At 38.6% G+C, this 57671-nt stretch carries 43 protein-coding genes (1 of these 43 running past the window's edge); 26 read left to right on the top strand and 17 right to left on the bottom strand.

The window, feature by feature from the left end; genetic code table 11:
- The 8 genes from ABR854_RS11025 to ABR854_RS10990 form a co-directional block, all read left to right on the top strand.
- A protein-coding gene (locus ABR854_RS11025) for a phage tail-like protein (RefSeq protein ID WP_350265453.1) crosses the window boundary here: on the top strand, positions 1-732 show its 3' portion. Its footprint begins 657 nt before the window's first position; 732 of the gene's 1389 nt are visible here — the last part of the coding sequence; its start codon lies off the left edge, out of view; the stop codon is at positions 730-732.
- Positions 729-3605 carry a 3-coathanger stack domain-containing protein gene (locus ABR854_RS11020; protein WP_350265452.1) on the top strand — a complete coding sequence of 959 codons (2877 nt, stop codon included), beginning with the start codon at positions 729-731 and terminating at the stop codon, positions 3603-3605. Before ABR854_RS11025 ends, ABR854_RS11020 begins: the two co-directional genes overlap by 4 nt.
- Positions 3602-5092: an NHL repeat-containing protein gene (locus ABR854_RS11015; RefSeq protein ID WP_350265451.1), complete on the top strand. Its 1491-nt coding sequence runs from the start codon at positions 3602-3604 to the stop codon at positions 5090-5092. The genes ABR854_RS11020 and ABR854_RS11015 overlap by 4 nt, the downstream gene beginning before the upstream one ends.
- A 5-nt stretch (positions 5093-5097) precedes the next feature.
- On the top strand, positions 5098-6663 hold the full coding sequence (locus ABR854_RS11010; RefSeq protein ID WP_350265450.1) for a phage tail-like protein: 1566 nt from the start codon (positions 5098-5100) through the stop codon (positions 6661-6663).
- 4 nt (positions 6664-6667) lie between these two features.
- The gene (locus tag ABR854_RS11005; RefSeq protein ID WP_350265449.1) at positions 6668-8293 is read left to right on the top strand and encodes an NHL repeat-containing protein; all 1626 of its coding nucleotides are present in this window, start codon (positions 6668-6670) and stop codon (positions 8291-8293) included.
- 21 nt (positions 8294-8314) lie between these two features.
- Positions 8315-9847 (top strand): phage tail-like protein, encoded by a 1533-nt coding sequence (locus ABR854_RS11000; RefSeq protein ID WP_350265448.1) that lies wholly within the window; start codon positions 8315-8317, stop codon positions 9845-9847.
- A gap of 20 nt (positions 9848-9867) precedes the next feature.
- Complete coding sequence (locus tag ABR854_RS10995) at positions 9868-10290, top strand: lipocalin family protein (RefSeq protein WP_350265447.1); 423 nt, start codon at positions 9868-9870, stop codon at positions 10288-10290.
- A gap of 90 nt (positions 10291-10380) precedes the next feature.
- Positions 10381-10956 (top strand): hypothetical protein, encoded by a 576-nt coding sequence (locus ABR854_RS10990; RefSeq protein WP_350265446.1) that lies wholly within the window; start codon positions 10381-10383, stop codon positions 10954-10956.
- Positions 10957-11041: 85 nt separating this feature from the next.
- Here ABR854_RS10990 and ABR854_RS10985 read toward each other — a convergent pair whose 3' ends face one another.
- The 7 genes from ABR854_RS10985 to ABR854_RS10955 all read right to left on the bottom strand — a co-directional run bounded on the left by ABR854_RS10985 (position 11042) and on the right by ABR854_RS10955 (position 21133).
- Positions 11042-11788: an NIPSNAP family protein gene (locus ABR854_RS10985; RefSeq protein WP_350265445.1), complete on the bottom strand. Its 747-nt coding sequence runs from the start codon at positions 11786-11788 to the stop codon at positions 11042-11044.
- A gap of 404 nt (positions 11789-12192) precedes the next feature.
- Positions 12193-12549: a DUF2200 domain-containing protein gene (locus ABR854_RS10980; protein ID WP_350265444.1), complete on the bottom strand. Its 357-nt coding sequence runs from the start codon at positions 12547-12549 to the stop codon at positions 12193-12195.
- Between the two features lie 348 nt (positions 12550-12897).
- Complete coding sequence (locus tag ABR854_RS10975) at positions 12898-14415, bottom strand: choice-of-anchor I family protein (protein ID WP_350265443.1); 1518 nt, start codon at positions 14413-14415, stop codon at positions 12898-12900.
- An 84-nt stretch (positions 14416-14499) separates the two neighbouring features.
- Positions 14500-15054 (bottom strand): phosphonate degradation HD-domain oxygenase, encoded by a 555-nt coding sequence (locus ABR854_RS10970; protein WP_350265442.1) that lies wholly within the window; start codon positions 15052-15054, stop codon positions 14500-14502.
- A 79-nt stretch (positions 15055-15133) separates the two neighbouring features.
- Positions 15134-16729, bottom strand: coding sequence for a SusD/RagB family nutrient-binding outer membrane lipoprotein (locus ABR854_RS10965; protein WP_350265441.1), 1596 nt, complete (start codon positions 16727-16729; stop codon positions 15134-15136).
- Positions 16730-16817: 88 nt separating this feature from the next.
- Entirely contained in the window at positions 16818-20039 is a 3222-nt protein-coding gene (locus ABR854_RS10960) for a SusC/RagA family TonB-linked outer membrane protein (RefSeq protein ID WP_350265440.1), read from the bottom strand.
- 299 nt (positions 20040-20338) lie between these two features.
- Positions 20339-21133, bottom strand: a complete 795-nt coding sequence (locus ABR854_RS10955; protein ID WP_350265439.1) for a protein-glutamine glutaminase family protein — start codon at positions 21131-21133, stop codon at positions 20339-20341.
- Positions 21134-21400: 267 nt separating this feature from the next.
- On the opposite strand from ABR854_RS10955, the gene ABR854_RS10950 reads away from it, so the two are divergent.
- Both ABR854_RS10950 and ABR854_RS10945 read left to right on the top strand, forming a co-directional pair.
- The gene (locus tag ABR854_RS10950; protein WP_350265438.1) at positions 21401-22141 is read left to right on the top strand and encodes an HAD family hydrolase; all 741 of its coding nucleotides are present in this window, start codon (positions 21401-21403) and stop codon (positions 22139-22141) included.
- On the top strand, positions 22141-23286 hold the full coding sequence (locus tag ABR854_RS10945) for a TIGR03364 family FAD-dependent oxidoreductase (RefSeq protein WP_350265437.1): 1146 nt from the start codon (positions 22141-22143) through the stop codon (positions 23284-23286). The genes ABR854_RS10950 and ABR854_RS10945 overlap by 1 nt, the downstream gene beginning before the upstream one ends.
- 80 nt (positions 23287-23366) lie before the next feature.
- Here ABR854_RS10945 and ABR854_RS10940 read toward each other — a convergent pair whose 3' ends face one another.
- On the bottom strand, positions 23367-24677 hold the full coding sequence (locus ABR854_RS10940) for a DUF5690 family protein (protein WP_350265436.1): 1311 nt from the start codon (positions 24675-24677) through the stop codon (positions 23367-23369).
- A 180-nt stretch (positions 24678-24857) separates the two neighbouring features.
- Between ABR854_RS10940 and ABR854_RS10935 the strand changes: the two genes are divergently transcribed.
- Positions 24858-25352: a DUF4494 domain-containing protein gene (locus ABR854_RS10935; protein WP_350265435.1), complete on the top strand. Its 495-nt coding sequence runs from the start codon at positions 24858-24860 to the stop codon at positions 25350-25352.
- 292 nt (positions 25353-25644) lie between these two features.
- Here the strand turns inward: ABR854_RS10935 and ABR854_RS10930 are convergent, their stop codons facing one another.
- From ABR854_RS10930 to ABR854_RS10915, 4 genes are all read right to left on the bottom strand, one after another.
- The gene (locus ABR854_RS10930) at positions 25645-26184 is read right to left on the bottom strand and encodes a hypothetical protein (RefSeq protein WP_350265434.1); all 540 of its coding nucleotides are present in this window, start codon (positions 26182-26184) and stop codon (positions 25645-25647) included.
- Positions 26185-26284: 100 nt separating this feature from the next.
- Positions 26285-28048: a beta-helix domain-containing protein gene (locus ABR854_RS10925; RefSeq protein ID WP_350265433.1), complete on the bottom strand. Its 1764-nt coding sequence runs from the start codon at positions 28046-28048 to the stop codon at positions 26285-26287.
- Between the two features lie 127 nt (positions 28049-28175).
- A complete protein-coding gene (locus ABR854_RS10920) occupies positions 28176-30983 on the bottom strand; it encodes a TonB-dependent receptor (protein WP_350265432.1) in 2808 nt (935 codons plus the stop codon).
- Between the two features lie 108 nt (positions 30984-31091).
- Entirely contained in the window at positions 31092-31892 is an 801-nt protein-coding gene (locus tag ABR854_RS10915; protein WP_350265431.1) for a glycerophosphodiester phosphodiesterase family protein, read from the bottom strand.
- Positions 31893-32162: 270 nt separating this feature from the next.
- Here ABR854_RS10915 and ABR854_RS10910 point away from each other — a divergent pair, with 270 nt between their 5' ends.
- The 3 genes from ABR854_RS10910 (at position 32163) to ABR854_RS10900 (ending at position 36560) form a co-directional block, all read left to right on the top strand.
- The gene (locus ABR854_RS10910; protein ID WP_350265731.1) at positions 32163-33641 is read left to right on the top strand and encodes a TonB-dependent receptor; all 1479 of its coding nucleotides are present in this window, start codon (positions 32163-32165) and stop codon (positions 33639-33641) included.
- A 44-nt stretch (positions 33642-33685) separates the two neighbouring features.
- A complete protein-coding gene (locus ABR854_RS10905) occupies positions 33686-35254 on the top strand; it encodes a hypothetical protein (protein WP_350265430.1) in 1569 nt (522 codons plus the stop codon).
- Positions 35255-35423: 169 nt separating this feature from the next.
- A complete protein-coding gene (locus tag ABR854_RS10900) occupies positions 35424-36560 on the top strand; it encodes a DUF2911 domain-containing protein (RefSeq protein WP_350265429.1) in 1137 nt (378 codons plus the stop codon).
- A gap of 61 nt (positions 36561-36621) precedes the next feature.
- Here ABR854_RS10900 and ABR854_RS10895 read toward each other — a convergent pair whose 3' ends face one another.
- The 3 genes from ABR854_RS10895 to ABR854_RS10885 are packed head-to-tail and all read right to left on the bottom strand — an operon-like array spanning position 36622 to position 40638.
- Positions 36622-38145, bottom strand: a complete 1524-nt coding sequence (locus ABR854_RS10895) for a M20/M25/M40 family metallo-hydrolase (RefSeq protein WP_350265428.1) — start codon at positions 38143-38145, stop codon at positions 36622-36624.
- A gap of 28 nt (positions 38146-38173) precedes the next feature.
- Positions 38174-39847 carry a hypothetical protein gene (locus tag ABR854_RS10890; protein WP_350265427.1) on the bottom strand — a complete coding sequence of 558 codons (1674 nt, stop codon included), beginning with the start codon at positions 39845-39847 and terminating at the stop codon, positions 38174-38176.
- A 20-nt stretch (positions 39848-39867) separates the two neighbouring features.
- On the bottom strand, positions 39868-40638 hold the full coding sequence (locus ABR854_RS10885; RefSeq protein WP_350265426.1) for an ABC transporter ATP-binding protein: 771 nt from the start codon (positions 40636-40638) through the stop codon (positions 39868-39870).
- 332 nt (positions 40639-40970) lie between these two features.
- Here ABR854_RS10885 and hpf point away from each other — a divergent pair, with 332 nt between their 5' ends.
- Complete coding sequence (gene hpf, locus ABR854_RS10880; protein ID WP_350265425.1) at positions 40971-41330, top strand: ribosome hibernation-promoting factor, HPF/YfiA family; 360 nt, start codon at positions 40971-40973, stop codon at positions 41328-41330.
- 117 nt (positions 41331-41447) lie between these two features.
- Here hpf and ABR854_RS10875 read toward each other — a convergent pair whose 3' ends face one another.
- Entirely contained in the window at positions 41448-42173 is a 726-nt protein-coding gene (locus tag ABR854_RS10875) for a hypothetical protein (protein WP_350265424.1), read from the bottom strand.
- A gap of 231 nt (positions 42174-42404) precedes the next feature.
- On the opposite strand from ABR854_RS10875, the gene ABR854_RS10870 reads away from it, so the two are divergent.
- Positions 42405-43469: an AI-2E family transporter gene (locus ABR854_RS10870; RefSeq protein ID WP_350265423.1), complete on the top strand. Its 1065-nt coding sequence runs from the start codon at positions 42405-42407 to the stop codon at positions 43467-43469.
- A gap of 63 nt (positions 43470-43532) precedes the next feature.
- Here the strand turns inward: ABR854_RS10870 and ABR854_RS10865 are convergent, their stop codons facing one another.
- A complete protein-coding gene (locus ABR854_RS10865; RefSeq protein ID WP_350265422.1) occupies positions 43533-44225 on the bottom strand; it encodes a pseudouridine synthase in 693 nt (230 codons plus the stop codon).
- Between the two features lie 182 nt (positions 44226-44407).
- Here ABR854_RS10865 and ABR854_RS10860 point away from each other — a divergent pair, with 182 nt between their 5' ends.
- From ABR854_RS10860 to ABR854_RS10815, 10 genes are all read left to right on the top strand, one after another.
- Positions 44408-45085: a DUF8737 domain-containing protein gene (locus ABR854_RS10860; protein ID WP_350265421.1), complete on the top strand. Its 678-nt coding sequence runs from the start codon at positions 44408-44410 to the stop codon at positions 45083-45085.
- Positions 45086-45190: 105 nt separating this feature from the next.
- Positions 45191-45661, top strand: coding sequence for a hypothetical protein (locus ABR854_RS10855; protein ID WP_350265420.1), 471 nt, complete (start codon positions 45191-45193; stop codon positions 45659-45661).
- Between the two features lie 23 nt (positions 45662-45684).
- Positions 45685-46992, top strand: a complete 1308-nt coding sequence (locus ABR854_RS10850) for an NCS2 family permease (RefSeq protein WP_350265419.1) — start codon at positions 45685-45687, stop codon at positions 46990-46992.
- Positions 46993-47089: 97 nt separating this feature from the next.
- Positions 47090-47884 carry a 5'-methylthioadenosine/adenosylhomocysteine nucleosidase gene (locus tag ABR854_RS10845; protein ID WP_350265418.1) on the top strand — a complete coding sequence of 265 codons (795 nt, stop codon included), beginning with the start codon at positions 47090-47092 and terminating at the stop codon, positions 47882-47884.
- Positions 47885-47893: 9 nt separating this feature from the next.
- Positions 47894-49033 (top strand): MalY/PatB family protein, encoded by a 1140-nt coding sequence (locus tag ABR854_RS10840; protein ID WP_350265417.1) that lies wholly within the window; start codon positions 47894-47896, stop codon positions 49031-49033.
- A 165-nt stretch (positions 49034-49198) separates the two neighbouring features.
- Positions 49199-49639: a hypothetical protein gene (locus ABR854_RS10835; RefSeq protein WP_350265416.1), complete on the top strand. Its 441-nt coding sequence runs from the start codon at positions 49199-49201 to the stop codon at positions 49637-49639.
- A 12-nt stretch (positions 49640-49651) separates the two neighbouring features.
- Positions 49652-50122, top strand: coding sequence for a hypothetical protein (locus ABR854_RS10830; protein WP_350265415.1), 471 nt, complete (start codon positions 49652-49654; stop codon positions 50120-50122).
- A 25-nt stretch (positions 50123-50147) separates the two neighbouring features.
- Positions 50148-50711 (top strand): hypothetical protein, encoded by a 564-nt coding sequence (locus ABR854_RS10825; protein ID WP_350265414.1) that lies wholly within the window; start codon positions 50148-50150, stop codon positions 50709-50711.
- Positions 50712-51044: 333 nt separating this feature from the next.
- Complete coding sequence (locus tag ABR854_RS10820; RefSeq protein ID WP_350265413.1) at positions 51045-51368, top strand: LytR/AlgR family response regulator transcription factor; 324 nt, start codon at positions 51045-51047, stop codon at positions 51366-51368.
- Between the two features lie 118 nt (positions 51369-51486).
- Positions 51487-57671, top strand: a 6185-nt coding sequence (locus ABR854_RS10815; protein ID WP_350265412.1) for a beta strand repeat-containing protein, incomplete at its 3' end; no start/stop codon positions are given.

Genomic DNA, 57671 nt, shown 5'->3' with positions numbered 1-57671 from the left:
AGAATGAAGCTTGATGGGAGCAATATACAAACCTTTGCCCGAAACACTGGTCCTAATAATATTGATGCAGTTTCGGGTATGGTATTAAATCCTTTTGGTGGAAACGTGGGCATCGGTACAAACTTTACTCCGCAATACAAACTTCATCTTTATGCAACGGGTGAAGAATTGGTAAAAATTGATGGCACAAATAGTTTAGTTATTTTCCACGACCGTACCTCAAACGCCCAATACGGCTTTTTTAGAGCATGGACAAAGAATCCTTTTAATCCCGCAGGTTTATATGGTTTTGAAATCGGAACGCCACCAATTTTGGGTGGGGACCCTGCCAAACATCTGATGTTTTCTACAAACTATGCTCTTCGTATGGTTATTAGAGATAATGGAAATGTGGGCATAGGAACAACTGACCCTGGAACCTATAAATTGGCCGTGAATGGAAGCATCAAAGCACGAGAAATACGTGTGAGTAATCAAAATTGGGCCGACTACGTATTTGAATCTAAATACAAACTTAGACCATTAGGTGAAGTTGAAAAATATATATTAAAGCACAAACATCTGCCAGAAATACCTGCGGCGTCGATTATCGAAAAAGAGGGCATTGATATGAGTGTAATGCAATCTAAAATGATGGCGAAGATTGAAGAATTGACGCTCTATATTATTGAGCAGAACAAGCGAATCGAAAAGTTAGAAAAAGGAAACCCAATTGCACTAAAACGTAAATGAAAAAGATACTATTAGGCTTGCATTTGCTTTTAATAACGTTTGTAAGCCAAGCCCAACAACAACGAAAATTTTACGAGATAAAGGCAGATGCTGAACGTTTTTTTGAAAACCAAAAGAGAGAACGACTCAGAAATGCAAATAATTCAAATGATGAAGGCGAATCAGATGGCGATTATAATAGATATAAACGCTGGGAATGGTGGGCCGAACGCCATTTGGATACCAAAGGATATGTATTAAATAGTGTTGCTATGAGTAAACTCGCAGCCGAGAAAGTTAGCTCAGATATTCTGAATGCAAGAATAAAAGGTGCCGAATCGGTTGGTGGAAATTGGCAAAATTTGCCTAATGTACCTTATTCTACTGCCATTGGAGAACAAGCAGGTATGGGACGTGTGAATTGTGTTGTTGAGGTTCCAGGCACACTGAATGTACTTGTGGGTACATCAGGAGGAGGTGTGTGGTATGGACAATTCACTAATTTGGGTTACACTTGGATACCCCTCTCCGATGGTATTCCGCAAATGGGTATTGCCGATATTATAATTAATCCTAATAATATTAGTGAGATTTACATACTTACAGGTTCAAGCTACGGGGGTGGTGGTAGTGGTATCGGAACAATCAACGGTAGTACAAATGGAAGTGGAGGAGGGAACTCGATAGGAATTCTTAAATCGACTGATGGAGGTTTGAATTGGAGTGAAACAGGTATGAGATTTCCAGTAGATTCGAGCCGCATAGGGTATAAGCTGATTGCCGACCCTACAAACTTTAATCACATGGTTTTGGCGTCAAATAATGGTATTTTTATGACCCAAAATGCTTGGCAGACTGTTTCTGCGGCTCTTTATAGTAGTACATCTTCTACTCCTGCAAATATAAGGGGTGGGCTTTGGTTTGATGTGAAATTCAAACCTAACGATGGAAACACTATCTATGCTTCATCTACAAATGGTATTTGGCGAAGTAATGATGGAGGGATAACATTCATTCACCGATTCAATATACCTAATGGAACTAACAATGATGCCTGCCAAAGAGTAATGCTGGGAGTTACTCCTGCCAATAGTAATTTGGTTTATGCTCTTGCAGGAAATTCAAACCCTGCTTATGACCCACCAACTCCACCACCTAATTTTAATACAGGTTTTGTAGGACTCTATGCTTCTACTAATGGGGCTGATAGTTTTCAGCTTCGCTCAAATTCTCCAAATATTTTAGGAAACGAAGTCGATGGTTCATTGGGTTCGTATTATTCAACTGCCAGCTATGCTTTGTGTATTGCTGTTTCGCCAACAGATGCCAATCGAGTTTTTGTTGGTAGTCTAAATGTTTGGGAATCTACGAATGGTGGTTTCAACTGGGTAAACCGTTCTGATAATAAAGCGGATTTTGATGATTTCAACTATGTACATGCCGATATTCATTTTTTAAATTTTGGAAGCTACGGAAATATTTTGTGTGGGAATGATGGTGGCTTTTTTAATTATACGATGAATAACAATACATGGAGTTTTTTAAGTGCCAATCTCAATAATACCCAAATTTATAGAATCAGTATCGTTAATCAAGCCCAGCTAATATACAGTGGGCGAGTGGTTTATGCTGGCTCACAAGACAATGGACAACATCGCTGGACAAACTCTGGCTTTGTAAAAGTTGCTGGGGGCGATGGTATGGATAATGCCATTGCGGCGGCCAATGGTGGCGAAATAGTTGCAACACTCCAGAATGGAATTTTATTACATTCTGGAAATTTTGGAAATTCTTTTAGTGAACCCTCAACCGTACCTATTGAACATCGACAAGGGGCTTGGATAACTCCTTTGGTGCAGCATTGTAGTGTACCTGATTTAGTATATGTGGGTTACCGAAACTACTATTATTCGACCGATGGTGGAGACGATTTTGATGAAACAGTTGTTACGGGTTTTCCCAATCCAATTACAGCAATGGCACAGGGCAATTATTCTACCTTAAATCAGCCAAATACCAATGTCGTATATTGCGTAACCAATACATCAACCAGTAGTGGGGCTTCATGGCGACTTTTTCGTTTTGAGAATGATTTGGGAGTGTCAAAGCAAGATATTACTGGGCCTTTTAATAACAATATCATAACTTCGATAGCTACCGACCCAAATAATTCTCGATATGTTTTTGTAACAATTGGCGGATACGATGCCACCCGAAAAGTGTTTTTCAGCAGTGATAAAGGTGCAACTTGGACTAATATCACAAATAATCTTCCCAATGTGGCAGTAAATTGCATTGCCCTAAAAACGGGTGGAAGCTCGGGGATTTATATCGGAACTGATATTGGCGTTTTTCACAGATTTAGTTATGCTGGTGGACAGCAATGGACACTTTTTGGAAACAAACTTCCAAATGTTGCAGTAACAGACATTGAGCTTGATGTGCCGAACAACGAAATTTTTGCAGCAACGTATGGTCGTGGTATTTGGAAAAGTGATTTATACACACCTTGCCCTCAGACAGTTACACATAATGCCAATACAGTTGGCCAAGAGTATTATGAAGCCTCAGGTTCAATTATTTCTACGGCTACCACGCAAGGGGGTATCGGTACGAAAGTTACCTATAATACGGGCAACGAGATAGTGTTAAGCGATGGTTTTTTTGTGAAAGAAGGGAGTGCCATGTATGCTTATGTATCTGGCTGTGGTAATGCCCGTGCAGATGAGCAATTTTTGAGAAAATCAGCCGATACTGAAACTCAAATACAAGTAGTGGAAAAATTTGAAACGCCTACCAAAACTACTACTCCAGCCTTTCAACAAAGCATAAAAATAGATAGTCAGGATAAGAAGAATAAAGTAAAATTGGGAATTAAAACACAAAAGCAATGAAACTGAAGTATGTGTTTATTTTCTTACTTGGAGTATTGAAAATCGTGGCTCAATCCTCCACAATTTCAAGCAGCAATTTGCAGATTCCGAGCCTTTCAAGTTTGCAGATAAATGCTATCGTTTCTCCACAAAAAGGCATGATGGTTTTTGATAACGAACTCAAAACCTTACGCACCTTTGATGGTACAAAATGGGGAAGTGGAAATGCACAAGACTCCAATTTTGAAAGCCAAAATATGGCACTTTTCAGAGGAAATATCAATAATCATGATAATGTTTTTGATATGAAAACCGATGCCAACGGCAATGTGTATGTGCTAACAACTTATCGTGGAACGGTTACTTATGGTAGTCAAACATTTACTAATACCCATCCGCTTTTGTATTTTGTTGCCTTGGTCAAATTTAACGCTGATGGACAAATTCTTTGGGCAAATGATTTAGGAAATAATACAAGCTATGGCCCACTTTCGGTTGATAATTTTGGAAATGTGTATGTAGGCGGACATAAATTTTTAGCAAATGGAAACCGAGATATTGCCAATGATTCGCCTTTTTCTATGCCCACTTTTGCCCCAAATGGCAATTTTTACGGCTATAAAAGAATTGAAGGATATAGCCAAACCATCAATAATATTACATTCGGTTGTCCAAATGGTACGAACCCACCCAACAATAATGGAATATTTGCCTACGATTCCAACAAAAATCTACTTTGGGTAAAACATGCCTGTGCGGGCGATATTTATATTGATGGCACATTTGCTGATGCTGCCAATAATTGCTATTTCACAGGGTATTTTTATAATGGAAGTTTCGATTTCTCAAATGGTACAGCCCCCACGGCTGTTCTAACAACAGTTAATAGAAAGCATTTTGTGGGTAAAATTGCCGCTAATGGCACTTTTCAATGGATAAAATCTTTTCAGAACATTAGAGCTAATAGCATTGACGATGCCATCACCCATGTATCACTTCACCGAATTGATGCCGAGGGTAATCTGATACTTTTGGTCGGCTTCAACGCCAACGACCTTTATTATAATGAAAACATTATTGTAGGCACAAATACCTGCGTAAGTCCTCAGAATTATATTGCTTTCGGAAATGGAATTGAACTGAAAATCAATCCCTCCAATGGCTCTTTGGTTGCTTCACAGCAAGGTTTTGCTAATTCGGGGTATTATTCAGAGCAACAAACCATGCTCACCAATGATAATGTGTATAATATAAAGGCACTTCCTTGTCCGTTGATAAATGAAGTTTGTCCGCCAATTCTGCCACAAGCTATTATTCTCAAAAGAAATAAAGCCAATGAGGTTATCTGGACAACTAAAACAAAAGCAACCCTCAATGCAATAGCTGCTGGTACACAAAAATCGGTTTGGATTGCAGGAAGTTTTACCACAGGAAACCTCACTTTTGGTTCTACAACACTCACAACTTCTCAGCCAAGCTCTATGTTTTTACTGAGAATAAAAGAATAATCGCCATGAAAAAACTATTGATATATCTGACATTAAACATCATAATAAACTTCTTCATTGGTGGCTGGGGCGACCGACGCTTCGGGGCTTTTGGACAGACTACGTTTACGCCCAACGATATGCGTTTACCAAGCCTGACGAGTAACCAAGTTTTGGCAATCGGTTCTCCACAAAAAGGCATGATGGTTTTTGATACTGATGCAAAATGTATAAAATATTTTAACGGCACCGAATGGATTTGTACGAGTTCTACTAAAGGAATCACACCGAGTAATCAGTCTGTAAAACGTATGGGTAATAATTCAAATGATGATATTGGTATTTGCCTTGCTACTGATGCTGCTGGAAATATTTATGTCGCAGGTGATTTTTGGGCGACAGCCACCTACGGGAGCTATAATTTTACTTCTTATGACGCAATTTTGCAGCAATCTACTATGGGGGTTTTTATCTTGAAATTATCTCCCGATGGCTCAATACTTTGGGCAGTTTCTGAAGCAGGAGCAAACTTGATTGATTTAGAAGTAGATGCCTACGGAAATATCTATTTTGCTTATTTTCAGCAATATGCCACCGCACCCAATAATATTGTACACGTAAATCGTGTTCAACGCCGAAACGCCAACGGCACTTATGGTTGGCGAGTAGATTATACTGATTTTGTGCAAGTAAAAGAAATTGGTGTTACCAATGGCCTCATAATTTTCGTGACAGGCATTTATACGACTTCGATAGGTTTCAATACTGCTACCTTAAATCATATTGGGCAAGATGATATTTTTATCTTGAAATTATCCTCACTTGATGGGAGCGAAATTTGGGCAAAAAGAGCAGGTGGAATTGCCAACGACCGCCCCGAAAGTCTCGAAGTTGAGGGTGAAAATTTTTATCTAACGGGTAGTACCAACGGCTCGGCTAATTTTGGCAATAATGCCACGACAAACAATGTGACTGCCATACTCCAAAACGATACTTTTATTGTAAAATATGATACTGATGGAAATGTATTGTGGCAAAACCGAATCGGCGGAAACAGCGATGATATTGGTCGTGATGTAGCCGTTGATAATCAGGGAAATGTCTATTTGGTTGGTACTTACGGCGGTTCAGCTCTATCGGTCGATAGTTATTCTAATACCACCCAAGACCCCGACGGTTTGGCAAAAGGAGCGTTTATCGCCAAATTTTCATCGGCAGGAGTTTTGGCGTGGCTCAATCACGCTGGCCGAACCAATGAAGAGGGCGTCATTTTTCTGAATATATCGGCCAATAATTCTGGGAATTGTGTGGTAGCAGGAGCTTTCCAGAAATGCGTGAGTTTTGGCACAAACGACCTCACAGCGGTCGGCAAATTAGATGTTTTTGTAGCAAAATACGACTCAGAAGGCAAAATTGATTGGATAACAAAAGGAGGAGGAGCAAATAACGACCGATGTCTGAGTATTGTCTACACGCCCAGTGGAATCTATGCCACAGGACATTTCTTGCAGTCTGCTTCTTTCGGCGGTACATTATTGACCTCTACAAGCGGCTCGCAAAGAGGATTCTATCTCTACAAAATCAAAGAATAAAACCATGAAAAAATTCTTAACATTGTTTACCATAATCGCTTTCCTAAACTCCCTCATCGGGGGCTGGGGCGACCGACGCTTCGGGGCTTTCGCTCAGTCCATCACCATTACACCAGGGAGTGCAGGAAATATCCAAATCCCGTCAATGACCATTAACCAAATCAAAGCCATTGCATCGCCACAAGTAGGCATGACGGTTTTTGATAATACCATTAATTGTTTGAAAATCTACGATGGTTTTTCTTGGAAATGTACTAATCAAGTTCAAGGTAATAACTCCCCAATTCTTACGCCTCAAAAAATGGGAGGAAATGGTAATAATAATGAAAAAGGCTACGAAGTTTATACCGATGCCAGCAATAATATGTATCTCTCAGGTACATATTATCAGTCGGCAACCATTGGCGATACCACGCTTACAGCTACCAGCTTCGATACGTTTATTTCTAAATATAATGCAAATGGCCAACGCCTTTGGACTCGAAAGTTGGGTGTGAGTCAAAGTGCCGAAGGTATGGCAATTGCAGTCGATAATGCTGGAAATGTTTATTTTTCTGGAAATTTCATCGGCACATTTACCATAAACGTAAATACGCTAAACTCTTTTGGAGAGAGTAATTTTTTCTTGATAAAATATAACTCAAACGGAATTGCACAATGGGCGAGAAAAGGAGGAGCATCGGCCTATACATTTGATAACAAAGCTCTTGGTTTTGGATTAGCAACCGATGCTACTGGAAATATTTATGCCAGCGGGACATTTAGAGGGACTGCCGTTTTTGGAAGTCTTTCGCTAATATCTGCTTCATCAAACACGAATGTCTATGATGATATTTTCTTGATTAAATACAATTCATCGGGAATTGAGCAATGGGCCAGAAGAGCAGGAGGAAACAGCCACGATGCAGGTCGAGAAGTGGCAGTAAATGGTAGTTTTGTGTATGTAACGGGTATGTATGTAAGTCCAGCCGATTTTGGTGGAAATACCATTACTGGGAATAATCAAACTGATGGTTTTGTGGCAAAATATGATTTGAATGGTACTTATCAATCGGTTTTTCGTACACAATCGGTGGCTGGTTATACCAATATCGTGAATGATATAGCTTTTGATGGTGCTGGTAATCAGTACATTACGGGTACTTATGCCTACGGTGCAACTTTTGGTAATGGCATTACGCTTACGCCAAATATAAATGATTACGGCAATTTTTTTGTGGCAAAATTTAATAGTGCCGGCGTGGCACAATGGGCCAAACAAACAAACGGAAACGGTGAGGAAGAAGGCCGAAGCATTGCCGTTGATGCCAGTGGAAATGCCTATGTAGCAGCCAATTATACCCTCGCACCTTCATTAGATGGCTACATGATTGTGCCTACGCCTAATTATAACAGAGATATTTTTTACGCAAAATACAGCACGGGCGGAGAACTACAATGGTTTAAAAAATCGGGAGGAGAATACGATGAAAGTGTCAATGCCATTACCGTTGATGGATTTGGGAATCTTTACGCAACGGGTTTTTTCAGAGGAATTGCCTTTTTTGACGAGCAGTATTTACAAGCCAATAATTATTCTAATATCAATCCCTCGGGTGAAGATATTTTTTTGTTGAGGATTTTTGAGTGAGCAAAAAAATAAATTAAAACCATGAAAATCAACTACTTACATATATTCTTGGGCTTGTTGCTAACAATTAAAACCCAAGCACAATTTGCCAACGTGGCTCAAAATAATGTGCAAGTGCCGCAGCTAACGAGTAGTCAGTTGGCGGCTATTCCATCGCCACAAAGAGGTATGCTGGCCTATAATTTAAGCACCAATTGTCTAAGTTTTTATGATGGTAGCCAATGGAAATGCTCCGATATCGCCAAAAGTAGTTCGGTTACTAAAGCTACTATTTCACAACCGATTACGGGTGGTTTCCTGCATTTTGCCCACGGTTTGGCGGCCGATAATGATTTTACTTATATAGCAGGTTCATTTTCTGGCACAACCATCACTCTCTGCGACACCACGTTAACAGCTGCGGGTTCGTTGAATATGTATTTTGCCAAACTCAACTCAAAAGGTTGTTTGGTTTGGGCAAAAACTTTCGGTACGACAAGTTGGAATGAGGCTTACGATATTGTAACCGATGCCAGCGGAAATGTTTATGTAACTGGTCATTTTTCGGGAACTGTCAATTTTGGAAATGGAAACCTAACTTCGGCAGGAGGTTCTGATATTTTCGTGGCAAAGTTTAATTCAACAGGCGTTTTGCAGTGGGTACAAAAGGGCGGGAGCAACGACTCAAACTTTGAATATAGTTACGGAATCGCACTTGATGGGAGTCAAAATGTATATATTGTTGGCTCATTTAGAGGCACTGCCAGCTTTGGCGGTAACTCTCGCACCTCAGCAGGCGATGAAGATATTTTTGTGGCAAAATATGATAATACTGGCACTATTCAATGGGTAAATGCCTATGGTGGAGTTTACAAAGACTTCGCCCGAGATATTGCCATCAATTCAGCCAATGATGTTTTTGTGGTAGGCAATTTCAGTAGTTCGTTCAATTATGCTGGTACAGCCATTACACCCCCGTTTGTAGGCACTTCCGATGCGTTTATTGCCAAACACACCACCAGCGGAACTGTTTCGTGGGTAAAACGTGGTGGCGGAAACTACGCCGATACGGGGAATGCGGTGGCGGTTGATGGCTCTGGAAATGCCTACTTGGCTGGAGGTTTTGCCGATGTTGCTACTTTCGGTACGACAAATGCCACGGCCACAAACAGCTATTTAGATGCCTACATAGCAAAATTTAATTCGGCAGGAGCGAGCCAGTGGGTCGTAAAAGCAGGTGGTCAAGCGGACGATGAAGCAAGAGGAGTTTTGGTCGATGCCAGCGGCAATATTTATCAGACTGGCTATTATACTGGAACTGCTTTTTTCGGCACAAAACCGCTTAATCCTTTCGGCACAAAAGATTATTTTATTGCCAAATATGATAATACTGGTGCTTTTCAATGGGTAAAAAATGGTGGAAGCACAGCTGATGATATTGGCTCGAAGGTCGTGAAAAATAACACAAAACTCAATGTATTGGGTACGTTTTCAGGTACAGGTTTTTTTGATAAAAATGTAATTATTTCTGGAAGTGGAAACGCCAATACTTTTTTACAGAAAATTGAAGAATGAACTTTTAAATCGAATATTTTATGAAAGCATTACTGTTATTATTCATTATTTGTGGTTTTATGCCCGCTTTTTCGCAAAATATTGTGGGAACTTGGAAACGCACATCTTCGATTTTGGAGTATGTCGATGGCAAAACTGATGATTTGCAAAAGAATTTATCTGTTGCTTTTCCATGCAGTGCCGATATAAAATATGTTTTTGAGAGTGGTGGAAAACACTATATGATTTTACCGAAAGGCTGCGAGTCTTTTCCGAAAATTGAAGCCAGTTGGACGCAAACGGGCAATAAATTTTTTATTAGTCAGAAAGTAGGAAAAACAACTACGGATACGAACTATGAACTGAGCTTTTCTGGTAAAACCATGACAATGACACACACCTATACGCCCGCCGAAGGACTGAATAAAACCAAAAGATTAGTCATAAAATACGAACGAATATAGAAGAGATAGGCTCGCTTTGCGAAAACTTTAATTGCGTAAAGTTGTAAATATGCTTAAATTTAAGATATTTTACTTGACTACGCTATTTATATGAAATTAGGTTTATTCCTAACCGTTTTGGCTATGTTTGCTCTTGTGGGCGTCGTTAGTTATTATGTAAACTATAAAACAGATAGCAGAGAGTACCCATGGGCTTATAGTTCTGATGAAAACATACCCTTATTTGTAGGCAAATGGTCTGGAAAATTTATTGAACCTGATAAGATTGAGAAAAAAATAAGTTTAGAAATATACGAGCCATATACAAAACTTGAACGCATTTTTTATAGTATTGGCTTGCCTTACAAAAGACGTCAGGACATCGAACCTAATAAATTTGAAGGCTTGCTGAGCATTGAAAATAAGTTTCATAAAGAAGAACAATATAAAGTGCGAGGCTCTTTGAATAGAAAGAATCTTCAATTATTTGACTTTCATTTATTGGCCAATGTTAAAGAGGCTCCTCCATATCATTATTCGTTTCTTTTTACTGAGGGTTTCTGGGAAAAAAATGAAATAAGTTTTATCATAACAATCGTTTTTCGTAAAAGCACTACACCAAATAACCTAAAGAATCAGGAGCCTTTTTTGAGCAAAAAAGTAAGGGTTTCATTGAATCGGGTTTAACGAATAGAGTCTTAATTTTCATGGTAGTAACACTAAAAGAGTCAGACATTCGCCCGACTCTTTTGTTTTTTTGATACCGAAAATATTATTTTATCGTCGAGAAATCAGTCGGAGTCATATAAATCGACTCAACTTTTTCTACAATTTTGCCGTTTTTCTCCGACTCATCACGGACTTTTATCCATTTTTCATCTTTTCTGAAAGCATCAAAAGAAGCTTTTCCTGCTGCTTCGCTTTTGTGAGCTAAAATGTAAACCAATCTTGCCTGCGTACCTTCTTTCTCAATACTTTTCCAGTAAGCAATGTTTTCCATACCGTGTTTCTTGAAAAGTTTCGTAGTATGGTTTCTGAAACGAGCCAATACATTATCAATATTATTTGGTGTACCAGTATAGATTCTTAACTCAAATGTACGTTCTGGATTTTTTACTTTTCCTTTGATTTTTGGTGAAAAATCAGTCGCATTCATGAAAATTGACTCAACTTTGGCTACAATCTTGCCATCTCTTTGCGATTCTTCTGCTACTTTTTTCCACTCTGGGTCGGCACTGAAAGCCTTCCACGAAGCATCACGGGCTTCTTTGCTTGGGTAAGCCAATACATAGTACAAAGCGTTTTTATCATTTTGAATAGGCACCCAATAGCCGATATTTGTCATGCCATGTTTTTCAAAAATCTTGGTAGTATGGTCTCTGAAACGAGTTAATAGATTCGGAAGGCGGCCTGGTTCGCAATAATAAATACGCATTTCAAAATAACGATTATCTTGCTTTTGTGCAAATACCAAATTGCCGATACTCATAAGGGCCACCAATAGAAGTAATTTTTTCATTGTTTTAATTGAAGGGTTGAATTATACTTCACAAAGGTATTTCTTAGAACCATAGCTTTATTGATTTTATTAATTTTTTTTAGTTACTGACAAATTCATATTTCCTTTTTTTCTCCATCATGTAGAATTCTATAGAATTTATTATTTTCAATCAATAAGCCCTCCGATTGCTGATTAGGTAAACTTTTAGAGTAATCTTTTGGGTGTTTCACATCAATACCAACTATTTTTTGCTACATTACCCAAAACGGCTAAATAAATAGCTAATAATAAAGCTGTTAGCTTATTTGCGAGCGTGCTATTTTTTTTAAAAATTCCTCAGAAGACATAATTGAGCAACATTTTAAACAGATTATCTCTGTGAAACTCTGTGCGGGTAGCGAACCGCTTCTCCGTGGTAAAATCTAAGCGTTTCTCAGAATTTTTTCTATCTTTTTACCCTTCGCCAGTTCATCAACGATTTTATCAAGATACCGAACTTTTTGGGTCAATGGATTTTCAATTTCTTCTACTCGATAACCACAAATCAAACCCGTAATCAGATGTGCATTGGGGTTTAGATTTGCTTGCTGAAAAAATGTTTCAAAAGTAGATTTTGAATCAATTTGGGCTTGTATTTTTTTGTCATCAAAGCCCGTTAGCCATTCTATTACTTGGTGTAATTCTTCTTTGGTTCTGCCTTTTCTTTCTACTTTGGTAATGTAGTGCGGATACACCGAGGCAAAGGTCATTTCAGCGATACGTTCATCATGTGTTTTCATTATTTTGGTAATTGGGTAAATAGATTTTTCATAATTCTTTAACAAAACTATGCCTTGAAATTACACAAATTTTAGAAATGTTGTATAAGTACTCAAAAATGTGATGAAATGTGGAGTTTACTAAATGAAATTATCAGTTTTGTTCGACTATATTTGTTGTATAAAATAAATATGGCACATCCATGCTTTATAAAGAGCTGGATGTGCCACATTGGAGCTTCTGAGCTTAGTAACTCCACAAAATATTGCAGAATGAAATTTTATTAAATCTTTATATCATTCGTCTGTTAGATTTTTCTTTAAGAAGCCTAAGCAATAAAGGAATATGGTTTTCTCTCAGTAATTATTTTATAACTTCGTTGCTTTATAAACTTTTACTAAACCATCTCCTTCGCTACTAACCACTATCAAACTTTGTTGAATTGGGCTTTTTGAGGCCGAAATAAACAACACTCCTTCAGGAGCATCGCCAGTTTTAATCATTTTCACAAAAACTGGAGCAGTCGGGTTTGTAATATCATAAACAGCCACGGCATCAACTCTCTCAAGACCTACATAAGCTACGATTTTTGAACCTACTCGACCAATAGTAATCGCTTCTGGTTCTACTGATTTATCATCACTACGAGTATCGTCATAAACACCAAGCTCTTTTGCTTTGATATCCAATTCGTTTTTGCTATCGAAAACAAGTTGCCCCGAAGTTGCATTCCATACCGAAAATGACCTGGCTCCAAAACTGTAAAGTGCATCATAATCGCCATCACTATCTTTGTCTCCAAGCGTACTTGTTACGTTTAGCCTTCCCATTTGGGTATCACCTTTTAATATTGTTGCGTTAGGGAAAGCAGTTTCATCTAACTTGAGTGAACCAACACGTTTTACTTCTGCAAAGGCAGTATATTCACGGGCATCACCTTCATTGGCTGTCAATAAATACGGTGTTCCATTATAGTTTGTGTAAGCAATAGCATCTGGCATATAAACACCAAAAGTTTTCCAAGTATTGAAAACACCAACTGCATTATCTCTATCGCTGATGTCAATTGCATTGCCTGCTACCGAATAATCTTTAAAACCAAGTGGCGAAATTTTGGTAATTGTTCCTGTTGAAATATTGATTTCGGCGATAGCGTTATTTTCTTGGAGAGTTACCCAAGCAGTTTTGGAGTCATCTGAAACTGTAATATATTCTGGCTCAATATCTTTTACAAAATCTTTGTTTGGGCCAAAAACTCTGAAACCTTTACTTGTTAAATCAGCTAACTGACTCGTAAAAGTTGAAAAATTAACAGTTTTTACTGCGTAATTATTTGCAACATCAATAATCGAAACCGAACCTTCGGGGTCATTGGTATAAGTAGCATTTGGCTCACCTTCATTGGCCGAAAGTATGTATTTTCCATCAGGGCTATAAGTAACCATATCAGGCAAAGCCCCCACTGTAATTACTTTTTCTTCGGCATAGGTCGAAGCATTGAAAACTACAATTTTACCAGTAGCTTGTTTATCAAGCGATTCGATAGCCGCCGCCACTTTTCCATTATACGCCGAAACACTATTCACATAACCACCATAAGGTGCCATGCTAATTGAGTGAATGACTGAAATTTGGGCGGGATTAGCAAAATCAATAACGTCAATTTTGTTAGCTGTTGTTCCATTATTTACAGCAAATAAACGCTTTGTAAGAGGGTCAAAAGTCGTAATTTCGGCAGCCCCTACCCCACCTAAATTGAGTGATGCAATTTCTGTGTAAGAACTGATGTCTTCGTTTACCGTAAATTCTAAAGCTGGTACTTCTTCTTTATCACAACTCAATAAGGTAGCAGCAATGGTTGCTGCCAAAAGGATAATTTTCTTCATTTAATTTGGTTATTTTTCTGCAAAAGTAGAGGTGGTGTATTAGCGTAATATTAAGCCACAATAACCAAATTGTAAATCTATTTTTTATGAGAATGAAGATTGAATGAGAGTCAAGAAATGGTCTAATTCGGGCAACTTCATATTTTCAATTTTAGCGGCTTCGTCCCAGCGACGCATTTTTATAATAAGCTCAAAATAAGGGTTTTGTTCAAAGCTTTTGGCTTCTTTTTCAGTCATTCTTCCTCCTTGAAACATCAAGGTTTGCTTACTCGCTTCTGAAAGTGCTTCATAATAATCTTCGTCAATATAAGTCAAGTATCGCTTGGCATTGACGTGATTTTCGACTAAAATAGCTATTTTTTCGCTAAAACCTCGTTCACGTAGCCAGTCAGCTGCTACTGATTCGTGGTCTTTTCGACCGTAAACCTCCATTAATTCTTCTTCTGTTTGAGCAGTAAATAAATGCCCAATATCGTGTAAAAAGGCAGCAATCTGTACTTCTTCGTCGTAGCCTTGTCGTTTGGCAAGTATGGCTGCTTGAGCGGCGTGTTCGTACTGACTTACATTTTCTCCGTAATATTCATTATCTCCTTGATTTTCAAAGAGTTGGCGAATTTCTAAAATTGTATTTTGTATCATTTTCTTGAAAATTTAATCAAAGAAAAGCGGAGTTAAAACTAACCCCGCTTTTGAGAACTAAACCTATGATGCTGAATTTTTACTTTAATAACCAAAGCATATCGTTAATGTCATCTTTACCTGCAAATTGACTATCGATAGCTGCTTTATAATTAGTTGCGTTGGTTGTACGCTCCGAAAGAGGATATTGCCAACGGATAGCGATGCGGTTCGAGTTTCCGTTTCCTACACCTGTGTAGAATTTAGGAAAACCCGTACGACGCCAGTTAAAATATGCTTCCATTCCAGAATTCATGAAGAATGCCAAATATTTTTGAGTCAAGATCTGTTCTTGTCCTTTGACTGTTTTTCCTGCATATTTTACCGATGTTTGAGCATAGTATTTCTCGAAATCAAAATCAATCGCAAATGTGGCTAAATCTGCTGCTTCACGGCCACCAGTTCTTGAATAAGTCATGGTATTTGAACCATTTTTAACACCGTAAAAATCCATTGACGCTTGAATACCTTTTTTGTACCATGCTTCTGCATCGCCAGCTGCCCAACCCAAATGATAAGCTTCTGCAATATTGAAACACATTTCTGGATAGCCTACAATAAATGTAGTTTCAGCAACATAATTGCGGTAATAACGGTAACGATTTTGGAACGAATAGAGTCCTGGAGCAAAACCAGCACCGTTGTTACGGCCTGCTTTATCACTCATATCTGTCAAATCTTCAGCAGATGATGCACCCACATACGCACTGTAATCTGATGGTTTTTTACCTGCTTTCAACTCTGCACCTGCAGGCTCACAAGTAATCATCACACGTGGGTCATTCATCATAGAAAGTGGCTCTACATACGCCTTTGACATATTTTGACGAGTGGCATCAAAACCAAAATTATCTGGGTTTGATGGGTATTTATTGAAGTTATTGTAAGTGTATTGCAAACTTTCTGAGATGCTACTCAACAATGGAAACTTCGTTGGGTTGGCCAACATTTCTGAGAACTTTGCTTTAACGTTTAATTCCGCATCAACTTCTTTTTTGCTCAATGCTATCAACACTCTTAATTTGTAAGCATTTACGGCTTTTTGCCACTTACGTACATCACCACCAAAGTAAAAATCTCCACTTACTGAAACTTCACCTTTCGTAATTAATGCTGTCATATCGGTATTTGCTTCATCGAGCCATTTTAACACCTGTACGAAAATCGCTTTTTGAGTATCATATTTTGGAGAAATGTTTTCGATACCTTTCAAGGCCTCATTCATTGGCAAATCGCCCATGCGGATTGTCATTTCATAAAAGAAAAACGCACGGAAAAACTTACCTAAAGCACTGTAACCGTTTACATCGGCCAAACCTGCACGCTTGGCTTCCTCTTCCATTTTTATTACGTTTTTGAGCGTATTGTAGTGGTTTGAGCCTGATGTCCAAGTATATTCGTTGGTTGCGTAATAATTATAGTTTGAGCAATAAAACTGATTCCAACGCATTTCGGCACTAAACGGACGGCCGATGTTATTGAACATATCTGATTCAACACCTTGAAGCACCAACGAGGCTGGCACATTTACTGGACTATTAGGATTCTTTTCGAGTTCCTCGAAAGTATTTTCGCAACTGCCCAAAGTCAGGGCTGCTACTGCGAAAATTGATACGAATATTTTATTTATCTTCATTTTTTTGAAAGTCAATGTTTTTATTGATGTGATTCACATCTCTCTACCCCATTAATGAGGCAGGGAGATGTTTTACGGCATACAATTATTAGAATGTAAAATTCAAATTAACACCATATCTACGAGTTGAAGGGGTTTGTAAGCCAGAGCCACCATCGCCGATGTACTGGTTTAAGTCGATGTCTTTTTTCTCGGCAAAGTATAATAAGTTTCTACCCACTACTGAGATTGAAGCATTTCTGATTTTATTACCAAACCATTTTTCAGGTAATGTATAGCCCAATACTACTTCACGTAACATTCCGAATGAACGGCTCATTAGATTACCTTCATCAGTGTTATAATAACGACTTACGTAGTCTTGTACAAATTGCTTAGTTGCGTTTAGAGTATATTGTAGTTCGCCATAGTTTGTGATTTTTCCATCGGCATCGTATTTGATCGCAACACCATTTGAAATTTGAACACCTTCGCCAACGTAAGCTTTTACGCCGAGATAATCTTGGTAACGAGCTTCGGCAAATTGGCCAGTTGTTGTACCAATATGACGGCCTCCACGATACGTTTGACGCTGAATATAGTTAGAAATAACTCCACCGATACGACCATCAAATTGGAAACTCATATTGATGTTTTTGTAGCTAAATCTATTATTGATACCGAATACAAATTTAGGATTGATATAACCCAAAAACTGAGCTACAGGTGTTGTGATTGGACGACCAGAAGCATCGTTAATAATCTGTCCATCAGGTGTTTTAGCAAATGCACTACCATAAAACTTATCCAATCTATCGCCAACTTTAAAGAATGTGTTTAGGTTTTCAACGCCTGGGTAAATTTCGGTTAAAACTTCTTTAAAAGTTGAGTAGTTAGCTACTACATCCCAGTTAAAATTGGCAGTTTTAATCGGCGAGCCTGTGATGGCCAGTTCCCAGCCTGTTTTTTGTGTTTTGATACCATTCACTAAAGCAGAGCTATAACCAGTTGCTGTTGAAATTGGCAAAGAGAAAATTCTTGGGCCTTCGTTTGAGATAAAATATGTAAGGTCGAAGCCCAGACGATTTTTCAATACTTTGAAATCAAGACCTATTTCGGTTTGTGAAGTAGAACTTGGTTGTAAATTTGGATTATTTAAAGCACCCGTAAAATATCCCGCTGGCTGATTATTGTACGCAAACGGCGTTGAATAAACGGCTGAGTTTAAATAACTTGGACCATCATAAGGAGAAAAATATTGATCACCATAACCTATCGGATTTCCATTACCTGTCAAGGCTGGCGTTGTACCGATTGTCGAACGAGTTAAACCATCTTTTACATTCGCATACGACGCACGCACTTTCAAGAACGAAATAAGCTCAGGTACTCGCACGTAGTCAGAAATAACCGTAGCAAGAGCAACCGATGGATAAAAGAAAGTATTATTACCCGATGGTAGCGTCGAAAGTTTATCAACACGGCCAGTTGTTGAAAGGGTCAATAAGTTTTTATAAGAAAAGTCAGCCGAATAATACGCCGAATTTACACGCATTGCCGAAGCAAAATTGGCCGTACGAACAGGATTTGATGAATTATTGAAATTATACAAGCCTGGAACATTCAAGTAATCTGTCGAACCGTATTGTGAGTTATACTCGAAAGTACGAATGTTTCCACCAGCCCAAATTTTAGTGTTAAAACCAGCAAATAAATCTTTATCGAATTTTACCAAAACATCGGTATTATTCTCGAACAAATTACGACGGTCTTCACGATAATCGCCACGACGCTCATCACGGCCATACGAACCAGCCGAATAAGGCATTTTTTCGTTACGGAACAAGTTCCAAGTAGTAATTTGTGAACGAACTGTTGCTTCTAAATAATCTGTGAATTTATAAGTCAATCCAGCTTGACCGATAATGTCAGACTTTTGGTGTCCACGTAGCCACTCATAACTCATAAAATATGGATTATTATAGCGTTGATATTCAGCATAGATTTGTTGGATACCTTCTTTACCTGGCTGCCAATAATTACGCATATCATCCACATCCCAGTCAGCACCCGCCCAAAGAGTCATGTTATAGATAATTGAGTTTGGCCCGTAGTTTACGTCAGGAATATTTGGCGTATATTGACGGTTATATTGTAAGCTCGAATTGAAAGAAAGTTTGTTAGAAAACTTATAGTCAGAAGCCAAATTGAAGTTGGTTATATTCAATTTAGTATTCGGCACAATACCACGTTGTGATGTTTGCGAAGTAGAAAAACGTAAGTTGTACTTATCGCCCGACGACGAAACCGCAATATTATTTGTCGATAAAATACCTGTTTGCAAGAAACGCTCTAAATTGTCTTTGCCACGAGCAACCCACGGAGTAGAAGTTCTTTTTCCTGTAGCTGGATCAATAGGGCTATCATATTGAGGAATGAGTTGACCTTCAAATTTTGGTCCCCAACCGCCATCATAATCTCCATCATTCAAACCGCCACCTTTTCCATCGCCAAAAGCATAGCGTCCGTGGTCGCCTGGGCCATATTCGTCTTGTACTTTCGGAATTGCATAAAAACCTCTATCAAACATCGTTGAAGAGTTTACATCTACTGAGAAACCACGCTTATCTTTCGTTCCACGCTTAGTTGAAATCAAGATTGCCCCATTTTTTCCACGGAAACCATACAAAGCCGATGCAGATGCCCCTTTCAATACAGAATAAGACTCAATATCATCAGGGCTGATATTCCATGTATCAGAATTTATCGGAACACCATCAACTACATACAAAATCTCGCTATTTCCACGCAATGAAATATTTGGTTTGCGTAACATCTCTTGCTGAATACCCACTGTCAAACCAGCAACTTTACCAGCCAAGGCATTGATAGCATTTGGCTCACGTGCTTTGATTGTAGATGCTCCATCAACCGATTGAAGAGCGTAACCAATACGACGAGCATCTTTTTTGATACCGAGGGCAGTCACTACTACTTCGTTCAATGTTTTAGTATCTTCTTGTAAACTAACATTAATAACAGACTGATTAGCAACGGTTTGCTCAGCAGTCATGAAGCCAATCGCTGAAAAAACCAATACCGAACGAGCCGATACATTTGATAGTTTATAATTACCTTCAGCATCCGAATTGGTTCCTTGATTAGAACCTTTCACGAGTACACTTACCCCAGGAATTGGGTCTCCGTTTGGAGCAGAAATTTTACCACTTACACTTTGGTTTTGTGCATTGGCGTACATTACGGCCAACAACAAACAAAACAAAATTCTGATGAAACCAGTAAATCTGGTTTTGAGTAGAGATTTGTTCATAAAAAATGATTAGAATTATTTGGGTTTATCGTGTTGTTTTCAGCAAAAAGTAGATTTTGGAAGCTGAAAATTTGATGGTGCAAAGGTCAGTATGTCTTATGACTTGAATATGAAGCTAATTTTAAGCTATTGTGAAGGAATTGAGGGGTTTGTTAGGATTTTGTTAAATTATTGCTGATTTAATAAATAGAAAATATATTGAACTAAACGAAATATAAATTAAGTATTTAGCAATCAAGCACTTACAGGTTTACATTTTAAACGTGTTTAAACATGTTTGGTAAATTCTTTTGTAAAACTCACAAAAAAGAGGCTATTTTCTCAATCCATTTTTCAAGATTTTTCTCATAAACTAATCTATATTCATCAATGATACTGGCATGTTTTTGATGAAATTCTTCGGTCATTTTCTTATTTGTTTTGCTATCTCGAAGCACACATTCAAAATTATTCACTCGCCCCACAAATAACTTATAATCAGCACTCAATAAAGTTTTGTAGTTAAAATGAAACCAATTTTTTGTGTAAAACTCTACGGCAGTTTCGTTAATTGCCAAGCCTTTAGCCATCCAATTTTGCTCTTTACAAAACCCCTCGTACTCAAAATATTGACCAGTAAACAAACCATTCTTTTTGGTTTCGGATGCTTGCGTATAGAATAGGTAGTTATCAGGGTTTTCAATATCGACACGAAACTTTCGGGCTTGCATTCGTTCGAGCCATTCGGCCATCGTCAATGGCTTTTCGGAATCAAGAAATAAATCAAATACAAATTCTTTGCCCCCATACTGCAGCAATAAAGCCACGTGAAAACCCCAAGTAAGCAAGCCATTAGGCGAAATATTATTGGGGTCAGACAATTGAATGGTCTGTTTTGAATCTTCTCGGTAGCGTGTGGGAGCATAAATCCAAATTTTATTATGTTGCACACCGTAGCTTCGCAAAATCAACGATGCAAAATGTGTAACATTATGGCAATTTCCTTGCTTATATTCAAAAAGCGGAGCAAGGAAAAACTTTAATTCTTCAAAATAGTAATCAAAATAATTATCTGTAATTCGAGAGAGTCGGCTGCCCGTATTTGTTAAAACCATTGTTAGTTTTTTCGGCAAAAGTATGCGTCCCAAAATCGAAGTTTTCTACTTCCTCTATTAAGTATTTGTTAATTATTCAAAGCTAATATTAGCTTAACAATTTATTCATATTTACATAAAATCAAGCTAATTTTAAAAGATTTACTTTGTTGCGATTAATCTATCGGCTCCCGTATTCGTCGGTATTTTGTAATAAATATTTAAAGTAACGTTGACTGCCGACTATTGAGCGTCGTGGACTAAATATCATCTCAAAAATCAATCAAAATGTCACCAATCAAATTAGTTGTTTTCGACATGGCCGGTACAACCGTGCAAGACAAAAAAGAGGTTGAAACCTGCTTTGCCCGTGCCTGTGCCGAAACAGGCCTAACGGTTTCGGAAGAACGAATCTTGGCATTGCAAGGTTACTCGAAAATCGAAGTTTTTAGACTTCTTTGGGAAGAAAGAATCGGACAAAGCCATCCCGAATATGATGAAAACGTAGTTTATTCGTACGATTATTTCCGACTGATTCTCGAAGATCACTATAAGTTTAACGATGTTTTGCCTACCGAAGGTTGCTTAGAAATGTTTGATTTTTTACGTAAAAACAATATCAAAATAGCTCTAACCACTGGTTTTTACAGAAAAGTAACCAATATTATTCTCGAAAAGCTTGGTTGGCTTGACGGCTTAGAATTTAACTACGTGAATACTTCTGGCAAATCAGTAATTGATGTTTCTATCGCCAGCGACGAAGTGCAAAAAGGCCGCCCAGAGCCTTATATGATTCAAAAAGCCATGAAGCTAATGGGTGTAGCCGACCCATATGAAGTTCTCAATATTGGTGATACGCCTTCCGACCTAAAATCAGGCGTAAGAGCGGGTTGCCGACTTTCGTTAGGTGTTACAAATGGCACACACACATACGACCAGCTTAAGTTTATCCGAAATGATGGCTTGCTTACATCATTGAAAGAATTGAAACCTATTATTGAAAACATCAGCGTTTTAAGCGAAGCATAATGAAAAATTTCGATGTGATTATTGTCGGAGGCGGCATTATGGGGGCATTTCATGCTTATCATGCAGCCAAACTTGGCAAAAGTGTACTTATCTTAGAAAAAGACAACTTTCCAGTTAGTTCTACTGTCCGAAATTTTGGCCAAGCAGTCCCTTCTGGTTCATCAGGCAAATGGTTTGATTATGGGCGAAGAAGTTTAGAAATCTACCAAGATATTCAATCTAAGTTTGATATTTCAGTACGTCGAAACGGAACTGTTTATATAGCTTCTGATGAGACTGAATGGATGTTGGCTAACGAGCTTTTTGGCATCCATCAAAACAAAAACTATAACTGCGTTTTACTCTCGAAACGCCAATGTTTGGAGCAATATCCCGAACTCAAAGCTGAATATGTGAAAGGTGGAATTTACTACCCTAACGAAGTAAGCGTCGAGCCTAATTTGTTGATTTACAAAATATTAGATTATCTTCAAGAACAATTTAAGGTTGCTTACAGAGCCAATACAAGCGTTATTGATTGCCAAGAAATTGGTGGTAAAACTGAAGTAATAACTGCGAGTAAGGAAAAGTTTTCTGCCGAAAAAATTATCATTTGCAGTGGCTATGTTTTCAATTTACTTTTCCCAGAAATTTATGCTAAAAGTGGATTGATTGTCAGTAAGTTACAAATGATGCAGACAGTGCCAATGAAAAATGTTACGCTGAAAGGTAATATTCTTACAGGGCTTTCTATTCGTCGCTATGAATCTTTTGAAGAATGTCCATCGTATAAAAATAGTACTACACCCGAACATTACTCTGAACTCAAAAAATGGGGAATTCATATTCTTTTCAAACAGGCCATTGATGGCTCAATCATCATCGGCGACTCACACGAATACGCACCCGTAGGCAAAACAGATGAACTGGGTTTTGATACAAAAGACTATGTTAATAAATTGATGCTGAAGGAGGCCGAACGCATCGTGCATTTTCCTGTCAATCAAATTGCTCGTACTTGGGCAGGTTTTTATGCTCAACATCCCGACGAGATTTTCGAGTACAATATTTCGCCCAATATTCATATTTTCACAGGAATTGGTGGAAAAGGTATGACCACCAGTGCTGGCTATGCCGAAGCCAATATTCAAAGGTTATTTTTGTAGGTTTGCCTTCGTAGAGACGTAATATATTACGTCTCTACCAACAAATGTGGCACACCTTAAAGGATGTACCACATTTATTTTCACCCAATCGGATTATATTCAGTTTCGTTTTTTTGCGAAACCTTCCACCATAATTTCCCTTTTAGATATTTATTCGAGAAATAAAGAAGCTGTACTACGAGCAAAGTAAAACAGACAAACGAAATGATATAGCCGAATGTCATCAAGATATTGAGAAACGACACTTTTTTCAAGAAGAACTCACGATAAATCAATAAAACTACGCTTCCGAGATAACCTACTGAGTCGCAGATATAGACCAGAAAACCCACATTTCCACGAGCTTTGAAAAGTGCGATTAGGCGTTCGAAAACTACAGTTTGAATCAATAAATAAGGCAAAAATAAGCCAATTCCGAGGCTCAACATCCAAGTTTTGGGCGTAATGAGTGCTGTCTGAAAAGCCCATGTACTTCCTCCACAAAGCAAAACCGCCACGAGCATCATACCCGAAAATGTAAGATATGATTTAAAGTTATTTTTGATAAAAGCATTGAGTGCAATCAGTGTTACTACTACCACTCCGATGATTGTTTCAATTTCCGAAAAAATAGTTTTATTGAATTGTGGGTCGATTTCTCGCCATACTTCAACCGCAAAGTTATCTCGAAAATCACGCATCGAAGCCAATAACAAATAAACCCCAATAAAACATAAAAGCCCTAAACCAAATTCTTTTATTATCAATTCTTTATCAGCTTTTTTCATAGCAACTCGCTCACTTCTCAGAACTAAATCTTCATCGTTTGGTGGCGGAATCTGTGCCAGCATCCAGACAAAAAACAAAAAGAGGGGCAGAAAGAAAAGCCCGATGGCAAACGGCAGATGAAACTCCGAAATATGATAGGTTTCTTGTAGAAATAAATAGATAGTTTTCAAAACCCCTGAGGTCATTACTAAATTTAGGCTGAGTCCAAGAGCCAAAAATTCGGTTAGCTTTCGGCCTTCGAGAAAGCTAAAAATCACGCCCCAAACCATGCCGAGCGGCAAACCATTCAGAAATAAAAAAACAAAATTATACGGAAACGGCACAAACCCAAAAGCAACCAATGCGATTTCGGCAAACACTATCAAGCTGATAATCAAGACAATACGTTTTTTTGATTTTAATTCGGCAATGACTTTGATTCCGATAATTTTTGAAAACATATAGCCAAAAACCTGCGAAATTATCAAAATCGTTTTATAGCCCACACCCCACAGCTCGTAGTTTTCGTAAAGCCCAGTTGTGAAAGGTTTTCGGAAAGCGTACATGCAAAAATACGTTCCAAAAGCTGCTATAATACACCAAATTGTAAGGAGTATTTCTGACTTTTTGAGGAGTTTCTTCACGATTAATTATAGGTTAAATAAACCATAAATTTCGAGAAGTAATATAAACTCAGAATTAAGCGAGTATTATGCTTAGATTAGTTTTCGGTGTAAAAGTCGTGGATAATTCGGTTTTCTATTCTGCCTGAATGCCCTTACCTTTGTTATGTTAAATTTTTGCTTACTAAAAAACCATTACAGATGTCGAATTGGTATCAAGGAAAGATTCGCTACCAAAAGGTAGATGAAAAAGATAGAACAATCAAAATTACCGAAGTATATTTAGTTGATGCAGTTTCATACACCGATGCCGAAGCTCGTGTGTATCATACAGTTGCCTCAAACACGCCCGATTTTCAGTTATTTGGACTTTCAAGAATGAAAATCCATGAAGTTTTTTTTGTGGAAAATGGCTCAGAAACTTGGTATAAAGTGAAAGTAAACTTCATTAGTTTCGATGAAAAAGCCCAAAAAGAAAAACGTACACCTTTCACGATGCTAATCAATGCCGATAATCCATTATTGGCGTACCAGTTAATCTCTGAAAGACTCGGAACGGTAGAAGATTACCAAATTACAGATATTAATATCACCAATATTTTGGAAGTTATCCCTTATGAAAAACCAGAAGAGCAAATCTTGAAAAGTGGTAATTTTAAGCCATTGGCTGAGGTTTTGGCAAATCAGGCTGAGTAATGTAGAGCGACGGCGTCGGCCGTCCGATTTCTAAATTACTCAAGTTGGAAGGACACAAGTCTGAGACTTGTGCTACGATACAAAAGAAAAAGTCAGAGGTAAGACCCCTGACTTTTCTGATTTTAACACCAATATGAATCAATTGAACTACCGAAGTAGTTGATTCAAGTCTCAGCCATAAGCTGATAATCTTTTTGTTTGCACAAGTATCTTTATGAGTTAAGTTGGTTTAACGTCGGCAGGCAGCTCCACTGCGGGTTCGGAACCCTGCCGACGTTGGTGTAAATAAATACTACCTCCCCACCCACTCATTTAATTTTTTATCATATACCAGCGTTGCATCTGGCCATTCTATGTAATGTTTCATGGCGATATAGTTATCGAGGTTTCCTTTTTTTATTAATTCTTGAAAAAGGAAATTGCCTCTTTCTATCAATATTTTTTCTTCTAAGTGTGGAGTGTTCGCTACTTCTTCAAAGGCTTCGGGCATCAGTGTATTTTGTTTCAACTTAAATTTCCCGAGAACTCCTCTTTTGTATTTTGGACTATTCCCTACTGGACGAATCATGAAAAAATAATTCCAGCCATCAGGCGTTTGGTGATATTTTTCTATACGAAAACTCGGTAGATTTTTCACATAAAATTGTCTGTACTGAGCATCGAAACGAGTTTCATTGGTGGCATTTGGAGCTTTCGTAAAAACGTAGGTAATAATATTTGCAAGTAATGTATCTCGTTGATTATCAGAGAAATAATTCGACACATCATACTTATTTGATTGGCAAGAGAACAACACTGCAGCAAGCAATGAGACTAAAACTACTTTTTTCATATTGGTGATAAAAGTTTCCTGTTTTGGCAGAAAACTTTTTGTTTTTATTACTTAGAAGTTTACGGAAGGCTTCGATTTGAGCGAAGCCTTCCGTAATTCATTATTTGATATAAACCACTGACTGTGGACTAAATTCAGCCCAAGTAGCTGTCCAGTCCGTTGCTCCGAATGCACCGATATAATCAGCAGCAGTGAAGAATGAACCAAGACCAGTTGTTGAACCACCCGTTGCGATTGAAGCAGAAGCTCCAGCAGCAATAGCAAACGATGGACGACCAACTTGGAATAGTGATGCACTGATACCAGTGTTCACATAGTTAGGTACAATCTTATTTCCTTTTTGAGCTAAGAACCAAACTGATGGTAATTGTGTACCGATTGCCAAAGCAGCTGGAGTTGTTGCAGTGTTTACGTCACGCACTGCAAAACCACGTGGCTCAGAAGCAAAACCTTGTCCGAAACCGTTTGTTCCCCAACCATCTACACCTGCCAACACGATATTATTCAACACTAATTCACCTTTTTCAGCATTTGCCGCAGTAGTTGCACCGTCAATGTAAACACCATTCGGATAACCAGTAGCGAATGTATTGTGAATCTTCAATTTGTTATTTCTTCTTAAATGGAACGCATTTTGGAACAGTGGACTGATTGAAGTAGCCGCCGAACCTTTCGCACCAATCAAAGTGAAGTTAGAGAATGTTCCCGAAGTATATGGCTCTCTTGAGTTTCCTTGACCGTCATTATCAACCTCGAAACCATTTGAACCCGATTGGTCAGCTTGAGTTGCTCCACGAATACCGATACCAAATTGTACATTTCCACGGAAACCATTATCAACATCAAAATCATCATCTAAGCCTTTGTAAGCGATAAAATACTTACCGTTCACTGTACCACCAAACCACTCGAATGAATCGTCAAGGCCGAAAGTTGCCATCAAGTATTCCATTTTAGTACCGCTACCTACCGAACCAAACGTAAATGAGTTTACTTCTTGATTAGGGTTGATTGGCACACCAGCGTACTCAACACGTACATATTTCAAGCTGCCTGAATTATCGGCATCGTCAGCACCACCATGCCATCCTTTGTAGCTACCTTCTAATTGACCAACGCCATTTGGTAAGTTATTTTTTGCTTTTCCGCAAATTACTAAACCACCCCAGTCACCTGGTTCTCTTTCGCCAACAGCTCTTTCAGAAGTAAATACAATTGGCTCAGCAGCAGTACCTTCTGCGATAATTTTACTACCACGTTGAATAATCAACGTACCTTTTGAAGCACGGTCACCGATGATTACTGTACCTGGCTCGATAGTAAGCGTACCCACTGCAACACCTGCTGGTGTTACGTCAGTTGTATCGCCACCTACACGCACGAAACCTACGAGTTTATAAATTTTGTTCTTTGTCCAAGAAATATTTCCTGTTAAAACCCCTCTTACTGTAACGATTTCTTTTGGAGGAATTGCCGTTACTTTTACTGTAAATGTTGTTGGGGTAGATGCTTGATTTTTTGCATCAGTAGCAATAATTGTGAAGTTTACGCTTGCACCAGCTGCCAAATTTTCAACTGTATATTCTTTTGTATAATTATCAGCAGTTGTGCCGTCTGCATACGTTTTTGTATCGAAAGCCACACCATTTTTCAAAACTGTTACGGTTTTCAAGCCACCTGGAGCCGAAATAGAAGCAGTAACATTTACTTTTGCACCTGGAATTCCCGAAGCCTCAGTTCCAGCCGAAACGATTGGTGCTGGTGGAATTACTTCTTCTTCTTGACATGAGCTAACGAAAGCCGCCGTAGAAAAAAGCAAAGTAGCCGATGCTAATAATCGAAAATACTTTTGAAACTTAATCATTTGTTTTTGGAGTTTATTTTTAAAAGATATGAGATATGGGATATGAGATTTGAGATACGGAACTTGAGATGCTATGTTATATTCAATAGCTTTAAAATTCTTATATCTCGTATCTCATCTCTAAATTCTATTTTGAAAGCGTATAACTGAAACCAAGCGTTACTAAACTACCTGGTTTGTAACTTTGCATTACTTCGTCAGTTTTGCGGTCGAATTTGCCATCTTGATTACCATCTTGCAAAATCAAAGCTGCTTGGTTGAAAATATCGGTCACACCACCTTTAATTGTCCAACGGTCTTTGATTCCTTTTGAGAAAGTAAGGTCAACTACATTTCTTGGCATTTCGTAAAGGTCTGGGTAGCCTTCAAAGCCAATCGCAAAAATTCTTTTTCCGATTACATTGTAGAGTAAGTTTACTTGGAAATCTTTATCAGTATTGTTGTAGTTTAAACCAACATTTAAGATATAAGGCGACTGACCTTGTAGCGGACGGTTGTTCGATTGTCCTTCGGCACCTTCACGCAATTGTACTTTGCTGTAAATCAAGGCGGCGTTAAACAATAAACTCATTTTTTCTAATACCGGTGAGCTTGTCAAACTTGCTAAACCTTTGCGAACTTCTAATTCTAAACCTGCACTTTGAGCATTTTGAGCATTTTGATAGATGAAAGTCTTTGCACCTAACGAGCCACTTCCTGCTTCAACTTCTAACTCAATCGGATTTCTAAAATTCTTGTAGAAAGCTGCAATACTCACGATTTCCGAAGGAGTTGGATATAATTCCCAACGCACATCAAAGTTATTTACAGTTGAGATTTTCAAACCTGTATAACCTTCATAAACTACGTTGAAATCAAAATCATAGAACGAAAACGGAGCTAACTCACGGAATTCAGGACGATTGATTGTTTGTCCGTAAGCCGCTCTCACGAGCATTTTTTCTGAGAAATTGTAAGATAAATTCGCTGAAGGCAATACACTCGTTACTGGGTTTTTCACGTTTACTTTTGCTCCACCTAAGAATGCACTTTGCAAACTTTGTGTGTTATCTTCAATCCTTGCACCAGCAATGATATTTAGTTTTTTGCTCAATGGAATGTTTGCATTGGCATAATAAGCCAATAATCTGTTCCCAGCGGTATATGAATCGTTCGGGTTCGTTTGTTCGTCAATTCTGATACCCGTTGTGCTATTGATATTATTGAAAAGATTCGTAACTGAACCAGTGAAAAGTTCATTACTAAAGTTATTTCCACGTACATAACCAATATTTCGGCCATTAAACGAGCGGTCTTTGCTTTCGTAGAATAAACCCGCTTTTACTTCCATTTCCTTATCAGAAGCCTTCGATAAAGCTATTTTTTGCGTAAGATTTACTGCTCCTGTGTAGCTGGTTTCGTTCATTTCTGAGAACCAACGACCTAAATAAAATGCCTGTGCAGTACCGATCGGAACGTAGATTGTTTTTGAGCCATTTGTCAAATCAACATCTGAGCGATAACGACGGTAATCTGGTTGCTCACGATTCGAGCGATTATAACCACCTACCCAGTCGATTACGGTTTTACCTTTCAAGAAAGAGTGTTTACCAGTAATTTGACCTGTGTAAATTCCACGATAGACTTGATTAAACGATTGATTATCAGGATTATAATTTGCTTCAATTGCACGACCACCACGTTGTGTGAAATTTGAGTTGCTCATTTGATTGAATAAGTTTTTCAACTCAATTGAGTGATTATCATTGAAACGAAATGCCCAGTTATGAATCAAACCAACTCTGATATTACGGCTATATTGTGAGTCTTTAAAGAAATAAATCGGCGATTGTGTATTATTGATATTGGCATTGAAGTCATTGCGGTCAATCAAGAAATTAGTGCGGCTATCCGAATAATTCAAGGCCGTTACGTTTCCAACTTTAATTTTACCGATATTGAATTTATAGTTTCCTGTCAAACCAAAACGTTGGTCAGGAGTGGCAGTTGTGCGGTTAGTAGTCCATTCGTTTCTTAAAGAACGACCCGTGGCTTCTAATTGAGCAGGATTATTCAAAAATACATTGATATTCGACGGAAAAAACTGTGGTAAATCGTAATAACCATTATTAAAACCTGTCCAATAATTTTTACCCTGATTAGGTTGGTAGAAATCACCAAAAGTTGTTCCCTGACGCACCGAAGTACCATAATCAAGCACCAATGAGTTTTTGTCTGGAATATTTTTTGTAAAGATTTTAACTAAACCACCTGCAAATTCGCCAGGTAACTCGGCCGAAGGACTTTTATAAATCAATAAACGGTCGATTTGTGAACTTGGAATAATATCAAATGAGAATGATTTTACGTCGGTTTCCATACTTGGCGTAAAAGCATTGTGAAGCATTACATTATTGTAACGTTGATTTAAACCACGAATATTGATGAAACGCTCGCCAACAATCGTGATACCTGGTACACGTTTCACAACTTGTGCAGCATCACGATCAAGTGTTTTTGCAATTTGTTGAGCCGAAATACCATTCACAACCATCTGCGAAGCTTTGATCTCAGAAATTAACGAAACTTCTGTATTTGTCAGGCGGCTGGCTGTTACTTTTACTTCTTGCAAAACCACCTTATCTTCTTCAAGGACAGTATTAATTTCAAGAACTTTATCGGCTTCTACCGTAACTTCTACTTCCTTTACTTTATATGAAACATAAGTAATTAATACTTTTTTCTTTCCAACTGGTACTTTCGAGATTGAGAAGAAACCATTTACGTCAGTAGCAGCACCCATTGTTGTTCCGTCGATTCTGACCGTTGCACCGATAATGTCTTCGTCAGTTGCAGCATCTTTGACTGTTCCACGGATAACGCCTGTCTGGGCAAGAGATATTAGAGAAATAAATAGTAATAAAGAGGTAAGCGTAAACTTAAATTTGGAGTTCATAACCTATATTGGTGTATTTGATTTTCGACTGCAAAGGTCTGAACTCAATGTTAACTGAATGTTAAGTCAATGTTACGAGTTAATTATGATTGCAAAAAGCGAGTACTTCTACCTAAGATTTCTCTTCGATAAATACTCAAGTAATTCTTTCGGCTTATCAGTCTGTAAGGCCTTGATATTAAACCCGATAGCAGTTTCCCAACCTTGTAGAGTATCATCATCTTCCAAGGTATCAAGCCAAATCGGGATATTAATTTCGGTAAGTTTTTGAATAGTTTCTGGTGAATATGTTTTGATATTTCCATCTAAAACCGATGCTGGAAAACTTAAAACAAATGCTTCAAACTCAAAAGGTGATTTGATATTTGAAGAGGGACTCGTAATTACGGGAATCGTTGGGGCGAGTTTTTTCCATTGAAAAATCTGTTGGGGCGAACAATAAACCACTACTCGTTCACGCATTTGGTATTTATCAAGCAAAGCCACAATTTTCTCAGGGTCGGCCTCTTTAATATCCAAATACAGATTTATTTTTCCTCTCGCTTCCATCAGAAACGACGAAAAAGTAGGAGGAGCAATCTCAGTTCCTTTGATTTTCAGTTTTCTGAAATCAATTGTTGATGTGGCCGAAACTTTGCCTTTACCATCAGTTGTTCGTTCAAGATTTGCGTCGTGCATCACTACTGGCACGCCTTCGAGCGTAGTTCGGATATCAACTTCTACATAATCAACCCCTAATTCGATGGCTTTTCGGAGCGATTCTATGGTGTTTTCGGGTACATCGGCATGAAAACCTCGGTGAGCAATGACAATAAAGTCATGGTCTGTTTTAGGAAAAACAACTTTCGATTGAGCAAATAATACACTCGAAAAAAGCAAGAGTAGTATTTTAATAGAGAAGATTTTCATGTAAATACTGATTATTTGAAAACCTCAAATTTAGGTGAGTATATCTTCGTTCTGTTTTTAGTTTAAGTTATGATTTTGTTAAGTTTCAACCAAAATAGTATCTAAAAAAGTATTAATTGAACTTTTACAGGTTTTTCGGATTTCGGTTAAACATTTTCAAAAACTAAAGATTTTTCAAACATTTTGGCTTAATTTTGGGGATAATTTGAGCGTCAAAAATACGCTATCTACTTTATCAGCAATCAATTAAATAGTACAACAGTGGAAATCATACACGAAAAAAACCTCGGAACTAAGCAAAAAGCATTACGTATCAACATGAATAAGCAAATCTATGGTAGCTTTGCTGAAATCGGTGCTGGGCAAGATGTAGCCGCCAACTTCTTCAAAGCGGGCGGTGCTTCAAAAACTATTGCGAAAACGATGTCGGCCTACGACATGACTTTCTCCGATGCTATTTACGGAGTCATGGAAAACGGGCGTTATGTATGCGAGCCTCGCCTCATGAGTATGCTTGACCATGAATACGGACTTTTGATTGAGCGTTTGGGCGAAAAACGTGGCAATGATTCAACTTTCTTTGCCTTTTCAGATACTGTTGCGGCACTTAATTATCATAAAAACAACGATGCTCATGGCTGGATGGGCGTAAGGTTTCAGCTTACACCACACGGCGACTACAACGATATTATCTTGCACGTAAAAATGCTCGATAACGATAGCATTCTCCAACAACAAGCCCTCGGAACTTTAGGTGTAAACTTGATGTATGGTTGTTATTTTTATAACCAAGACCCCGAAATTCTCCTGCTATCATTAATGGATGATTTGGCAAAAGACCGCATCCAGATTGATATGATTCGCTTCGAGGGTCCAGATTTCAAGCACGTCGATAATCGTTTGATGAGCTTGCACTTAGTAAAATACGGTTTCTCGGATATTGCACTTTTTGGTGCTGATGGCAAAAACTTGCAGCCTTCGGAAGTACTTTTCCGCAAACACGCTTTGGTATTACGTGGTCGATTCCGCCCACTCGTAAACGTACACCTCGATATGCTCGCCAACGGCCGCAAACAGTTTATGCGTGAGCCTGATGTTGACAAAGAACGAGTAGTTGTGCTTTCAGAAATTACGCTACAAGGTTTACAAAGAGACGATGCCGAAATCGACGAAAAAGATTTTCTTGACCGTGTAGATATTCTATGCTCGATGGGGCAAATGGTGATGATTTCAAACTACCAAGAGTATTATAAATTGGTGGCGTATCTATCAAAAATTACAAAATTGAAAATGGGGCTGATTATTGGCTACCCGAACTTACAATATATTTTTGAGGAAGAACACTACAAAGACCTCCCAGGTGGAATTTTGGAGTCGTTTGCTACACTTTTCAGCCGAAATCTAAAACTTTTTGTTTATCCGACCTACCAAAACAACAATATCATGAACTGCATGCGGTTTAATCCGCCAATGCACTTGATTGATTTGTATCGCTACTTGATAGCCAATAATAAAATCGAAGATATTCATCATTATAACGAGACAAATATGAATATCAATACAAACAAAACACTCGAACTCATCAAGAAAGGAGAAGATGGCTGGGAAGAAAACGTGCCTGATGAAGTAATAAAAATGATTAAAGACCGTTGTCTATTTGGTTTCCCTTGTGTGGTCATTCCAGGTGTACCAGGACCAGCCCACGCCATAGAAAACCAAGAAATAGCCATCGAAACCGATGATATATAAATGTGGCAATTACACTTGCTAATTTGTAAAAATCAACAACAAAAATGAAATTTAAAATCGTAATATTTAGTACATTTGTTCTTTTTTCGTATAAACTATTTGCACAAGAAGCCCCCAAGATACTACTACCAGCCGGTAAAGAATGGACTCAACTCAAGGAAGGGTCTGAGGTTTCGTTTGAGCTAAAAGTAGAGGGAAAAAACTGCGAAAAATTCCGTTTCACAATACCTCAAGGGAAACTTGATGGCATGGCTTTCGACTCGCTTGGGCGATTTACATGGACTCCTCCCTACTCAATGGTTGATAGGCTCGATTCTTATAAATTCCAACAGGTGATCTTTGAGGCAAAATGTGATTCTACCAACGAAACCATTTCCTCAAAAGTCGAATTTCGCATTCAGCACGTCAATCGTAGCCCCGTTATTCGAGATTTGAAGCCTTTTTATGTACAGTACAATACCAATAATGTTTATAAAATTGACCGTGATTTTGTGTATGACGAAGACAACGACCCAATTGTGGTAATTCCATCGTTTGAGTCTATGCCTGAAGGAATGAAAATGACTTCTCAGGGCGAAATCTCTTGGTCGCCATCACTCACACAATTCAAAAAACTAAAGGATAAAACACTTGATGGAAATCCGATGTTTTTGGAGTTTTATGTAGAAGACCAACCCGCTAAAACACAATCGAAAGGTCGTCTAAAAATTGAAGCGACACAGATTGACCTTCCGCCCGAAATTGTGGTTGTACCGAAAGATAATGTTTTCAAGATAAAAGAAAATCAGACCATCAATATCCGATTCTATTTGTCAGACCCTAACGGCGATGATGATATTCATGAATTTGATTTCTTGACTGATAACCCGAACGTCAGCAAGAAAAACTTAATCAAAAACACATCTAATCAATACGAGTTTACGTGGCAACCTGGCTATGATTTTGTAAAAGACCCGCTAGATTCGCTTGGTTTTAACATTGACTTTTTTGTATTGGACAAAACCAAAAAGCGTGATGTAAAAACTATCAGATTTGTGGTAAAAAACGCCATCAACGAAGCCGAAACAGATTTGAAACTCTATAATTTATATCGTGGTACACTCACACGTGGTTGGGAATTGCTCGAACAAATGAAGGAGAAAGAAGACGAACTCAAAAAAGCCTATATCAGAGCCAAGAAAGGAAAGAAAAACCGCTCGGTTATCAATGCTTCGCTGGGTGCAACTACGAGTTTATCATCGGTTTTTGTGCCAAAAGACAAACCTGACCAACAACGTCTGATTTCGACATTGGGCGGTACGACCGTACTCACAATCGGAACGCTCGAAGCTACTGAAGTAATTGGTCGCTCGATGAAAGATATTATCGACCGCCTCAATTATATCATCGAAAAGAAGAACGAACTGCAAAGCAAAGGCGATATTTTTGCCCGTGATTTTGCTCTTAAATCATCTCGTAGAGGTAATGATTTTATCAGAAAAGTCGATGATTTTATGAACGTAATGAGTCTAAAAGGCTTGGTAGTACTTGATTTGGATGCTGCTTGGGAACCAAAAAACAAAGCAACCGACGCCAATATCAAGAAAGTATTCAAGGATTTTAATGCAGAATAAGCATAGTCAAAAAATTCCAATCAATAAGTTTTTTTAATCCTCTTCAAAAACAATTTGAAGAGGATTTTGATTTTTTGTTGCTTACCGTTTATCCATATTTCTATCAAAAAAAACAAATTTTAGTATAGTTTTGCTCGAAAAACCTTTGTTTCCTACAAAATTATCAGCTATGCTTTGCAAAAAACTACTTTCTAAACAGTTCACATTGATTGTTTTGGGTGCTGCTTTACTCACGATGGGTAAAGTCTCAGCTCAAGCCCTCAGGATTCCTCAGAATACCAATTTTACCAGTTCGGTAGGTCGAACGGTAGGGACAACTAACATCGAAATTAAATATAGTTCGCCTGGAGTAAAAGGTCGAGAAGGAAAAATCTGGGGAACGGATATTGCTCCTTATGGCTTTACGGTGTTGGGTTATGGCTCAAATGTGCAGTCGCCGTGGCGAGCAGGTGCAGATGAATGCACAACGATTTCGTTTTCGACTGATGTAAAAATTAATGGTAAAGCTCTTTCAGCAGGAAAATATGCCCTTTTTATAGCCGTTTATGCCGACTCTTGTACACTCATCTTCAATAGAAATACTGATGCTTGGGGAAGTTATTTTTACAGAGCCGACTTAGATGTTTTACGAGTGAAAACTATTCAACAGAAAAATCAGCCCAATCTTCAAGAGCGACTTATTTACAGTTTTGCGAATCAGACAGCAGAATCAGTAGAAGTTGCCTTAGAATGGGAACGTTGGAAAATACCATTTAAAGTTGAGGTTGATTTGAAAAAAACTACTTTGGCTGATATTCGCCGACAAATGAGCGGTGCAATTGGCTTCGACCCTGCCAGCTTAGAAGCAGCCGCAACGTGGTGTTTGATGAATGATACCAATTATGAAGAAGCACTAAACTGGATAATTTCGGCCAGTGACCCAAATTTGGGTGGTGTAAATGGATTCCGAACACTTTCTACGAAATCGAAACTGCTTGAAAAGTTGGGCAAAACAAGCGAAGCCAGTAAAATTTGGAATGAAGCCATTGAAAAGGCATCGACAATGGAACTACACGCTTATGGCCGACAACTTTTGGCACAAAAGAAAACGAAGGAGGCAATGGCAATTTTTGAAAGTAATTATAAGAAAAGCAATGGAGCTTGGCCAACAAATGCGGGTATGATGCGTGGACTATCAGCCACTGGCGACTTGAAAAAAGCTCTCGAACACGCAAAAATGGCCTTAACTCAAGCCCCTGACGAAACAAACAAAAAATTTATCGAATCAGCCATTAAGCAATTAGAAGCAGGACAAGCATTAAATTAATGATAAAGGCGGTAAGTTTTATCGCCTTTATTATATCTTCTATTTCACAAATCAATCATTCCTACATCTTCATCAAAGCCACATAAGTCTCAATACCATTCCATATATTCTGAATTCTGATGTTTTCGTTTTCGGCGTGTTGGTTATTATCGTGATTGGCAATCGGAACGGTGATAGTTGGCGTTGCCAAATATTTCTCAAATAAAAATAGAGGTAAACTTCCGCCCAAACTTGGCATCAAGACTACCTCTTCATTGGTACTTGATTGCACGGCTTTTATCACATTTTGGGCAATCGGCAAATCCATTTTCGTGCGTTGAGCATTATAGCCTTTTTGCACTTGCACACGAGCAATGAGCGGGTATTTCATACGTTCTTCGTCGGTAATACTCTCATTTTGAGTAACATAGTATCCTTGTGCTTTGATATGCTCAACCACTTTTTGTGCTTGTCGTTGGGCATCGTTGCCCAAAACCAAACGTAAATCTAAAGCAGCCGTTGCCGAAACAGGAATCACATTTGCAGCCATTTTGCCAACATTTGCACTCGAAATACCATTGATATTGAGCGATGGTAAGTTGATTAATTCAACTAACGATTTTCCGCCACCTTCGGCACGCATAAAGCCCAATTCGCTTCGCATTTGCTCATCAACGGGAGGCACTTTGGCAATGGCTTTTTTCTCGGTTTCTGTAAAAGGCACAACATCATCGTAAAATCCTTTTATCAAAACTCGACCATTATCGTCTTTCATCGAAGCCAATAATTTCGCCAAAAGCATGGCAGGATTTGGAGCCCAGTTGCCATAATGTCCGCTGTGCAATGGGCGTTTGGAAGCATATACTTTTAATTCCATATTTACATCGCCTCGCACACCAAACACTACTTGCTTTTTACCCGACTGATGCACTGGGCCATCGCAAATCACCCAAAGGTCAGATTTGAGTTTATCTTTGTGTTTTTCGAGGATTTCAGACAAATGCGTTGAGCCAGCTTCTTCTTCCCCTTCAAAAAAAAACTTGAGATTTACACTTGGCTGAATGCCCAATTTCGTCAAAACCTCATAGGCAGTCAGAATCGAAAACACGCCTGCTTTATCATCGGAGGCACTACGACCATAAATTCGCCATTCAGGATTGATTTTTTCATTGGCTTTCGGTGCTGGAATAATCTTACCACCTTTTTCGAGCGAAGCATCTAAAAATACCGATTTGAAAGGTTCAATTCCTTCAGCCCACTGATTTGGATTGACGGGTTGACCGTCGTAATGAGCATAAAAAATGACAGTTTTAGTAGCATTTGGTACATTTACTTCGCCATAAACTGCTGGCGGCACGCCCTTGGTTGTAGCTTCCAAAAGCTGGGTTTTGATACCACGAGCCTCCATCATTTTTATGATGTAGGCGGCAGTTCGCTGAATCCCGACGGTATCATACACTACATTCGGAATCGAAAGAAGTCCCATAAACTCGCCCAGTAGGGCATTTTCGTTGGCTTTTCGGTAGTTTCGGGCTTGCTCAATCAATGGGCTTTGAGCAGAGGCTAAGCTTGTAGTGAGTAATAAAGGTAAAAGGTAGCGTTTCATTTGTTAGATGATTGATGTTTTGACAAACTTACTCCATTCTCATTTTTTCCCAACCTACTTCACGGTATTTTTTGAATAAAAATAGAGCCAAAGCCAATTGTATAAGCATAAAAACGCCAATCACGTAAGGTACTTGCATCATAAAATAATGGATAATGCCGATGATTCCCGCAAGAAAAACATAAGCCATATTTCGGATAAAACTTCCGCCGCCGTTTTTCTTAATTTCGGTCGAAAACGGCAGTTCGTTGCTCATGCCAATTGATAAAAGTAAATCAAGATTTGTGATTGTTAGCATTCCGAATAGTAAATCATCAAGCAAATTTACACCCCAAATAATTGATAAAACTATGCACAATAAAATGGTAATCGGTAAAAGAAATTTAACCAAGATAGCCCGAAGCGAGCCACTCAAAATTTCGCCAGGTTTGCTGATTGGAGCAAGTTCGTAGAGCCACGCCGCTTTAAAATCTTCCGATTGCGAAATTTGACTTCTGATTGTGAGCAGTACCGTCCCGCACAAATAAATCACTACAATTCCCATACCCGTTGATTCTCTGAGATGCTCAATTTGTTGTTGAAAACTACCTTCACTTCGCCCCGTGCCAACCATAAAAATTGGATAAATGAGTAAATAGGCTAAAGAAGGATAAATTCTGAGCTTGAATTTTCGGTCACGAGATGTGATTTTCCAAACAAATTCAAAAGCACCTCGTTCCATTGACGTTCCAGTAAAGATGCTGGACAAAGTCTCAGCCAGACCTTTTTCGGCAACTTTATTTGGTGTTTTTTCTTGGCGTTTGGCAATATCCATTCCTGCAATTTTCTGATTAAAAACTCCAGAGAAAATATTATTAACCAAGAAAACTACCATAAACGGCATGGTTAGGGTCAGAAAAAGAAACAGAAATTTAGTAGAATCAAATTCATGTTTGATGATCGTATTCATGCTATTTCCCATCCAAATTGGCGGAATGAGAAAATGCCACCATTGCACTTTTGTATCAACGCCATTCATTAAAGCTTCGATATTGACCAATCGAGCAACCAAACGATAGCCACCCATGAAAATAAATGTCAGTACGATTTGAAAACTATTTATGACATTCCGAAGGCGTTCTTCGCTCGTAAATTGCATCAAAACCAAATAAAAAATATTGGTCAGAAAAACTATCAAAATCAAACTTAATAGGCTGATTATTAGGAAAGAGATGGCTGCTAAAACCCCATGTTTGAGTATCGTGACGACCATGAACGGAATTGCCAAAGCGAGCATCATCGAAAGCAGATACATCAGAATATGCGTGATGCGGGCAATAAGCAGCGTGCGGTCGTCGATGGGACGAGGCAGCAAAACGGCATTATCATTGGAGTCAAGAATAACCGCCGAAAAATCAGTGATGAGCGTCATAGCCAGCATAAACATCATCATCGCAAAAACTAAAGAATAAACCGCAGTTATTGATGCCGAGAAATATATAAACACAGAAAAAGCACTGGCCATCAAGAAATACAAACCGAGTGTTAGAAAAAAAGTACCGTTTGACTCGCTTTGTTTTTTATTCCATTGATTAAATCGTGCTCGACGATTATCCATTTTGAGTTTTACCTCAACAATGGCCGCCAACTGCTCAAAATTTACACCCAATCGTAGAAAAATTGGGCGAAGCAAGAATAGTATTTTTATGTAGAAATTTATCATTTTGTGTAAGATGTGGAAATTTATCGGTTCATTACTTGAATAAATTCTTCAGCCAATTGAACGTGTTGGTTATTGCCCGTTAGCTGATTAAAAATCTGTTCAAGCGAACCCGTTTCTCGTTGAGATTTCAGTTCTTCAAAAGTACCATTCGCAATGATAGTTCCTTTATTGATAAGCACAATTCGGTCGGAGATTTTCTCGACAACATCCATGATATGCGAGCTATAAAAAATGGTTTTGCCAGCGTGCTTGAGTTGAGCAAGTATTTCTTTGACCAAAATCACGGCATTGGCGTCGAGCCCTGAGAGAGGTTCATCCAGAAATATCACTTCTGGGTTGTGCAAAATGCCCGAAATCAACAAAACTTTTTGTTTCATACCTTTCGAGAACGTAGTCATGCGGTCGTCTCTCTGGTCGTAAAGGGCAAACAGTCTGAGTAATTCGGTGGCTTTTTCTTCGATTTGGTCGGTTTCTAATTCGTATAAGCTTCCCAAAAATCGCAGATATTCCATTGGTGAAAGCGTATCGTACAAAGAAGCATTTTCGGGAACGTAGCCAATCAATCGCTTGACTTCCAGCGGATTAGCTTTTACGTCGAGTCCCATAACTTCTACGCTACCAGCATAGTCGGGAATCATTCCGATTAGGATTTTAATTGTTGTCGATTTTCCTGCTCCGTTTGGCCCGATATAGCCAATAATTTCGCCTGAATCAACCTCTAAATTAACATCTTTCAAGACCAAACTACTGCCATACGCCTTCTGTAAATTACTAATTTTGATTGCCTTCATTGTTGGATTAAAATAAATAGGTTGTGAAATAAAGATGAAATGTAGAAGATGGGTGTGAGATTTCCAACCAAAACATTGACAATCGGTTTGTTATCTTTCAAAAAACTTGTTTTTCTCTACACAGGTTTGCCGTTTGGCTTCGTTCAATAAAATTATACACAAAGTTCTTGACTCGTATTGATTTTTTTGGTAGGTTAGATTAATGAAAGTTCTTTGAAAGAGCAGATACAAGATAGAAAATAGAAGACGTGAGCGGATGTTGTCTTTAGGCTTTAGATTAATATCTTGAATCTCAGTAGTTTATGTAATTATTCACTCTAAATTAGTGTGTTATGAAGATTAATGTGCATGCAGTCCATTTCGACATCGACCCTAAATTGGTCGGATTTATCCAAAACAAATTAAACAAATTAGAAACCTTCTACGACAAATTTATTAGTGGTGAAGTTTTTCTGAAATTAGACAAAGGAGATAGTAATAAAATTCACAAAAAGCACATTGAAATCAAGTTAAGTGTTCCAGGAAACACCATTTTTGCAGAAGAAAAAGGCACAACGTTTGAAGAAGCCACCGATTTGGCACTTGAAGCTCTAAAATCACAGATAAAGAAATTTAAAGATAAAAGAAACGAAGTTGAACATAAAAAACGAGAAATTCCAGCAGAAGAAGAAGTTGTAGAAGACGATTTTTGATAAATAAAAGAGGGCGTAAATCTGATTGATTTACGCCCTCTTTTCGTTTTGGCTAAGTGTGGCACATTTTTGAAATATGCCACACTTCCGTTTGCAATGGGCTTATGCGATAAGCACCTACCTGCGTTTTACTTGATATATCTTTCGTTGCTCATTCGTCATTACTAAATCAGTATCATTTACATAAGCAATGGCTTCCAACTGGTTTCTGCCTACCTTTATACATGATTTGGGTTTAGAAAAATCAATTTTCCCGCCCGAAATTTCAAAAATATAGATTTTCCCGTAGGAAAGTAAAGCAAATTCCTTTCCATCTGGACTAACATCGGCCGAGGTTACTGGGCTTTTTAGGAAAATATTTTGTTCGGGCAAAAGGGCATAATCGCCTGCTTTATCGGGCAAACTATAAAGTTGCGTTTGGTGTTTCCGTGACCAATCTTTCGAGAATAAATACAATTTTCCACCGTACCAAAAAAACGCTTCGCAGTCAAAAATCTTATCTTTGGCTGGAAAATAGTCTTGGTCAGCGTAATGAAAAGTTATTTTTTCGGTTTTGCCGTTTCTAAACTTATAAATCGTTAGGTCTTTTCGGTTTTGGCCATTGTTTCCAAAATCGCCAACATAAATATTCCCTTTATCATCTTTGGTCAAATCTTCCCAATCAATGTTTTCTGAGTCATTGACCAAAAGTGTATCAAATACTCGACCTTGTTCACCAATCATGTATAATTCGGTATTACCACCACTATCATTGATTGTCCAATAATAATTTTCTTGCCATGCTTTTGCCAGCCCCGAACTTTCGTTGATGCACGTAGGCATTCGACCTGTTTTTGTTATCACATAATTGTTTTTTGCTCTTTGAAAACCACTTTTTTGTATTTCGCTGTGACAATTACAAGTAGCGATTTTGAGAGAAAACAAAAACATATAAAATTTGTAAAGGAACATAATATCGAAAGAGGTTTTCTAAATCAGAAAGAAAAGTTTGAAATTAGGTAACAAGTTAGTTAATTTTGAAAAAACCTGTCAATAAATTAAGAAAATATATCCCAAAGAAGACTTACTGTGTCAATGAAAACTTTCCAACAACCATTTTCGACTCGCCTTGCCTACGTACTGATTTCGTTGGTCATAATCATCTATGGAATGTATATCCTTAGAGACTTACTCATTCCATTAACCTTTGCGGGGGTCTTTGCACTGCTACTGCTACCTGTTTGTCAACTTCTTGAACGATGGCGTTTCCCTCGTTGGTTGGCTATTACGGCTGCTATTTTGCTTATGATTGGTGCGTTAATTTTGCTTTTCTATTTGGTTTATATACAAATAATGGATTTTGAAGAAATTTTACCACAATTGACCGAAAAAACCGAGAAATATTTCTCAGAAGTACAGACTTACATTCGTCGAAATTTCCATATTAGTAAAACCCAACAAAAAGCCGAAGGTAAAAAATATGTAACCGAGTTTCTGAAAAACAATAGCGATATTTTGGGTAATACACTCTCTACCACAACTGGCCTTTTGGGCAACTTGACACTTATTCCACTATATATATTCCTGATGTTGCTGTACCGTGATTTTATCAAGGCATTTTTCTACAAAGCTTTTAAATCGGTAAGTAGCCACCGGGTAAATGTAGTTTTGAAGAAAATCAAAAATGTGGTCATTGACTACATGGTGGGTTTGATAATGGTTATTGGAATTATCGGCATTCTGAATACAGTCGGACTTTATATTTTGGGCATCGACCATGCCATTTTCTTTGGCTTTTTAGCTTCTTTCTTGGTGCTTATTCCCTATATCGGTATTGCCATTGGTTCATTATTGCCAATTCTTTTCGCTCTAATAACTAAAGGACCAATCAGTGCGGTGGGTGTGGGTTCTCTGTTTTTTGCTATACAATTTTTAGAGGGAAATTTCATTACGCCTTACATTGTTGGCACAAAAGTGAGTATCAACTCGATGGCGGCCATTATCTCTCTAATACTTTTCAGCTCGCTTTGGGGAATGGGCGGTTTGGTTTTGGCATTGCCGCTAACAGCTATTATCAAAGTAATTTTCGATTCGATTGAAGGTTTAAAACCCTACGGCTTCCTACTCGGAGACGCTGACCATGCTGATGTTACTAAGTAGATTGGTTATTGGGGAACTGGTTATTCTTCGATAGCTTCGACTACGCTCAGCTACCGAAGAATACTACAACATCCCAATTTCGGTCAGAATTCTGGTGAATTCATCACTGATGGGTGCAGAAATATGGATGTTTTCGCTTGTAATTGGATGTATAAAACTCAGCTCGCTGGCATGAAGAAGCATTGTATTGAGTCCGAAACGCTCTTCAAACATTTTGTTGTGCTTGCATTCTCCGTAAGTTTTATCACCAATCAAATAATGACGTAATTGGGCAAAATGCCTTCTAATTTGGTGCATTCGGCCAGTTTCTGGCGTGATTTCGGCCAAAGAATACCGTGAAGTTGGGTAGCGGCTTACTTCGATTTCAAGTTCCACTTTTTTCAAACATCTGAAATGCGTAACGGCATCTTGGAGTGTGCCATTTTCTTTCGCCAGCGGTCGGTCGGCTGTGCCAGATTCGGGTAAATAGCCACGCACCAAAGCCAAATATTTTTTGTGGGTTGTATGATTTTCAAATTGCATTTTCACAGCTTTATCGGCTTCGGGAGTAAGAGCAAAAAGCAATACACCCGAAGTTTTACGGTCGATTCGGTGACACGGACTCACCCAACAATTGAGTTGGTCACGCAATAACTGTAATGCAAAAACACTTTCTTCGGCAGCGATTGACGAGCGATGTACCAATAAATTATGTGGCTTGTTGATAGCTACCAAATGTTCATCTTGGTAAAGAATAGGAAGTACGATGTCTTGCATTTATTTTAACTGAAAATTTATGCAAAGGTAAGGAAGATTTATTTAACGTTGATAATTAACGTCGGCATGGCTTCCAGCCATGCCGACGTTTAGAAGGGATGTGTTATATTTCTTGCCATTTGCTAAGTAGATTTTATTTTTTGCTGTTAATCTTTGTGCATCAAATCAAAAAAACTCTTTCTATGCACTTTCTTGATATAGTTCCCACTTTTGTTGGTCTTGCATTTTTGGCAACGACCATACTCACAATTTGGTTGTTTTTTAGAGCAACAAACTATTCAAAACAAAGCCTCGGAATCATTATTTCTTGGGCAATTCTGCACAGTCTATTCGCTCTAATTGGCTTATATTTAGATATTTCGGCCATTCCTCCACGAATCTTGCTTTCGCTTTTGCCCATTTTTATTTTTATAGGCAGACTTTTTAATACACAAAATGGAAAAGTATTTGTTGATAGTTTGAGCCTCGAAAAACTCACTTTGCTGCACATCGTCAGAGTGCCTGTTGAGATTGTATTATATTGGCTATTTCTGTATGGGACTATACCAGAATTAATGACTTTTGAAGGCCGAAATTTTGACATTTTGGCAGGAATCACTGCCCCGATTGTCTATTATTTTGTTTTTATCAAGAAATCCATGAGCAAAAAAATGCTTTTAGGCTGGAATATTGTTTGTCTTCTATTGCTTATCAATATCGTAGTAAATGCAATTTTATCTTCGCCTGTACCATTTCAAAAGTTTGCATTTGAGCAACCTAATATTGCTATACTTTATTTTCCGTTTAATCTACTGCCGAGTGTGGTTGTGCCGTTGGTGTTGTTTTCGCATTTGGTGGCGATTAGGCGGTTGTTGAAATAAAAACTTCCTAATTCAATTTCAATAATTCCGACCAAACTTCCCGAAAGTTTCATAACTTTCGGGAAGTTTTTAATTTTAATACGTCAAGTTTCACTACTACGCACTATGAGAATTCAGCTGTTTTTTATACTCACTTTATTCTCACTATTGCTGTTTGGCAAAACTCAAGCACAGTCTCAGAACCCACTAATTAACTCAGATACAACTGTTTACATAAACGTTGCAAAAGCGGGAAAACTACCTGAGTTTCCTTATGGAGAAAAAAGGTTTGGGCTTTATGTGAAGAAATATATGTGTCCGGCCTACAAAGCAAATAAGTTAAAAGGCTCTATTTTGTTTAGTTTTATTATTGAAAAAGATGGTTCGATAACTCATTCAAAAGTCGATGAACAATTCGGAGTACCCAAAGTTGTGCTACAAGACATTAAATGTGCCATTGATTGTATGCCATTTTGGAAACCAGCAATTTCGTGTATGACTTGCAAAGACAACGATTTTTCACTGCTCAGATACCAATATTACGGAAGTATTGACCAAGAAAAATGTTTATATTTTCCGAATGAAAATTTGAAATAGATTTATTTTAAACACCTAACCCAATGCCCCTAAAACCTACCCTAAAAATCGAAATTCTGGCGGGAGTTTCTACCTTCTTGGCCACGATGTATATTATTGTTGTCAATCCTGCCATTTTGAGTCAATCAGGAATGTCGTTTAATGGTGTGCTTACGGCCACCGTTTTGTTATCATTCTTTTGTAGTTTGATGATGGGGCTTTATGCCAAAAACCCAATCGTTGTTGCCCCAGGAATGGGAATGAACGCTTTTTTTACGTTTACTGCCGTCAAAGGCATGGGTATTTCGTGGCAAGTGGCTCTGGGAGCAGTATTTTGGGCAGGAATTATCTTTCTTTTACTATCAATTTTCAATGTTCGTACCCAAATCGTTAAGGCTATTCCGAAGCAATTACGCTACGCAATCTCGGCAGGAATCGGGCTTTTTATTACGCTCATTGGTTTTGCCAATGCCAAATTTATTGTACCAAATCCGGCCACGATGATTGGCATTGCGAGTCTGCACGACCCCATTATCATTACTTTTCTGATTGGATTGGCAATCACGATGATTATGCTCACGAGGCATATTCAAGGTGGAATCATCATCGGAATTTTACTGACAACGCTCATTGCTATTCCAATTGGCAGATGGTGGGGCGATGCCTCAGCTATCAATTTCGGACAAAAAACTTTGGTTACTTGGCAAGGAGTTTTTTCTGCACCTGATTTTAGTTTAATGTTGCAACTTGATATTATTAACTCGCTCAAAATAAGCCTTTTACCAGTTATTTTTGCTTTTGTCTTTACTGATTTATTCGATAGTCTTTCTACGTTTGTGGGCGTTGCCGAAGCAGCCGATTTATATGATGAAGATGGAGAACCTCGCAACATCAAACAATCGCTTCTGACCGATGCCGTGGCAACTACAATGGGCGGTTTGCTCGGTACAAGTCCAGGCACTGCATTTATTGAGTCGGCGGTGGGAATTAGTCAAGGAGGGCGAACAGGCGTAACAGCCATCACAGCGGGAATTTTGTTTTTGCCATTTATGTTTTTATCGCCACTTTTGAGCATTATTCCTGCTATTGCCACCGCTCCTGCTTTGATTGTGGTTGGTGTTTTGATGATGAAACCCGTCACAAAAGTCAATTGGGATAAACTCGACGATGCCATTCCTGCATTTTTGGCAATGGTACTTATTCCATTCACCTATTCAATTACACAAGGCATCATTTGGGGATTTTTATCATGGACGATTATCAAAGTCATCAACGGAAAAGCTAAAGAAGTTTCGTGGATGCTCATTATCATAGATATTTTTGCACTTTGGGCATTGTATTTGGGGCATTAAAAAAATGTAGAATTAAGAATGTAGAATTAAGAATTGAGAATGTAGAATTTTTATTGAATTACCCATTTTTTTGAGCTTTTATTTTAAGTATCTTTCTATGAAAATCAAATTTATATTTTTTGTATTATTCTCGTTATCAGCCACTTCGTTTGCCCAAAAAATTGCAATTTTAGGTGCGATGACCGAAGAAGTAGAATTACTTCAATCACAGTTGAAAGGGGTAAAAACTAAGGAAATCATGGGGTTTAAGTTCAAAACGGGCAAGCTCAACGGTAAAAAAGTAGTTTTGGCCGAAACTGGTATCGGAAAAGCGAATGCCAGTATCGTTACGGCATTAATTATCAAGCAATTTTCTCCAAAAACAATTATTTTTACAGGCGTTGCAGGTGCGGTAAGTCCTGATTTGAACCAAGGAGATATTCTGATTGGTAAAAGACTTTCGTACCACGATTATGGTCGATTGACAAACGATAGTTTGAAATTCTACCCTACTCGAAATCCGCATACGAAGCAGCTAAATCCGCAGTTTTTCTTGTCAGATTCTACCTTAGTTGCGGTGGCCAACCAAGTCGCAAAAGGCATCGAACTCAAGAAAATAACAGCAGATTCGCCCCAACCGAGAGTTTCGGCAGGAACTATCGTCACGGGTGACACGTTTGTAGCTTCAAGCGTGGCAGTGGCTGGTTTTAGGAGAAATTATCAAGCCGATGCTACCGAAATGGAAGGTGCAGCAGTTGCCCAAATCTGTTTTCAGCAAAATTTACCTTTCTTGATAATCCGAAGCATCAGCGATAAAGCCAATGAAGCCGCTCCTGCAGATTTTCAAACTTTCAAAAAAGTAGCTGCCGATAATTCAGCCATTTTAGTAAAAGCAATCATCAAAAATTTATAAAAACATTTCATGACTTACGATTTCGACGAACTCATTGACCGCACCAATACTGATAGTTTTAAATGGGATAAATATAAAGACCGTGACATTATTCCTCTTTGGGTGGCTGATATGGACTTTAAGGCCGCTCCGCCAATCTTAAAAGCCCTCGAAGATGTGACCAAACATGGCGTAATTGGCTATTCACACGAGCCAGATGAGTTGACAGCTGTAATTGTAAAACGCCTCGACGAACGCCATAACTGGAAAATTGAAAAAAATTGGATTGTCTATCTACCAGGGCTTGTGCCGGGGTTGACGCTCTCATGCATGGTTGTAGGCAACGAAGGCGACGAAATTATTACGACTGTACCTGTATATGGACCATTTATGAAAGCCCCCGAAGCAGCCAAAAAGAAACTCGTAAAGGTACAAATGAAGCTTGAGAACAATCGCTGGACGCTTGATTTTGATGCCATTCGTGCGGCAATCACGCCAAGTACACGTATGTTTATGTTGTGTAACCCGTATAATCCTGCGGGAACGGTTTTCACAAGAGAAGAACTTCAAACGCTATTAGATATTTGTACCGAACACAATATTGTGATTTGTGCTGACGAAATCCATTGTGATTTGATTTTAGATGAAAGCAAAAAGCACATTTCGATTGCTTCTTTGAGCAAAGAAGTTGAAAATCAAACGATTACGCTACTTTCACCAAGTAAAACTTTCAATATTGCGGGCTTGGGTGGCTCGTTTGCGGTAATTCCGAATGATGAAATTCGAGCAAAATTTGCCCATTTAAAATATATTGTAGAGCCGATGCCTTCGGCATATGCTTATCAGGCAGCTTTGGCCGCTTACCGTGATTGTGGCCAATGGCATGAGCAATTACTGGCTTATTTACGCAAAAACCACGATTATGTTTTGCAAGAAATGAATGCCATCAATGGCTTTAGTATGCAACCTCTCGAAGCTACTTATTTGGCTTGGATTGATACTCGTGAGAACGAGATTGAAAATATTACCGAAATACTCGAAAATGCAGGTGTAGGCATTTCGGATGGTGGTTTTTTCTTTGATGGTAAAGGTTTTATTCGTCTAAATTTTGGTACACAAATGCGACGTCTGGAAGCTGCCGTCTGGCGAATGAGAAAGGTACTTTGCTGATAATCAAATCGATGGCAGTTTAAAATAATAGAGAGAGAATTTGTTTTTAAATTTATTGCATACTAACTTCGTTAAATACTAAAACAAACAATTTCTTGTGAAATTTGTCTTAGTATTATAATATTTAATTGATAATTAACACTACTTGGTAGTTTATACTATAAAATGAGTACATTAGGGCCTATAAGTAAATCGTTAAACAGGGCAAGTACAGAGCCAATTCTCTCCCTGTATGACCAATACGGAGCAATGGCTTATGGTGTGATACTGCAAATAATTCCACAAGAACAACTCGCCCAAGAGGTACTCGTAGAGTTATTTAATGCATCTCCTTTATTAAACTGTGGCGATAATGTTAGTAATGCCATTTGTATTATTCGTAATGCTCGAATCAAAGCCATTGATTTTAAGAACCGTTTTAATTCATTAATAGCAAGAAATGAAGGAGAAAACCATTCAAGAAATGAATCTCTACCAAATAGAATATTTGATTTAGCCTTCAAGCAAGGCTTATCGCTCGAAATAATTGCTGTAAAACTGGGTTTATCAAAAGAAGATACCATGAAAGCCATCAGCCAACACGTTAAATCTTTTCGTAAATCTTAAAACTCTATAGAAGTGAATCCTCAAGCGTACATCGAAAGTGGTATTTTGGAAAGCTACATTCTGGGGTTGGTCTCTGACGAACAACAAAAAGATGTAGAAAAATATACTCAAAGTTATCCAGAAGTTTCGTTGGCTCTCAAAGACTTAGGGAATGTGATTAATACTCATTTTTCTGCAAGTATTCCGCCACCGAGCGTGCGTCAGCGTATCAAGGAATTCGACCATGATAGCTTAAAAAAATGGGATTTCAATGAGCAAAACCATTCAAAAAATGATACACGACAAGAAGAAGTTAAATATTTGGAGGTAGAAGTGAGCGATACACACCTACGTGTACACAAATACTGGCGACCTGCCTTCATTGCGGTTTTTGTTTTATCGAAAATATTTTTGGCGGCGGCTTTATACTTTTATTTTAAATCAGACTCGCTTAATAAAGAGAACCTGAAACTACAACAAGAAATAGAATTATTGAAAAAATAATTTCAATAATTCTACTTTTTCAACAATGCACGAACTCGAACCCACCTACAACTGGCGAAAATATTACATTAGTGAAGCCGATAAAAAATCGCCTTTCTACGGCCGAACCTACGGCAATAATTACCAAAATACTATTTACGGCTATTATATTGACCCAAATTGGGACGAAATTGGCTCGGAAACACTCTACTGTAAAATTCTGATGGTCGATTATGCGGCACAATATGCAGTTATCGAACTTTTTGGCGAATGGAATGACACCCTTCACAACGACATCATGTTTTTGAAACGAACCGTAATTGATTATTTGGTGAATAAGGGCATCAATCAATACATTCTCATTGGTGAAAATATCTTACAGTTTCATGGTGGCGAGCAAGATTACTACGAAGAATGGTTTGAAGATATTGAAGATGGCTGGATTGCGGCCGTTAGTTTCAGAGATTTTATCTTGGAGGAATTCAAACGTTATCACCTTGATTCATACATCAATTTTGGTGGTACATTACAAATCGATGATTGGCGAACCATGAAACCGAGTTTGTTTTATGAACTCATAAAAGGATTAATAAAGAGACGATTGAATTGAGTCATTCAGGTAAATAAATAATTATAGCGGTCGGTAATTAATTGCTCGCATATTTAGAAAATACTGCTAAGAGAAGTACCTCAACTACGCTCACAATACGCAAAAAATACATCTGAAACAACTTGTTAAATTGGTATTCTATCTTTAATCAAGTATCTCAATTTTTCCAAAATCACATCTACTTATTTTAAAGAAAACAATCAAAAACAAGGTATTTTAACGCTGTTTTTTTGAAGAATGTAAGAAATGAGCTAAAGAATGTCATTTTTGAGCTAATAGAATACACTCTTTCACCTCTACTTTTGGGCAGTAATTAATTAATAATTATTTGCCATGAATCAGGAACCATTACTACACATCGGTGGGAGGCTCAAAGTAGCTCCTAAAAACATACGCTTACTGAAAGCTGAAATCAATTATACCCAAATTTATCTCGAAGATGGTAGCACACTGCTATCTTCTATCACACTCGGAATTTTAGAAAAACGCCTGCAAGATTTTCCGTTTTTTAGACCTAATCGTTCGGTATTAATCAATCTTGATTATGTAGTTGATTTTGAAGCAGCTTCAGCACAAATCAAAATGGAAAACAACGAAACCTTCAAGATTTCGAGAAGACGCACGAAGCACTTTTACAGTATCTCTAACCCAAAATAAAAAACAAATGTCCTTTCGTTGTAGAAAGATGGAAAGGTGGAGAGAGTTTTCTTCCGAGAACTCCTCTCCTCTTTCTTGAAGACTATCACACGATTTTGAACCTTAAATTTTTCTACCAATGAAAAAAATCTTTTATTTTTTAGTGGCTTTGACGATAAGCCATAAACTTTTAGCCCAAACCAAAACATGGACGGGAGCTACCAGCACCAACTGGGCAACTGCCAGCAACTGGTCGCCGAGTGGTGTGCCTACTACAACCGACATTGTTTCTATTCCCAATGTTACCAACAAACCCATTATTACAAGTGGCACAACTGCAACTGGCCAATATATTACTATTCAAGCATCATCAAGTTTAACTGTCAATAGTGGTGGCACATTGAGTATGTTAAATGTACCTTATAATGCTTCTGGAAGGGCAGTTGATATTGATATTTTCACCGGTGCATCGTTAACTAACAATGGGACAATAACCTTATCAAACGCAAATAGTAGTGGTAGTAGTAATGCTGCAATAAGTGTGGGTCCTCAAGCAACATTCAATAATAATGGTACAGCTGACCTAAGTTCTCCTACCTTTTACGTCCTTTATTTAGATGGTCCCAATGCTACAGCAAATAATAATGCAGCGGGTATAATCAACGTATCAAGTGGTTTTGCTGCTATTTTGGGTTCTGCTAGCTCTGGTGCTGGCAACGTTATGAATAATTATGGTACAATTAATAATACGGGAGCATCTTATATATTTTTCGGTGGTACAACATATACTTCTACTTTTAATAACTCAGGAACATTGAATAATAGCGGTGGTTCTGGGATTTACTTGTATGGTAAAGGAACGTTTAATAATTTGGTTTGTGGTAAAGTATTAATGACTTCAGGAGATTTTAATAATTCTCAGGCTGGTTCTGTTACAACTAATGCTGGGCTTATACAGCTATCAGGTACACTCGATAACACTTCTGGTTCATTCACTAATAGTGGCGGTGGGGTTTTAAAGTATGGTAGTATTACAGGTACAATAACGAATAATAATGCTTCTTTAAAGGTAAATGATAATCCTACCAATTCTACAATTTTTACTTACACAGGCACTTTTACGGGTACGGTCAATGGAATTTTTACAAACTCAACTGCTACAACCTCAGCAGGTACATTTACTGCTCCCAATAACTTTACGCCATCAGGAACTCTACCAGCGGGTTCGCAAACGCTTTATGCCAAAATTACACCAAGTGGTGGAGCTTGTAATTATGTGGTGCCGTTTACTTATAACAATGTAGTATTATTGCCCGAAATCAACGTAAAAGGGAATAATACTTCTATCACAGACGGCGATGTAACCCCAAGCACTACCGACCACACTGATTTTGGTTCGGTAAATGTATCATCAGGAACGGTGGTAAGAACTTTTACCATTGAAAATACTGGGACAGGAACATTGAATATAAGTTCAATAAGTACTGGAAATAGCGAATTTACAGTTGGGGGAATCACATTACCTACTACCATTGCAGCAAATGGTTCAACTACATTTACCGTAACTTTCGACCCTTCGGCAAGTGGAGCAAGAACAGCTACGGTGAGTATTGGCAATGATGATTCTAACGAAAATCCTTATACATTTGCCGTGCAAGGGACGGGTAGCACTACTTGTACAGATATACCACTTTCAACAACATTCTCCGCCAATAATGGTGCAAGAGGCATCATGTTTAATTTATCAACAAGTAATAATGCTATTAATTTAAACCGTTTTGATTTGAATATTTTTCCAGGGGGAAATCGTGAATTTGAAATTTATTACAAGGTCGGTAGTTACGTAGGTTCAGAAGAAAATGCAGGCGATTGGACTCTTATAGGAGCGGCTACGGTCACAAGTTTAGGGTCAAATGTCCCTACTCCATTTCCCTTGGTATTAAATCTTAACATACCCGCAAATACTACATATGGTTTTTATATTACAAATTCAACATACGATAGTGGTGTAAATTACGTAAGTGGCAGTACACCGCCAACTTTTACCGATGGTATTGTATCAATTTCTGGAGGTGTAGGAAAAGACTATCCTTTCGCAACCACCTTTACTCCAAGAACCCCGAGTGTAATTGCTCATTATATTTTGGGAAATAGCCCCGCACCAACTGCTGTTTCGGTGAGTAATACAAATGTCTGTTCTGGTTCTCCTGTTACATTAAATGCCACTTGCTCTTCTGGGACTCTTACTTGGTATAATCAATCAGTAGGAGGAACTGCCTTGGGGACAGGAACAGGGTTGGTACAAAATCCAACCAGTACTACCACTTACTATGCAGCTTGTGTGATAGACGACTGTGTCAATAACAGAGTGGCGACCTCTCAGGTTGTTGTGGCGAACTGTCCCGAAATCAACCTCAAAGGTAATAGTGTATCTATTGTAAATGGTAATGCCACACCATCAACTACCGACCACACTGATTTTGGTTCGGTAAATGTATCATCAGGAACAATTGTCAGAACTTTTACCATTGAAAATACTGGAACAGGAACATTGAATATAAGTTCAATAAGTACAGGAAACAGCGAATTTACCGTTGGAGGAATCACATTACCTGCTACCATTGCGGCAAATGGTTCAACTACATTTACCGTAACTTTCGACCCATCAGCAGGTGGAAATAGAACTGCTACGGTAAGTATCGCCAATAATGATTCTGACGAAAACCCTTATACTTTTGCTATTCAAGGGACGGGTAACACTACCTGTACCCAAGTAGCCACCGCCACCGAAACCATGACTTGGAATGGCTCTGTAAGCACCGATTGGAGTAATCCTTGCAACTGGACACCCAATGGTGTGCCTACGGCTACAAATCCTGTTTGGATAGTCGGAGTTGGAATGAATGTTGTCATCGGTAGTGCTACCACTGCTTATGCCAAAACCTTAACAATGTCTGGAAATATCGCTTCTGTTGCCAATCTAACCAACAATGGTACTCTTCTATTGGGTGCCAATGAAACCAGTGTTGCAACATCACTATTACAGCAGTATGCCACAATTACCAACAATGGCCTCATTGCCTTAGAAACCTCAACGGGGGGAACTGTTAACGCAGATTTTAGAATGAATTTTGATGTTTGTACCCTCAATAATAACGGTATTTTAAGAATTAATTCAACCCGTTCTACAGTGGCCGATATTGGCACTGGCGGCTCAATTGGTGGTATTGCCACCATCAATAATGCAGCTTGTGCAAAGGTTATCGTTCTTGCAGGAGCGTTTGTGATGAATTCTTCTTCGACGTTCAATAACTCTGGATTATTTCGTACCAATGGCAACCTGAATTTGATAACTCCATTCAACAATCAAGCGGGCGGAGTTTTGTATGTAGGCGGAACCGTTGGTTTAAATGCCGTCATTAATTCGAGTTCGGGTGCTGTAAGAGTAAATAATAACCCAACAAATTCTACCATCTTTACGTATCAAGGTACTTTCACTGGTACGGTCAATGGCATTTTTACAAATGAAGCCGCTACTACCTCAGCGGGTACATTTACTTCACCCAATACATTTGCACCTTCGGGTTCATTGCCAGGAGGTTCGCAAACACTCTATGCTAAAATAACACCAAGTGGTGGGGCATGTAATTATGTCGTGCCGTTTACCTACGTAAATTGTACGGCAACAGCCAGTATTTCCTACACTGGTTCACCCTTTTGTAAAACAGCCAGTCCAGTAAGTGTCACCCAAACAGGTACATCGGGCGGTACTTTCACTTCAAACCCAGCAGGTTTAAGTTTGAGTAGTTCGGGGCAAATCACACCAAGTACTTCAACAGCTGGTGCCTATACAATTACATATACCATTGCAGCCAGTGGTGGGTGTGCATCAGTAACAGCAACAACCAGCGTTATTATCAATGATGCCCCAACTGTCAGTTTTTCATATCCATCGGCAGCCATTTGTAAAAGTGCAGGTACAACGGATATTACTCGCATAGGCACACCATCAAGTGGCGGAACTTTCTCGTCAAGTCCGTCAGGATTGACAATTAATTCTGGCTCAGGGAGAATCACACCAAGCTCCAGCACAGCAGGAAGCTATACCGTAACACTCACAATCCCAGCGTCGGGTGGATGCCCTATCTATACAACAACAACTGCCCTTACAATTACTGCTGAGCCAAGTGCAACCATTGGCTATGCAGCCAGTGGGTATTGTACAACTGCTGGTGTTCAGAATATTATTCGTAATGGTACATCGGGCGGAACATACGCTGCCACTCCAGCAGGATTAAGCATTGATACCAATACGGGGCAAATCACGCCAAGTACGAGTAATCCAGGTAATTATACCGTTGTTTACACCATTCCAGCTACTGGTGGATGCAGCCAATTTCAAGCAAGTGATATTGTTTCTATTGGCTCACCTGCCAACGCCACAATTGCCTACGCTGCCAGTGGTTTTTGTAGTACGGATAGTCCAAAAAGTGTCAATCGAAACGGAACTGCTGGGGGTACGTTTAGTTCTGCTCCTGCTGGTTTAAGTATTAGTTCGAGTAATGGTCTAATCACGCCAAGCAGTAGTTCAGCAGGAACTTATATCGTTACTTATAGCATCGCCGCAACCAATGGCTGTCCAGCATTCACCACTACCACAAGTGTGGCTATCTCTACACCCCCAAATGCTACGATAAGCTATACAGGTTCACCATTTTGCGGAGTTTCTACACCGATTAATGTTAGCAGAACCGGTACAACAGGCGGAATATTTAGTTCAAGTCCTGCGGGGTTATCAATCAACCCAAGTACGGGACAAATTACGCCAAGTAGTAGCACAGCAGGCACTTATACCGTTACGTATTCCGTTTCAAGCCATTGCCCATTATTTACAACTACTGCCAGCGTAGCACTGAGTAGCCAACCAAGCGTACCAACGAATGTTAGCACGAGTTCAAATTTACTTTGTGGTGGAGCAAGTGTTACCTTATCGGCTACTTGTGCTTCGGGTACAGTAACATGGTACAATCAAGCCACTGGAGGAACTTCCATAGGCACGGGGCAATCATTTGTACAAACCCCTACCGCAACCACAACTTATTATGTAAATTGTAATAACGGAATCTGTGAAAGTAACCGTATTGCCACAAATCCAGTGGTGATAGAAAGGGATAACGGCGGAATCAGTACGCCTTATACCAATGCTTCATTTGTTACACAAAACAATTTGTATTACAATAAAATTACGCTCACAAAAGGAATCAGAGCTGACTCAATGAAGGTTTTGGTATTAGATGGTGGACTTGGAGTACAAGGTAATTCAAGAATAAAATTTGCCATCTACTCGGACCTAAACGGTGAACCGAATACACTTTTAGCAAGTTCGGATGGTAATGCTGCAGAAAATGCACCATTCTTAGTAGAAGGTTTAAATAAATTCAGACTCAATACTCCTACCTATTTAAGTTGTGGAACATACTGGGTTTCATACGTAATCAGTAACCCAGAATCAATTGCTGCCAATTTCCAAAATGGTGACCCTGTGCCTGACTCAGACACAAAATATTCGCCATTTACCTTCGGGAATGCCTTCCCAACGGTTAATAATCTTACAAAATCTACTAATGGGTTTGCCTACAATGTCTATTTCTCTGGAGCGGCCGATTGTCAAATTGTAGCTCCTACGGTGAATCAGAATGTTAATGTTTGTAGTGGAAGTTCGGCAACACTCACGGCAACTTGTTCTACTGGAACAGTTACATGGTACACCTCGGCAACGGCGAGTACAGGCACTGCGAATTCTCCGTTTATTACTCCAATCATTAATGGAAATACAAGTTATTATGTGGCATGTGTGTCGGGTAATTGTGCAAGTTCAAGAACCCAAGTAAATCTCATATCATTAGTACCGCCGAACGTCCAAATTGCTGGTTCAAATAATTTATCTTGTAGCACTACAAACGTTACAAGAACCGCATCGGGTGGTGGTACTTACCTTTGGAGCAATGGTTTGGGAACTAATGCAACTGCAACTATCACAGCAGCAGGAACTTATACTGTTACCGTAACTGGTACGAATGGTTGTACAGCAACAGCTACCACAATCGTAACCAATGATGGAAGTTTACCAAATATCCAAATTACTGGTTCTGATAATCTATCTTGTGCTACTACAAGCGTTATTCGCACAGCAAGTGGTGGTGGTTCGTATCTTTGGTCTAATGGACTCGGTACAAACGCAACAGCTACTATTACAGCAGCAGGCACTTATACTGTCACCGTTACAGGAACGAATGGTTGTACGGCAACTGCTACTACGACTGT

This window comes from Emticicia sp. W12TSBA100-4 (assembly GCF_040253585.1).
Lineage (GTDB): Bacteria > Bacteroidota > Bacteroidia > Cytophagales > Spirosomataceae > Emticicia.
The sequence above is the reverse complement of the archived record's forward strand: the minus strand, read 5'-3'. Positions and strand labels throughout refer to the sequence as shown.

Bases quoted from the DNA above. Each gene is read 5' to 3' on its own strand.
- ABR854_RS11020 (WP_350265452.1), top strand. From the start codon at position 729: ATGAAAAAGATACTATTAGGCTTGCATTTGCTTTTAATAACGTTTGTA.
- ABR854_RS11015 (WP_350265451.1), top strand. From the start codon at position 3,602: ATGAAACTGAAGTATGTGTTTATTTTCTTACTTGGAGTATTGAAAATC.
- ABR854_RS11010 (WP_350265450.1), top strand. From the start codon at position 5,098: ATGAAAAAACTATTGATATATCTGACATTAAACATCATAATAAACTTC.
- ABR854_RS11005 (WP_350265449.1), top strand. From the start codon at position 6,668: ATGAAAAAATTCTTAACATTGTTTACCATAATCGCTTTCCTAAACTCC.
- ABR854_RS11000 (WP_350265448.1), top strand. From the start codon at position 8,315: ATGAAAATCAACTACTTACATATATTCTTGGGCTTGTTGCTAACAATT.
- ABR854_RS10995 (WP_350265447.1), top strand. From the start codon at position 9,868: ATGAAAGCATTACTGTTATTATTCATTATTTGTGGTTTTATGCCCGCT.
- ABR854_RS10990 (WP_350265446.1), top strand. From the start codon at position 10,381: ATGAAATTAGGTTTATTCCTAACCGTTTTGGCTATGTTTGCTCTTGTG.
- ABR854_RS10985 (WP_350265445.1), bottom strand. From the start codon at position 11,788: ATGAAAAAATTACTTCTATTGGTGGCCCTTATGAGTATCGGCAATTTG.
- ABR854_RS10980 (WP_350265444.1), bottom strand. From the start codon at position 12,549: ATGAAAACACATGATGAACGTATCGCTGAAATGACCTTTGCCTCGGTG.
- ABR854_RS10975 (WP_350265443.1), bottom strand. From the start codon at position 14,415: ATGAAGAAAATTATCCTTTTGGCAGCAACCATTGCTGCTACCTTATTG.
- ABR854_RS10970 (WP_350265442.1), bottom strand. From the start codon at position 15,054: ATGATACAAAATACAATTTTAGAAATTCGCCAACTCTTTGAAAATCAA.
- ABR854_RS10965 (WP_350265441.1), bottom strand. From the start codon at position 16,729: ATGAAGATAAATAAAATATTCGTATCAATTTTCGCAGTAGCAGCCCTG.
- ABR854_RS10960 (WP_350265440.1), bottom strand. From the start codon at position 20,039: ATGAACAAATCTCTACTCAAAACCAGATTTACTGGTTTCATCAGAATT.
- ABR854_RS10955 (WP_350265439.1), bottom strand. From the start codon at position 21,133: ATGGTTTTAACAAATACGGGCAGCCGACTCTCTCGAATTACAGATAAT.
- ABR854_RS10950 (WP_350265438.1), top strand. From the start codon at position 21,401: ATGTCACCAATCAAATTAGTTGTTTTCGACATGGCCGGTACAACCGTG.
- ABR854_RS10945 (WP_350265437.1), top strand. From the start codon at position 22,141: ATGAAAAATTTCGATGTGATTATTGTCGGAGGCGGCATTATGGGGGCA.
- ABR854_RS10935 (WP_350265435.1), top strand. From the start codon at position 24,858: ATGTCGAATTGGTATCAAGGAAAGATTCGCTACCAAAAGGTAGATGAA.
- ABR854_RS10930 (WP_350265434.1), bottom strand. From the start codon at position 26,184: ATGAAAAAAGTAGTTTTAGTCTCATTGCTTGCTGCAGTGTTGTTCTCT.
- ABR854_RS10925 (WP_350265433.1), bottom strand. From the start codon at position 28,048: ATGATTAAGTTTCAAAAGTATTTTCGATTATTAGCATCGGCTACTTTG.
- ABR854_RS10920 (WP_350265432.1), bottom strand. From the start codon at position 30,983: ATGAACTCCAAATTTAAGTTTACGCTTACCTCTTTATTACTATTTATT.
- ABR854_RS10915 (WP_350265431.1), bottom strand. From the start codon at position 31,892: ATGAAAATCTTCTCTATTAAAATACTACTCTTGCTTTTTTCGAGTGTA.
- ABR854_RS10905 (WP_350265430.1), top strand. From the start codon at position 33,686: ATGAAATTTAAAATCGTAATATTTAGTACATTTGTTCTTTTTTCGTAT.
- ABR854_RS10900 (WP_350265429.1), top strand. From the start codon at position 35,424: ATGCTTTGCAAAAAACTACTTTCTAAACAGTTCACATTGATTGTTTTG.
- ABR854_RS10895 (WP_350265428.1), bottom strand. From the start codon at position 38,145: ATGAAACGCTACCTTTTACCTTTATTACTCACTACAAGCTTAGCCTCT.
- ABR854_RS10890 (WP_350265427.1), bottom strand. From the start codon at position 39,847: ATGATAAATTTCTACATAAAAATACTATTCTTGCTTCGCCCAATTTTT.
- ABR854_RS10885 (WP_350265426.1), bottom strand. From the start codon at position 40,638: ATGAAGGCAATCAAAATTAGTAATTTACAGAAGGCGTATGGCAGTAGT.
- hpf (WP_350265425.1), top strand. From the start codon at position 40,971: ATGAAGATTAATGTGCATGCAGTCCATTTCGACATCGACCCTAAATTG.
- ABR854_RS10870 (WP_350265423.1), top strand. From the start codon at position 42,405: ATGAAAACTTTCCAACAACCATTTTCGACTCGCCTTGCCTACGTACTG.
- ABR854_RS10865 (WP_350265422.1), bottom strand. From the start codon at position 44,225: ATGCAAGACATCGTACTTCCTATTCTTTACCAAGATGAACATTTGGTA.
- ABR854_RS10860 (WP_350265421.1), top strand. From the start codon at position 44,408: ATGCACTTTCTTGATATAGTTCCCACTTTTGTTGGTCTTGCATTTTTG.
- ABR854_RS10855 (WP_350265420.1), top strand. From the start codon at position 45,191: ATGAGAATTCAGCTGTTTTTTATACTCACTTTATTCTCACTATTGCTG.
- ABR854_RS10850 (WP_350265419.1), top strand. From the start codon at position 45,685: ATGCCCCTAAAACCTACCCTAAAAATCGAAATTCTGGCGGGAGTTTCT.
- ABR854_RS10845 (WP_350265418.1), top strand. From the start codon at position 47,090: ATGAAAATCAAATTTATATTTTTTGTATTATTCTCGTTATCAGCCACT.
- ABR854_RS10840 (WP_350265417.1), top strand. From the start codon at position 47,894: ATGACTTACGATTTCGACGAACTCATTGACCGCACCAATACTGATAGT.
- ABR854_RS10835 (WP_350265416.1), top strand. From the start codon at position 49,199: ATGAGTACATTAGGGCCTATAAGTAAATCGTTAAACAGGGCAAGTACA.
- ABR854_RS10825 (WP_350265414.1), top strand. From the start codon at position 50,148: ATGCACGAACTCGAACCCACCTACAACTGGCGAAAATATTACATTAGT.
- ABR854_RS10820 (WP_350265413.1), top strand. From the start codon at position 51,045: ATGAATCAGGAACCATTACTACACATCGGTGGGAGGCTCAAAGTAGCT.